Here is a 47406-nt window from a genome sequence, read left to right on the forward strand (position 1 = left end):
GTGTTTTGGCGAATACAAAACTAACCACTTTTACCGCCGTTTTCTATTAATTCACGCTAAGGTGCGATGAACCAAAAAAAAGGCCCCGACCTGTGGTCAGAGCCTTTTCCGGTGCCTGACACCGCTTACGGATTACCCTTAATGCTGGTGCGAACAGAAATCAATCACCATCCGGCCTTTGATTTTCCCGTTCTCCATTTCGTGGAAAATAGTATTTATATCTTCAACCTGACGCTTTTCGACTTTCGGTACTACTTTCCCCTCAGCGGCAAACTGGAAGGCTTCCGCCAGATCACCACGGGTACCGACCAGTGACCCGACAACTTCGATACCGTCCAGAACCAGACGGGGAATATCCAGACTCATAGCTTCCGGCGGCAGACCGACAGCAACCACACGGCCACCGGCGCGGACGCAGTATACTGCTGAGTTAAACGCCGATTTTGCTACCGCAGTGACTACCGCCGCATGAGCGCCGCCGAACTTTTCCTGCATCACTTTGGCAGCATCATCTTTCAGAGGGTTGATGGTCAGGTCTGCCCCCATTTCACGGGCAAACTCCAGTTGTGCTTCATTGACATCAATCGCCACGACTTTGGCATTGAATACATTTTTTGCATACTGTAATGCCAGATTACCCAGCCCGCCCAGGCCATAAATCGCAATCCACTGTCCGGGACGAATTTTAGATACTTTCACTGCTTTATAAGTCGTAACCCCGGCACAGGTAATACTGCTGGCGGCCGCCGGGTCAAGGCCTTCCGGTACTTTCACCGCATAATCTGCCACCACAATGCACTCTTCGGCCATACCGCCATCCACGCTGTAACCGGCATTTTTTACGCTGCGACACAGAGTCTCATTACCACTGTCACAGTATTCACAGTGGCCGCAGCCCTGGAAAAACCAGGCGACGCTGGCCCGGTCACCGGGTTTAAGCGAGGTTACACCCGGACCAATCTGTTTAACAATCCCGATACCTTCATGACCGAGGATAACCCCGGTTTTATCGCCAAAATCACCATTTTTAACGTGGAGGTCCGTATGACACACACCGCAATACTCCATCTGCAGCAGCGCTTCACCATGCTCCAGGGGACGTAACTTTTTATCAACAATTTCAACACTATGATCTTTAGTAACGACTGCTGCTTTCATAATGGAACTCCTGTTAAAAGGGTAAAAAGACCACGTAATATCTGCTGGCCACAAGGTTAACTGACCTGCTGCAGATAAGCCTTGATTCGCATCACGTAAAGGTTAATTAAATTGATCCTTTGAACGGAATCTGCGCTAACAGTATAGCTAAACTAATGGCTCCCCTGACATTTAATGCTATTCGCCGGGTTTATTACTTAAGATAAACAGGTAGAGCTACCGGCAATGAGCTATCCTGTGTTCCGACAGCTTATATCCTCACCACTCCCGGAACTGATACCGGAATGGTTATCCCAAGAGTAAGGAGATCATATGTCACAAGGTTTCAATGCACTGGCTGAAAAACGCAGAACTATTTATGCACTGGGTCCGGCACTGCCACTGGCAGAAGATGATGTTATTGCCCTGATTCAGACAGCAATCAGAAATTCACCGTCTGCGTTTAATTCCCAGAGTTCGCGGGCCCTGATTCTGCTCGGTGAACAACACAAACATTTCTGGTCCCTGACCAAAGAACAGCTGAGAAAACGTGTTCCTGCGGATGCATTTGCAGCGACCGATAAAAAAATTGATAGTTTTGCCGCTGCGGCAGGCTCAGTACTGTTTTTTGAAGACCAGCAGGTGGTTAGCGAATTACAACAGCAGTTTGCGGCATATGCGGATAACTTCCCAGTCTGGTCAGAACAGAGCAGTGGTATTGCCCAGTATGCCGTCTGGCTGGCTCTGGCCGAAAAAGGTATCGGGGCAAATCTACAGCACTACAATCCGCTGGTAGATGACGATGTCCGGCAGACCTGGAATATACCGGTATCCTGGACATTGCGCGCTCAGATGAACTTCGGCTCGGTGGAAGCGCCTGCGGGTGAAAAAGGCTATATTGACGATAAGCAGCGTTTTATTGTTGCCCGTTAATACACTCTGATCTCAGGGCCGGTCACAATAACCGGCCCTGATTTTTTCGACTCAGTCAGACGTCAGAGCATCCAGCGCCTGCTGCAAATCGGCGATTAAATCCGCCGGATGCTCAATACCAATCGACACCCGTACAGTGGTATCGTAAATAGCAAAAGCTTCACGGGTTTCCCGGGCAACACCTGAGTGGGTAGTAGTGGCCGGATGACTGGCCAGAGACTCGGTCCCTCCCAGACTGACCGCCAGACGGAAAATCTGCAGGTGATTCAGAAAACGGAATGCCTCTTCCCGGCCATGACCGACATCAAACGAGAAGGTTGAGCCCGCCCCCTGACATTGCTCAGCAAACAGTTTACCTTCAGCGGTGGTGGCGTCTTTAAAGGGCAAATAATTCACTGCGGTAATTTTCGGGTGCTGTTGCAGGAATTCAGCTACCTGTTGCGCATTATTATTGGCTTTTTCCATGCGTAACTGCAGTGTTTCCAGTGAGCGGCCCAGCATCCAGCAGGAGTGCGGATCCAGCTGAGTACCAATCGCGCTGCGCATCTGGCGGATGGGTGCCATCAGTGCCCGGCTGCCCATCGCGGCACCGGCCACCAGATCCGAATGACCTCCGACATATTTCGTCAGGGAATAAACGCTGATATCTGCACCCAGCGCCAGAGGGCGCTGGAAGACCGGGCCCAGTAGCGTATTGTCACACACCACCACTGGCCGGAAACCCTGTAATGTTTCCAGCTCATCCGCCAGTTTCGCCAGTAAGCGAACATCCGCCAGTGAATTGGTCGGATTAGCCGGTGTTTCGGCAAAAATCACGCTGATACGGCCACCGGTCGCCGCCTGCCTGGCAGATAACAGCATCTGCGGATAATCCAGCGAGTTGCTCAGCGGACTGCTGCTGATCCCCAGACCAGCCAGTGTTTTATTAAACAGAGTTTCAGTACCACCGTATAACGGCTGAGTTTTTAAGACCACATCCCCCGGCTGACACAGAGTCAGCAGTACCGAGCTTATTGCCGACATCCCCGACGAAAAAAGAGCACAGCGCTCCGCGCCTTCATACAGGGCCAGCCGGTCTTCTGCGATTTCACTGTTCGGGTGATTAAACCTGGAATAGACCAGCCCTTCTCTGCTGCCTTCAGGCGCGGGCTTACGACCACTGGCGACATCAAAGAATGCCTGCCCTTCTTCTGCTGTACGGAAAATAAATGTGGACGTCAGAAACACCGGGGGTTTCACCGCCCCCTCGGATAACATCGGATCATAGCCGTAGCTGGTCATTAATGTTTCCGGGTGGAGCTGATGTTCACCCTGGCGGGTTTTTAATGTTTTATCGTCACTCATAGACCGTTCCTGTAATCGTTGTCCCCATCACCTGCGGTGGCGGGTGACGGGCCGTGCAGGTGAGTTACCTGATTTCACGGCAGTTATTGCTATATTATAACACTCTGTCATGGCACCTGGCCTGATTGATAGCAAAAATTGAACGATTAAATAACACTGAACAGTTGTGATTGCTGGTCACAGAATAATGAATAAAAAAAAGGGGCTGACCATTGGTCAACCCCTTGTTCTCTATTAACTTTCAGATGTCGCGTTAGCGATACCTTAGTTAAGACGCTCTTTGATACGAGCAGCCTTACCAGTACGCTCACGCAGGTAGTACAGTTTGGCCTGACGTACAGCACCACGACGTTTGACAGTAATGCTGTCAATTACCGGTGAGTGAGTCTGGAATACACGCTCAACACCTTCGCCGTTAGACATTTTGCGAACAGTGAATGCAGAGTGCAGACCGCGGTTACGGATTGCGATAACCACGCCCTCAAATGCCTGCAGACGTTTTTTAGAACCTTCAACGACCCATACTTTCACTTCCACGGAATCACCCGGACGGAATGAAGGTACATCCTGTTTCATCTGTTCTTGTTCAATTTGCTTAATAATGTTGCTCATAATTAAATCTCTTATCCTGGGTAAACTGATATTCAGGGAAGACTATTCTTCCGTATCATCATGTTGCTGCTGCTGATTTTCATGACGAAATTCACGCAGCAATTTAGCTTGCTCTTCAGTCAGAGCCAGGTTTTCCAGAAGTTCAGGTCTTCTCAGCCAGGTGCGACCCAGCGACTGTTTCATGCGCCAGCGGCGAATTTCAGCATGGTTGCCCGACAGTAAAACCGGCGGAACCTCCACACCCTCTAACACTTCAGGCCGGGTATAATGCGGACAATCCAGCAATCCTTCAGAAAACGAATCTTCGTCAGCCGATGCCTGTTTTCCCAGTACTCCCGGAATAAACCGGGCCACCGAGTCAATCATCGTCATTGCCGGCAGTTCCCCGCCACTGAGCACATAATCACCGATTGACCATTCTTCATCAATTTCGGCGTCTATTACCCGCTCATCAATACCTTCGTAACGACCACAGACCAGAATTAATTTCTGATCCGTCGCTAGTTCGCAAACCCCCTGTTGGTCAAGTTTGCGCCCCTGAGGTGACAGGTAAATTACCTTAGCGCCCTCACCTGCCGCTGCTTTGGCTGCATGGATAGCATCCCGTAAGGGTTGTACCATCATCAGCATTCCCGGCCCGCCACCGTAGGGGCGGTCGTCGACAGTACGATGCCTGTCATGTGTGAAGTCTCTGGGACTCCAGCACTGAATACTGAGCAGACCATTTTTGACAGCCCGGCCAGTTACCCCGTAATCGGTAATCGCACGAAACATCTCTGGAAACAGGCTAATCACACCAATCCACATAGCGTTCGCCGTTGGGTTACCGTTATCTCCGGAGATCAAAAACCAGGATCCCAGTCTACTTCAATTGTGCCAGTAGTGAGATCGACTTTCCTGATAACCTGTTCATAAAGAAACGGAATTAACCGCTCTTTCGCGCCAAAAGCATCTTTCAGATTTGCCTTTACGACTAACACGTCGTTCGATCCGGTTTCCATCATATCAATGACTTTTCCCATTTCGTAACCGTCAACGGTCATTACCTGGCAACCAATAAGGTCTTTCCAGTAATAATCACCGTCTTCCAGCGCGGGCAACTGCGTGGCATCAACCAGTATTTCACAATTGGTTAATTGCGCCGCCGCATCACGATCATCAATGCCTTTGACTTTGATAATCATGTCCTGATTATGATTTTTCCAGCCTTCCAGCTCAATCTGCTGCCATTTACCGGCACGCTGAATAAACCATGGCTGGTAATCAAAAATGCGATCAGCATCTTCGGTGGAAGAAAACACCTTGAGCCAACCACGAATACCGTAGGCCGCTCCCATTTTTCCTAAAATAAGGGAATTAATCGGAGGTTGCGCGGTAGATTTTCCGGTCATGCTCATGTTCGCCACCGTGACAGATTAAGCTGCTTTTTTTGCTTCTTTAACCAGCGCGTTAACGCGGTCAGAAACTGTGGCACCTAAGCCAACCCAATGTTCGATGCGGTCCAAATCCAGACGCACTGCTTCGGCCTGACCAGAAGCAACCGGGTTGAAGAAGCCAACACGCTCAATGAAACGACCATTACGCGCATTACGGCTGTCAGTAACGACAACCTGATAGAACGGACGCTTTTTAGCGCCGTGACGAGCCAAACGAATTGTTACCATAACATCCTCTTTAGTTAATAAAACACCCGGACCCCAGCGAGGGGCGGGGCCCGGGTGCAATATAAAAAGCCCGAAAATTTTACTCGTTTTGGAGTAAAAAGCAACCTGTAAGTCAATTACAGTTCGGACTTTTACTTTTCCGGCTTAACGGCCGGGAAATCCTGGCGGCATCATACCTTTCATGCCACGCATCATTTTGGCCATGCCGCCTTTCTTCATTTTCTTCATCATTCGCTGCATATCATCAAACTGTTTCAGCAAACGGTTAACATCCTGTACCTGCAGACCACACCCCGTGGCAATACGACGTTTACGTGATCCTTTAATAATTTCCGGCTTTTCGCGCTCTTTTCGCGTCATGGAATTGATAATGGCTTCCATACGTACCAGCACTTTATCGTCCATCTGCGATTTCACATTATCCGGCAACTGGCCCATACCCGGCAGTTTCCCCATCAGGCTGGCCATGCCGCCCATATTGCGCATTTGCTTTAACTGCTGCAGGAAGTCATTCAGATCAAAGCCATCGCCGGTCTTCAGTTTTTTGGCCAGTTTTTCGGCCTGATCGCGGTCAACCTTACTTTCGATATCCTCAATCAGCGACAGCATATCGCCCATACCGAGGATCCGCGAAGCAATACGGTCCGGGTAAAATGCTTCCAGTGCCTCGGTTTTTTCGCCCATCCCCATAAACTTAATCGGCTTACCGGTAATGTGACGAATGGACAAGGCAGCACCGCCACGCGCATCACCATCCACCTTGGTCAGAATGACCCCGGTCAACGGCAGGGCTTCATTAAAGGCTTTGGCGGTATTGGCCGCATCCTGCCCCGTCATTGCATCCACAACAAACAGGGTTTCTACCGGGTTAATCGCGGCATGTACCTGCTTAATCTCGTCCATCATCGCTTCGTCGACATGCAGACGACCGGCGGTATCTACCAGCAGCACATCATAAAACTTCAGACGGGCCTCATTTAATGCATGAGTGACGATATCGACAGGTTGCTGTGTGACATCTGAAGGACAGAAATCAACACCTACCTGTTCAGCCAGGGTTTCCAGCTGTTTAATTGCCGCCGGACGATAGACGTCGGCAGAAACCACTAATACTTTTTTCTTGTGCTTTTCTTTGAGAAATTTGCCTAACTTCCCGACACTGGTCGTTTTACCGGCACCCTGCAGACCCGCCATTAACACCACGGCCGGAGGCTGAGCTGCCAGGTTAAGGGTGTTATTTTCAGCACCCATTGCCGCGATCAGTTCATCACGGACAATTTTGATAAATTCCTGGCCCGGGGTCAGGCTTTTATTAACATCATGCCCGACTGCGCTTTCTTTCACCCGCGCGATAAATTCACGGACGACGGGTAAAGCAACGTCAGCTTCCAGTAACGCCATACGTACTTCACGCAGAGTGTCTTTAATATTGTCTTCTGTCAGCCTTCCGCGGCCGCTGATATTGCGCAGTGTTTGCGACAAACGATCGGTTAAATTATCAAACATTACCTTTCACTCAGAAAATATTGCGAAGCCGCCTCGGCGACATTTTCCTCGCAGTATAACATGAAGCGTTGCCGATCTCTGCAATTGACCTTCAGATCGTTTGGCGCAAGTCGCGGCTAACGCTATACTGCCTGTCTGAACCCTATATGATGACGAATACGATACCCTATATATGTCAGTTTTTGCGATTGTGGCACTCCTTGCCTATTCACTGAGTCTTGCTTTGATCATCCCGAGCCTGCTGACACGCAGCAGCGGCTGGCGGCGGCTGGCGATGCTATCGGCGGTTGTGGCACTGATTTGCCATGGTGTCGCGGTTGAGCAACGAATTTTTATTCTGAATGCAGAACAAAACTTTAGTTTGCTGAATATCGGTTCACTGGTCAGCCTGATGATCTGTGCGGTGATGACCATCGTTGCCTCACGGAATCGCGGCTGGCTGCTGCTGCCTTTTGTGTACAGTTTCGCCCTGATTAATCTGGCATTTGCCACCTTTGTCCCCAATGCCTTTCTTACCCACCTTGAAACCACCCCGGGCATTATGCTGCATATCGGGCTGGCATTATTTGCTTATGCCACGCTAATCATCGCGGCGTTATATGCATTACAGTTGGCGTGGATCGACTACCAGCTGAAAAATAAAAAGCTGGCATTCAGCCATGATATGCCGCCGCTGATGTTGATAGAGCGTAAGATGTTCCATATTACCCAGGTGGGGGTGGTGCTGCTGACGCTGGTCCTGTGCAGTGGCCTATTTTATATGCGTGACCTGTTCTCTGCGGAAAACATCGATAAAGCGGTGCTTTCTCTGCTCGCGTGGTTTGTCTATATCGTCCTGTTATGGGGCCATTATCATGAAGGCTGGCGCGGTCGCCGCGTGGTATGGTTTAACTGCAGCGGCGCTGTGCTGCTGACCATGGCCTATTTTGGCAGCCGGATCCTTCAGCACCTGCTAACCCGTTAATTTATTAAAATAAAGGAAATATCGCGTTGGAACATGTTTCAACCACCACGCTAATTATTACGCTGGTCATTATGGTGTTGGTGTCTGCCTGGTTTGCGGGCTCAGAAACCGGCATGATGACACTTAACCGCTATAAATTGCGACATAATGCCAAAAACGGTAACCGGGCGGCCAGAAGGGTTGAGAAGTTGCTCGCCAAGCCGGACCGGCTGATAAGCCTGGTGCTGATCGGTAACAACCTGGTCAATATTCTTGCTTCAGCACTTGCGACTATTGTCGGTATACGTTTATACGGCAATGCCGGTGTGGCGATTGCCACCGGGGTACTGACCTTTATTGTGCTGGTCTTTGCCGAGGTCTTACCGAAGACCATTGCCGCACTTTATCCGGAGAAAGTCGCCTACCCCAGCAGCTTTTTACTGGCTCCGTTACAGATTATTATGATGCCTGTCGTCTGGCTGCTGAATTCAATCACCCGTGCCCTGATGCGGATGGTCGGGATTAAAACCAGCGGCTCCGCCAGTTCAGCGCTCAGTAAAGAAGAACTGCGTACCATTGTCTATGAATCACGCACCCTGATGTCGCGGCGTAACCAGGACATGCTGTTATCCGTACTGGACCTGGAAAAAGTCACCGTGGATGACATTATGGTGCCGCGCAATGAGATTGTCGGCATTAACGTCAATGATGACTGGAAATCAGTTATTCGCCAGCTGACACATTCACCCCATGGCAGAATTGTCCTGTTCCGCGATACCCTCGATGATGCCGTCGGCATGCTGAGGGTCCGCGAGGCCTGGCGGATGATGACAGAGAAAAAAGAGTTCACCAAAGAAAACCTGCTGCGGGCTGCCGATGAAATCTATTTTATCCCGCAGGGAACCCCGTTAAATATGCAGCTGGTTAAATTTCAGCGCAATAAGAAAAAAGCCGGCCTGGTGATCGATGAATATGGTGATATCAAAGGTCTGGTCACCATAGAAGATATTCTGGAAGAGATTGTCGGTGATTTTACGACCTCCATGTCTCCTACCCTCGCCGAAGAAGTGTTACCACAGAATGATGGTTCGGTGCTGGTCGATGGCAGTGCCAACGTCAGGGAAATCAATAAGGTCTTTAACTGGAACCTGCCGGAAGATGGCGGCCGCACCATTAATGGCATGCTGCTGGAAGTGCTGGAAGAGATTCCGGAAGTCAATACCCGGGTACAGATTGGACATTACGCCATCGAAATCCTCGATGTGCAGGACAATATGGTCCGGCAGACGCGAATTACCCCGCATACCTCATTACAGGCATCTCTGGGCTGATACAGGACCCGGTAAAAAAGGCGGCACGCTGTTACGCATGCCGCCTTTTTTTCTGTCAGACCGGCTGACAGACCGTCATAACAAACAGAGACTAGATATGTAACTCTTTCAGGGTCTCTGCTGGCAAAGCCAGCTCTTCATTATGGTTCACACGCACGTCATTTTGGAGAATATGACGTGCGATATCCTGAGCTTCTTCCAGAGAGTGCATCTGATAAGTACCGCACTGGAACTCGTTCAGTTCAGGAATTTTACGCTGCTCGGTAACTTTCAGCACATCTTCCATCGCTGCTTTCCAGGCATCAGCGACTTTCTGCTCCGCAGGTGTACCGATCAGGCTCATATAGAAGCCGGTACGGCAACCCATCGGCGAAATATCTATAATTTCCACGCCCTGGCCATTCAGATGGTTACGCATAAACCCGGCGAACAGGTGTTCAAGGGTATGAATACCACGTTCGGGCATCACTTCTTTATTCGGAATGCAGAAACGTAAATCGAACACCGTGATAGTATCGCCATGTGGCGTCTTCATGGTCTTGGCAACACGTACAGCCGGAGCTGCCATGCGTGTATGATCAACGGTAAAACTATCCAACAATGGCATATGGTCACCTCTTTTTAAAAAAATTTTCCAATCAATGAAACTTTTTCTTCTGGCCCGCGTCTGAGTATATGAAAGACGCGCATTTGTTATCATCATCCCTGACAACAGAGATGTTACTTTGGCCACAGTGATGTGGCCTTTTCTTTTTTCAGCCTTCCCTGCCCGCCAGATACTCTTCAAAACTCTGTGTATCACTGGCTTCTGTTTCAGCCTGTGCAATGACTGACGCCCGCGCCTGCTGGCTAAATTGTTCTTCGGTTAACACTTCCAGTGGTTCAGCGAGCAGCATCTGACGGTATTTTTCTGCAAGTTCGGTTCCGGCTGCGGCCAGACCTTTCTGCTGCATATCACGCAGAATTTTCGCCGAATAGGTTAACTCCGGATCGTCAATCGACGCCAGCAACTGACTGCATACCTGCTGATATTCTGTACTTCCGTCTGGCGCATCCAGTACTTTTGCAATCCGCTGTAAACCGGCAAACATACTGTGACCGGCCTCGTTCAATGAATAGATCTGTTCACCACAGCCGGCACTCAGCATCAGGCCGGGCTTACGCCCTTCCATCACCACCCGGTTCCAGTTGCCACGGGTACATTTCAGTTCTTCGGCACTCATTTCCGGTGCATCGGCCAGTGCACACCAAATCAGGAACATATCCAGGAAACGTACCTGTTGTTCATTAATTCCAGTCGGGGTAAACGGGTTAACGTCCAGTGACCGGACTTCAATATATTCGATACCGCCGCGGCTCAGGGCCGCAGAAGGTGCTTCACCGGCGCGGATAACCCGTTTAGGCCGGACAGGCGCATACAGCTCGTTTTCAATCTGCAACACATTGGTATTTAACTGAATACGTTTTCCGTCACTGTCCCGGATACCGATCTTAGCATACTCCTCAGACGGTGTTTTAATCGCTTTCTTCAGGGCGCTGACATAGCCTTCCAGCGAGTTAAAGGTAATACCCAGTGCACTCTGTGACTTGTTGGTATACCCCAGATCACTTAAACGCAGAGAAGTCGCATAAGGCAGCCAGTAAGTGCCTTTATCATTGCTTTGCAAAGGCAAATCACCTTTCCCCTGCGGCAGGAAACTTTCACAAATTGCCGGTGATGCCCCGAACAGATAAGGAATAATCCAGCCAAAACGATAATAATTGCGGATCAGTTGCAGGTAACCGGCAGAGACCGCATCTTTACCCTGTGCAAGATTGTCGATACCCAGCCGCGCCTGCCAGAATGCTTCCGGCAGGGAAAAGTTGTAGTGCAGTCCTGAAATCACCTGCATCAGTGAACCGTAACGGTGTTTTAGCCCCTCACGGTACACGGTTTTCATCTGACCAATATTGGAACTGCCATACTGTGCCAGGGTGATATCGTCCGGATGCTTAATGATACAGGGCATGCTGAATGGCCACAGACGCTCATCACCCAGCGAACGGGTAACATAGCGGTGAATATCGCGCAGAAATGCCAGCAGATGTTTAATATCCCGATCAACCGGGGTCACAAACTCCAGTAATGATTCGGCAAAATCAGTAATAATCCAGTCATGGGTCAGTGAGGAGCCCAACGCTTTCGGATGTCCCTGCTGTGATACATGCCCGTCGGGCTGAACACGTAACGTTTCACGTTCAATTCCACGGCCGATGCCTTGCAGTGCTTCAGGGTGCTTTTCCAGCCAGCTTAATGCGTCAGATACGTCAGGTATCACTGTCACCTCCCACGGTGATAATTATGTCTTATAGTTCTGTACGGTTGCAGTGTAGCAATGAACCAAAAGATACGGTAAACCAAATTAGTTGCCATGACGCCGGACTGCCAGCACAAGGCCACAGGCAGGCTAAATGCTGAATAGTATTAACCTGTGATACTAAGGCTGCAGCGGCGTCCGGTTATCTGCCTGTCTGCCGGAGACCGCGGTCAGTTACAACAGGCGTACATCAACAAAATCCATTCCTGCAGCTTTAGCTGCCTGAATACCAAAATCGGCATCTTCGAACACCACACACTGTGCCGCCTCAACCCCCATCTGCCGGGCACATTCCAGAAAAGTCTGCGGGTCAGGTTTGTGGTGTTCCACATCATCGGCAGCAATCAGGACATTAAATAAATGACGCACCCCGAGATGGGTCAGCAGGCGATCAGCCATTTGATGGTTACTTCCGGTGCCTACCGCCATGGGCAAGCGGCCATAATAATGTCTGGCGACCCCGATTAACGGCAACAGTGCAGAGGTAGTCAGTAAGATTTTATCCAGTTGCTGATCTTTTTCTGCCGCCAGCTGCCGGGGATCCAAAGTCGCGTTATTCGCTATCAATATCTGTTCAGCTATTTTCCAGCCCGGAGAGCCGTTAAGTGCAATCATCTGCTCGAAAGAGAACGCCAGGCAGTGCTGTGCTAATACCTGTTTCCAGGCCTGACGGTGTGCCGGCTCGCTGTTGACCAGGGTGCCATCCATATCAAAAATAAGTCCGTGATAATGATCGTACATACTCACTCCAGACTGAACCGATAAGTCGTTACTTTATATTAATGCAGATGAATTGTCGCCGTCAGCAGTAAACCGTAAATGCTAACGACAAAAAATAGCTAACAGGCTGATGTCTAATATAAATCGGGGTATATCTTTCAGGGCAGTGATTATCCGGTCCCTGAGGAAATGATAAAAACAGAACCGATAAATCAGGGGGGATTAACCGTAAACCGGTCAAAAGCACTGTCAGAACAGGTCAGAAAAATGCCAAAGAAAATGATAACAAGGGAGGATAAACGCAGAATATCACAAAGATGGTGCATCCGGGAGGATTCGAACCTCCGACCGCCCGGTTCGTAGCCGGGTACTCTATCCAGCTGAGCTACGGATGCAGTATAAATGGCGGTGAGGGAGGGATTCGAACCCTCGATGCAGCTTTTGACCGCATACTCCCTTAGCAGGGGAGCGCCTTCAGCCTCTCGGCCACCTCACCACAGGTTACTTCGCTGACAGCTATTACCGGCATGCTGTTTGGTAACAGCCTTGCTACAGCAGAGAAACAAAAAATGGTGCATCCGGGAGGATTCGAACCTCCGACCGCCCGGTTCGTAGCCGGGTACTCTATCCAGCTGAGCTACGGATGCATCGCAAATGGCGGTGAGGGAGGGATTCGAACCCTCGATGCAGCTTTTGACCGCATACTCCCTTAGCAGGGGAGCGCCTTCAGCCTCTCGGCCACCTCACCACTTGTTACTTCGCTACCCGCACCGACGCTGTGCCTGTTACTGCGCTTCGTCGCTGCGTTGGCGCACATATTACTTTCCCCGCCTTATAAGTCAAACAATTTTTAGCGCTGAAAGCCTGATTGCACGTTTAGTCGTCAATCAGGGCATTTAAAAGCCAAAAGGAGTGAGAATTCAACGGCACAGCATCAGGAAGATGCATCGCTGTAGTATAGGGACCGGGGATTGAATAAAGGCGCGCCTCGTTAAAAACGAGGCGCTGAATATGTTAGTAGTCTGGCTGCTGGGTCTTTTCGGCCTGAATGCGCTGATAGATTTCCTCACGATGCACAGACACCTCTTTAGGAGCATTCACGCCTATACGTACCTGGTTCCCTTTAACACCCAATACTGTGACCGTCACCTCATCGCCAATCATGAGAGTTTCACCAACTCGACGAGTTAGAATAAGCATTCTTTGCTCCTTGAAAGATTAAAAGAGTCGGGCCAGTTCTGGGTCCCGGCAAATCCATCGTATAACGCATTACTACCTATTGACTACGACTGATACAGAAAATTCAATCAGTATGCCAATACATTTCGCTAATAGTTAGTTTAGCCGAAATACACCATTACTACCTGACTTTATCATTTTAGGTTGCTTATCGTGTAAAAAACGCCCGGAGAACGGTCCGGGCGATTTCTACCGGCAGCTTGTTTATCTCTTTTACAATTTCCCGCTGACCAGGGCCTCAACCCCTGCCAGAGCGGCTGGTAATGCTGCAGGTTCCGTTCCGCCGGCCTGAGCCATATCCGGACGACCACCGCCTTTACCACCGACCTGACTGGCGATAATGCCGATCAGTTCCCCTGCTTTAACTCTGTCAGTTAAATCTTTCGTGACTCCCGCAATAAGCGATACTTTACCGTCATTAACGGTTCCCAGCACAATAATCGCCGATCCAAGCTGATTTTTTAAATCATCGACCATGGTTCGCAACAGTTTTGGTTCAGTATTGCTGAGCTCACTGACCAGCAGTTTAACGCCGTTGATATTAATCGCTTTGGCTGACAGTGAACTGCTTTCCTGTGCTGCCTGCTGGTCCTGCAACTGCTGCAGTTCTTTTTCCAGAGAACGCACCTGCTCTACCAGAGACCGGACTTTCTCATTCAGATTACTGCTGTTTGCTTTCACCTGCTGCGCTATTTCATGTAACTGAGCATCCTGCGCAAATACCGTTTGCAGGGCATGTTCACCGGTAACCGCTTCAATACGGCGTACACCCGCCGCAGTACCGGACTCGGAAGTAATACGGAATAAGCCGATATCTCCGGTACGGCTGGTATGAGTACCACCACAGAGTTCAACCGAGAAGTCACCCATGGTGAGTACGCGCACCTTCTGGTCATATTTCTCACCAAACAGAGCCATTGCACCATTCGCCCTGGCCGACTCAAGGTCCATAATGTCGGTTTCTACCGCCAGGTTGCGGCGGATTTGGGCGTTAACAATTTCATTAACCCTGCGTAACTGCCCGGGTTTGACGGCCTCCGGATGGGAGAAGTCAAAACGCAGGTAATTATCATTAACCAGTGAACCTTTCTGTGACACATGGTCACCTAAAACTTCACGCAATGCAGCATGTAACAGGTGAGTGGCTGAGTGATTCAGACGTATCCGGGCACGGCGTTGTTCATCAACATGTGCTGATACTTTATCACCTGTCCGCAGGATACCGCTGGTCAGGCTACCGATATGACCGTTAGCCTTGCCGTATTTCTGGGTATCTGTCACTGTAAAGCTGACACCATTGGCCGTTAATATCCCGGTATCACCGACCTGACCACCTGATTCACCGTAGAACGGTGTTTGATCCAATATAATAACTGCCTGCTCTGACCCTGTCAGTGCATCAACGGGCTGACCTTCGACAAAGATAGCCGTGACAGTGGACTGCTCCTGCAAATGGTCATAACCGGTAAAGGCTGACTCACTGTCCACACGGATCATATTGTTATAATCAGCACTGAAACCACTGGCCTGACGGGCACGCTGACGCTGTGCTTCCATGGCTGCTTCGAATCCGGCTTCATCAATTGTGACATTACGTTCACGGCAGACATCCGCGGTTAAATCCGCAGGGAATCCGAAAGTGTCATACAGACGGAAAACGGTTTCACCATCCAGAACATCCCCTTTCAGGGCCGCCAGTTCCTCATCCAGTAACGTCAGACCACGTTCCAGTGTTTTAGCAAACTGTTCTTCTTCAGTTTTCAGGACCGATTCAACATGAGCCTGTTGTTTTTTCAGGTCATCACCGGCACTGCCCATCACATCAATCAGCGGGGCAACCAGTTTGTAGAAAAAGCTTCCGCTGGCACCGAGCATATTTCCGTGACGTACTGCACGGCGGATAATACGGCGTAATACATAACCACGGTTTTCATTCGATGGAAGTACATCATCAGCAATCAGGAAGGCACATGACCGGATATGGTCAGCAATAACCCGCAGTGATTTATTATCGAGGTCAGTGGTACCGGTCACTTTTGCCACCGCACTGATCAGCGTACGGAACAGGTCAATTTCGTAGTTAGAATTAACATGCTGCAGCACGGCAGTAATACGTTCCAGCCCCATGCCTGTATCCACTGAAGGCTTAGGCAATGGCAGCATAGTACCGTCCGGCTGACGGTTAAACTGCATAAATACGATGTTCCAGATCTCGATATAGCGATCGCCGTCTTCTTCCGGACTGCCCGGAGGGCCACCCCAGATATGGTCACCGTGGTCGTAAAAAATTTCGCTGCACGGGCCACAAGGTCCCGTATCACCCATCTGCCAGAAGTTATCTGACGCATAGGCACTGCCTTTATTATCACCGATGCGGATAATGCGCTCGGCCGGCACGCCAATATCGTTAGCCCAGAGATCATAGGCTTCATCATCAGTCTCATAGACTGTGACCCACAGACGCTCCTTCGGCAAATTAAACCATTCAGCACCGGTCAGAAGCTCCCAGGCAAATGCGATAGCTTCAGCCTTAAAATAGTCGCCGAAACTAAAGTTACCCAGCATTTCGAAGAACGTATGGTGACGGGCGGTATAACCGACATTTTCCAGATCGTTATGTTTACCGCCGGCACGTACACAGCGTTGTGATGTTGTTGCACGGGTATAGTCGCGTTGATCCTGACCGAGAAAAACGTCTTTAAACTGGTTCATTCCGGCGTTAGTAAACAGCAACGTCGGATCATTATTTGGTACGAGGGAGCTGCTGGCTACAACCTGGTGTCCCTTGCTCTTAAAGAAATCGAGAAACGCTTGACGGATCTCAGCAGTACTCTTGCTCATAAATATCCTGGTATCACTCTGACGGATGTTCCTTTCGTCCGGGCAGCCAGCACATTGCGGCCCGCCGGTGACAGTGGAACAAAAAAGTGGGAATAAGATAAGTTTTCTTCACAGGGAAGTAAAACCGGATTATGACTCAGCCGGAAAAATTTACCAAAACAGAGCGAATATCCTCCATCAGGAACCCTCTGGAGTGTAAAAATCGCTGTAATCTGGCTTTTTCCCGGGCATCGGAGGGCCATTTATGACCATACTTTTTCCCGGCAACCTCTGCCGCTTGCTGCTGCCAGTCTATCTCAGACTCTGCTAATGCCTGACTGATATCATCACGCCCTATCCCTTTCAGCTGCAGATCCTGACGAATACGCTGTGGTCCATAACCGTTGCGGCTACGGCTGATAATAAATTGCCGGGTAAAACGCTGGTCGTCGAGATAATTATTTTCCAGGCACCAGGCTATCACCTGTGTCAGGGCCGCTTCATCGGGAGGGGTATGCTCACTGCCCTCTCTCTGCTCGCTGCGCCACACCGAAAGACGGATTTTTTCTTTCAGCTCGTGTTCGGAATGATCACGCCGGGCCAGTAACCGTACCGCCCGTTCCAGTAAAGAAGCAAACATCGGATGACGTTCAGTTTCAGTAAAAAGCACCTGACTCTCCTGTGTGATAGGTTATTGACGCAAAGTGATACTCTGCCAGTACCGGACATAAAAAACAAAAAACGGGAGAGGCTTAAACAGCACTCTCCCGTTTCTGTGTAATGTATCAGCTTACCGGACTCAGAACTCCTGATGATCCTCACTCATTTCATCATGGCCGTTTGACTGTTTTTCGGCTGATTCCTGAGCAGGAGCATTCAGCAGCATATCACGCAGTTTTTGCTCAATTTCGCTGGCGGCCTGTGGGTTATCACGCAGGTAGTTGCCCGCATTCGCTTTACCCTGACCAATTTTATCGCCGTTATAGCTGTACCATGCACCGGCTTTCTCGATCAGTTTATGTTTAACCCCCAGGTCAACCAGTTCACCGAAGAAGTTAATGCCTTCGCCGTACATAATCTGGAATTCAGCCTGTTTAAACGGCGCTGCAATTTTATTTTTGACCACTTTGACACGGGTTTCACTGCCGACAACATTATCGCCGTCTTTGATGGCTCCGATACGACGGATATCCAGACGAACAGACGCATAAAATTTCAGCGCATTACCGCCGGTTGTCGTTTCCGGGTTACCAAACATCACACCAATCTTCATACGGATCTGGTTGATAAAAATCAGCAGTGTATTGGATTGTTTAAGGTTACCCGCCAGTTTACGCATTGCCTGGCTCATCATACGGGCAGCCAGTCCCATATGAGAATCACCGATTTCACCTTCAATTTCGGCTTTTGGTGTCAGAGCGGCGACGGAGTCAACAATAATGACATCCACTGCCCCGGAACGCGCCAGTGCATCACAAATCTCCAGCGCCTGCTCACCGGTATCCGGCTGAGAGCACAGCAGATTATCAATATCCACACCCAGCTTTTTGGCATAGACAGGGTCCAGAGCATGTTCAGCATCGATAAAGGCACAGGTTTTTCCTTTACGCTGCGCGGCGGCAATAACCTGCAAGGTCAGTGTGGTTTTACCGGAAGATTCTGGCCCGTAGATTTCCACGATACGGCCCATCGGTAACCCGCCGGCACCTAAAGCAATATCCAGCGACAGTGAACCGGTTGAAATGGTCTCAACATCCATAGTGCGGTCTTCACCCAGACGCATGATGGAGCCTTTACCGAATTGTTTTTCAATCTGCCCCAGCGCTGCGGCTAAAGCCTTCTGTTTGTTTTCGTCGATCGCCATTTCAACTCCTGATTATGCCGGATTAGCCAGGCAAATGTGTGGGTATGCTCTGTCTCTGATGAGGGATAATTATACTGTATAGTCATACAGTATCAAGTTTATTTTTCCAGAAACTCCCGGTTCAGGGTACGCAGGGCAAATGCGACTGCCTGAGCCCGTATTGCGTCCCTGTCACCGGTAAATTGCTGACCTGATACCAGTACTTTACCGTCTGCGGCCGCAAAACCAAACCAGACGGTACCGACCGGTTTCTCTGCACTGCCGCCATCCGGACCGGCAATACCGCTGACTGAAATCGCATAGTCAGCCTCCGCAGCCTGTAGTGCCCCGCTCGCCATTTCACGGACTGTCGCTTCACTTACCGCACCATGGGCCTCAAGAGTTGCCGGGTCAACCCCCAGCATAGTGATTTTGGCCTGATTACTGTATGTCACAAATCCCTGTTCAAACCATGCAGAGCTGCCACTGATGTCAGTAATCACTTTTGCAATCCAGCCGCCGGTACAGGACTCAGCGGTAGTGAGTGTTGCGCCGCGGGACAGCAGAGACTGTCCGGTCTGAATACTTAACTGCCGTAAATCCTTATCCATCAACTTCCCTCCGTGTAGCACGAGTATATTTATCAACACCAGAGAAGATACTATGGATTAATGACAGCTTTTCAAGTCATGGCCGGCAGCAACCGCCGGAAAACGGAACTGCGCAGCAAGAGTTTGCTGCATTGCGGGGCATAAAGGTTTTTTTTGCGTGAAAGGACAGAGAATGGCACAACAAAAGGGATCTCGGCGGCCGGTCATGCCGCCGGAGAACAGAGTGCGAAGATTAACTTTTTTTCACAAACTCTGATTTCAGCTTCATCGGGCCAAAACCATCAATCCGGCAATCAATATTATGATCACCTTCTGTCAGACGAATCTCTTTAACCCGGGTACCAATCTTCAGTACCGAAGAACTGCCTTTTACTTTCAAGTCTTTGGCAATAGTAACGCTGTCACCGTCCGCCAGCAGATTACCGTTGGCATCGCGCACCAGTAAGGTCTCTTCTGAGGTTTCAGCTGACACTACCGGCCAGATATGACCACATTCAGGACAGTTATAATTTTCAGTATCCTGCCAGCTGTATTCAGAATGGCATTCAGGACAAGGAGGGAGTGTTTGCATCAGGGTTCCTTACTCTCACCGCAGGCAGAAGACGCCCGCAAAGGGCGTCATCCTATATCCATACAAACAATAAGGAAAGTCGTGAATTAAAAAACCGTGTTATTGCGGGCATTACGTACTGCTTCACCCAGCTGCCAGACCGCCATTGCGTATTGGGTACTGTGGTTATAACGGGTAATCACATAAAAATTAGGCAACCCGAACCAGTACTGATAACTCTGCCCCATATCAAGTTTCAGCAGGCTTACCTGTTGATCTCCGGGCAATGCAGCCTGTGGCCGTAATCCGGCCTTTATCAGCTGACTGACGCTGTAACGGGTATTATAGCCGTCATCCAGAGAAGGTGCGGTGCCACTGGCGGGCACTGCAATTGGCTGCCCGGCCTGCCAGCCATGCTGCTGGAAATAATGGGCCACACTACCAATGGCATCTACCGGGTCCCAGAGATTAATCGTGCCGTTACCATCAAAATCAACGGCATATTGTTTATAGGCCGAAGGCATAAACTGGCCGTAACCCATTGCTCCGGCAAACGATCCTCTCAGCTCCAGCGGATTATCCCGTTCGCTGCGGGCCATCAGTAAAAATGTCTCCAGTTCACTGCTGAAATAGGCCGAACGCCGCGGATAATCAAACGACAGGGTTGCCAGCGCATCAAGAATACGGGTTTTACCCATCACTCTTCCCCAGCGGGTTTCCACCCCGATAATACCGACAATAATTTCTGCAGGAACTCCGTACTGTTGCCGGGCCCGCTGCAGTTCTGTCTGATACTGGTTCCAGAATGCCACACCGTTTTGTATATTCGACGGGGTAATAAATTTACTCCGGTAACGCAGCCACGCCCCGTTTGGCCCCGGAGGTGCCGGAGTATTAGGTGCCTGCCTGTCCATCAGCCTGAGCACGTAATCTAAACGCCGCGCCTGTCCCAGCCAGGATTCAAGCTGCTGACGGTCAAAATTATGCTTTTTCACCATCATATTAATAAATTCTTCGGTCTGCGGACGCCCGGCAAAATCCCCGGATAACATTCCCTGTCCGCCAGCCGGAGCCAGTAAAAAACCGCCTTGTGGCCCCTGCCGGACACTTTCTGTTTTACTACTGCAGGCAACCAGCAACGCAAATAACGGTAATAACGCAATTTTGTAACGCATCAGAAACCCATTAACCAGAAGCAGACGTTGGCCCATGGTAATGCTTTGCCAGCCAGACAAACAGTGGAGTAATACAAAAAAAAACGAAAAAAAAGACAGATAACACAACCAGGCAGTGAAAACCGCTGTTTGCCCCTCTTTCCCCGGTGGCAGGAAAATGCCGGTATAGAACTTCTGACCGTTACCAGTTATTTATGCTTCTATCAGTCACAACCCGCTCAGCCAGTCCCGGTGCCTGAACAACACGCTCAGGCTGTGAAAAATAAAACGTCACCGCCACCAGAACCGCCAAAGAAAAAATCCCTATTTGATAAAGTGTCTGGCTTGTTCTTTGCTGAAGCGAAAGCTATGCCACCTCCCCCGTTTCCGATTGTTATGGACAGTACGGCGAAGGCCGGAATGGCAGCAGCAACGGGAGGTGCAACGACTAAACCGAATCAGGATGCAGCAAGAGCCCTTACTCATACGATGAAACGCCTTTCTGGCCCTGAAGTCCGGAACGGGCGGCTGGCGATCGAGGTCGGCCAGGGGTTTCGGAGGGATTACCGGATGATGTGGTTGCTGTGATGGAGCGTCTGAGGCCGTCCTCAGGGCGTATATCGCAAAAGCTGCAGGTGGACTGATGGGCCTGTGAAAACGGGGTCACCATGGACTTCTCCCGGCCGGGAAAACCCACGGATAATGCCCTTATCGAATCGTTTAATGGCAGTCTGAGGGATGAATGCCTGAACATCTACTGGTTCCTGTCACTTAAGTTAGGGTGCTTTTTAGTCAACTTCATAGTTTAAACTAAAGTACGATCACCCTCGCGGGCTTGATCGATATTAGCGAAATCAGAGACATTGCCAATGGTAGGTCTGATAACCTCAGACCGGGATTTTCCCCCTGTCTCAGGACGGTTGCCAGGAGAAGATACGCTCTGTTGAACAATATATGTCTTTTTTTTTGCACTGATTTTGACACCAAAACCAACGGGTGAATCCCGGTGATTATCAGTGATAAGATACGGCTTTCGTCCAGGATTCGGTAAGTAGATAACACGCCCTTGCTGGTCGAGTTCTGGTTTAACATCGATAGATAACTTATTGATTATAGTCGACTGGTTGAGTGTCAATTTCATCAATCTATACCCGCTATTCAGAGTGTCTACCCGATACTAACCGGTATACTACTGGTATACAAATTTAGCGATTCTCATGGGTTTTTAAGGGTTTCACATGGGGCCACTTGGGTACCCAACAGACTTAAAAAATGAGTAAAATCAATATGAATGAGTCTATTGACAAGGATTTATCAGATCACACCCCAATGATACATTGGTGTGTTAATGCTGATTATTAATGATTATTTTCCACCAGCGAATAAAAACTACATTGTAACCTACACTTTTGTAACTATCTGATTTTACGAATATTATTTACTGTACTCATCCAGCGTTATACTCCCTCTGCTCTCCCATCCTTCTAATAACACAGGGCATCTCAATGAGCCGATACCATGTATCCAGCAGTGAAGGTCAGTATGAGAAAGACTCTGGCGAGCAAGTTTTGGCTAACAAGCTGGGGATCGCAACTTCTGATGAGATGGATGAGGCTGAACTTGTCCTGTTAGAACAACTCTACCAGTCTGTTTTTGAAGAACAGTTCCCGGAAGGACAGTTCAGCGTAGCCATGCTAAAAAGCTGGCATCGCCGCTGGTTAGGCAACATCTACCAGTGGGCTGGACAAGAAAGAGCGGTTAATATCAGCAAGGGCGGCTTTATGTTTGCACCTTCAGCACAATTGCCAAAACTGCTGAGCGAATTCGACACCAGGTATCTGGCTCAATACACGCCATGTAGCGGCATGGACGAAGAACAACTCATCACTGCTATCGCCATAACCCATGTAGAGCTAATACTTATCCATCCATTCAGAGAGGGAAACGGACGCCTGTCGCGACTGCTAGCCGACGTAATGGCCGTTCAGGGAGGATACAAACCGCTGGATTATCAAAGCCGGGAGCAAAACAAAACCCAGTATATCTCGGCTATCCATGCAGGTGTATCAATGGACTACGAGCCGATGAAACACTGGGTGAGAGAAGCATTAAGAAGGGATTAAACCGCAAGACGCAAATGAGCAAATTTTTTGCGCGTGGCTTCAAGTGAAGCTTCGATCTTCGCGGAGGACTGCCCTGTTTCAACAGCCGTAGATGTTGCTACTGAGCGAACAATGTCAGCACGTGATGGCTTAGCGTAGCTTGCCTGAGTTTTTTTGTGGGTGCTCATAATCACTCCTAAAAAGCAGAATCTGGGCTGAAAAACATCGTTCAAACAGTATACCAAAACTTCTACGCAAATTCATATCAAGCCCGTCAAAGACTCACTCATCGGGCAAGCCCTTTAAGCAATACATTAAGTACGGTAACAGTTTTGCCAGTGTTGCAGCCTTACGCTCCGGTGAAGTACGTTTCATGTGTCACTCCATGCCCTCAGATTGATTTTTCAGAGGGGGTGACAACTATGCTGACACTGAGGGAGGCTGCCAGTTTCTCGTTTTACCTGACCACCGTTCAGGATGTATTTTCTGTGCCTGACGGTACAGTTCATCCCGTTGTTTCAGGAGCCTGTGGTCTTCTCCGCGATGTCGTTCTGCCGGCGTCACATAGCGTATTCCGCTGTGACGGTGTGTTTCGTTATACCACCGGGTAAATTTTTCCACCCACTGACGGGCATCCGACAGTGTTCTGAACCCTGATGACGGCCACTGCGGCACATACTTCAGCGTCCGGAACAGTGATTCTGCATACGCATTATCGTTACTGACCCGCGGACGGCTGTGAGACGGCGTGATATTCAGTTCGTGCAGTTTCATCTGCAGCGTCTGTGATTTCATCGCTGCGCCGTTATCTGCATGCAGTACCAGCGGATGCCGCCAGCAGCCTTCACGCATGACACTGCGCTGCATTAAAGCGGCAGCCTGTTCACCGCTTTCTGTTTCATGCACTTCATAACCCGTGATTTTCCGGCTGTACAGGTCGGTTATCATATACAGATAGTACTGTAAGTATCCCTGCAAAAAGAACCATTCACTTTTAGAGATCTTCCGACATACTCAATAGGTTCCCTGAAGGAGATCGCTATGCGTAAAGCCCGATTTACTGAATACCAGATTATCGCCGTTCTGAAATCTGTTGAAGCCGGTCGAACGGTGAAGGATGTCTGCCGCGAGGCCGCAATTTCAGAAGCCAGCTATTACAACTGGAAAGCGAAATATGGCGGAATGGAAGCTTCTGATATCCGAAAAATCAAGGATCTGGAAGATGAAAACCGGTGTCTCAAACAGATGTTCGCGGACCTGAGTCTGGAATGCCGTGCCCTGAAGGACGTTATCGAAAAAAAGCTTTAAAACCAGTGATAAAGCGTGAGCTCGCCCATTACCTGATATCGCGCTTTACAATGAGCACGCGTCAGGCATGCAGGACATTATCACTGAGCAGGACGGTATTTTTCTACAAACCGGATACACTGCGTAATGACGCTGTCATAACAGCCCTCACAGAACTCGCTGAGCGCTATCCGCGATACGGTTTTAAGAAGCTTTTTCAGGTCATTCGCCGGCAGGGTCATGTATGGAATCATAAGCGGGTTCACCGGATTTACTGCCTGCTGAAACTGAATTTCAGACGTAAAGGAAAACAGCGTTTGCCGGTACGTAATCCGGCACGGCTGGCGATACCAGAGGCAATAAACCAGAGCTGGTCGGTTGATTTTCTCCACTTGTGACAGACTCGGACATTACAAGTTGTAGAAAATAGCTGACTTAAACGCTAGCTGGATGCACTCAATAGGTATCACGGACCGGAATTTATCTCACTGACACTGGCCCAATGGGCTGAAGATCATGATGTACAGCTGGAGTTCATTCAGCCGGGAAAACCCACTCAGAATGCTTTTATTGAACGATTTAACCGGACATACCGAACTGAAATACTGGATTTTTATCTGTTCAGAACACTGAATGAAGTACGGGAGATCACAGAACGGTGGCTGGAGGAATACAACAGCGAGCGGCCTCATGAATCCCTCAATAACCTGACTCCGGAAGAATACCGGTTGGTGGCTGAACAACCGGAAACCTCAAAAAGTGTCTGGAACTAAAACAGGTCTACTTACACGACCACTTTTTATTTGTGGCATGCCACTCAATTGCTAGCTCCTCAAAAGTACGCGCTTCTTCCTGTTCAACCTTATCATTTTTCTTTTTGTCTCCCGGATCGACGCCATTCGCTAGCAGCTTGCGAGCTTCATCGCGACGAGCTCTGGCATCCGCCAGCGTGATTTCAGGGTAAACCCCAAGTGCCAACATCTTTTGCTTGCCGTCATAACGGTACTGCAAGCGCCAGTACTTAGAACCATTTGGATGGACGAGAAGATGCATACCGCTGCCATCGGTCAGCTTATATTGCTTATCCGTTGGCTTGGCTGTTCTGACTTTGATATCTGTTAACGCCATGCTTATGCCCTCCCTGTTGGTATAAGCATTATTGTAGTGGTCAACAAAAACTGGCCACGGCTTTAGAGTTTTCCCAAAACAATCTTTCTGATTCATTCGGCGTCAGACCACCATTATATTGATGAGGTCTGAGCTGGCTGTAATATCCTGTGATGTAATTCGTTATTGCCGTGCTGGCTTGGCTAAAATTAGCGTAGCCATTATCCGGTACCCACTCTATTTTCAGACTTCTGAAGAACCGTTCCATTGGGCTGTTATCCCAGCAATTTCCCCGGCGACTCAGACTTTGCTTTATCTGATATCTCCACAGTAACTGCCTGAAATTCCTGCTGGTATAGTGACTGCCTTGATCCGGGTGATACAGTAAATTAGCCGGTTTTCCCCGTGCTTCCCAGGCCATCGACAGGGCTTTACCTGTCAGTGCTGAATCAGGGAAAAATGACATCGCCCAGCCAACCGGTTTACGGGAAAACAAATCGAGTACTACAGCCAGATAAGCCCAGCGTTTTCCCGTCCAGATATAAGTCACATCACCGCACCAGGCCTGATTAGGCTCGGTAACAGCAAACTGGCGATCCAGATAATTAGGGATCTCAATGTGTTCCTTAGGCGCCTTCTTATAACGATGTCCAGGTTGCTGACAGCTGATAATATTGAGCGCTTTCATTAGCTTTGTTGCCCGCCAGCTGCTCAGTTTTATACCTTTGGTGGTGACCATCGCGGCAATGCTTCGCGCTCCTGCTGAGCCGTTACTTTCGCGATAAACTTCACGCACAAGGCTCAGTAATGCCACTCTCGTGGCGTCAGGCTTCCTGGGCTGCCGCCAGTATTTATAACTGCAGCGATGAACCCCAAACACGTTGCACACAATGGCAACAGGAAACCGCGCCCTGAGTTTCTCGACTAATGAGAATTGTTCAGGGAGTCTGACATCAAGAGCGCGGTAGCCTTTTTTAATATATCCCTTTCCATTTCAACACGTTGAAGTCTTTTCTTTAGCTCGCGTATTTCAATCTGCTCAGGTGTCATGGGTGAAGCAGTGGGTGATTTTCCCGCTCGCTCTTCTTTCAGTTGTCGAACCCATTTGTCCATTGTGGATTTGCCGACGTTCATTGCCGTAGCAGCGGCGGCAACGGTGTAATGCTGATCGAGTACAAGCTGGGCAGCCTCGAGGCGAAACTCGGGGCTAAAATTGCGTCTGTTACGTCCGGTCATAATGTCACCTGTTTTTACTGTGAGGTGATGATATCACCTCTATTCAGGTGGCCAAATTCACTATGCCACTACATATCGAACCGGAAATACCATCATTTGTACAAACATGTGTTGGTAGATGTACGTTGATATCGGTTGACCTTGAGAGAGTTAATATGGCGGAAAAGACAGGTAACTTCTGGATTTCAGGCATAAAAAAAGACCTCAGTTGAGGTCCATTTACATACTTATGGTGCCGAAGGCCGGACTCAAACCGGCACTATAACTTCACCCCATTTCACGTAGCTTCACAATCTCACCATCCCCCTGCTTCTCCAGCCTGTTCACATAATCCCCATACCACTGCAACATTTCTCTACGCTGTTCAAGATACTGCGCATGGTTGTACGTGCCACGAATAGTGTTCTTATCCACATGCGCCAACTGTAATTCGATCCACTCTGTGTTATAGCCTTGTTCATGCAGGATAGTACTCATAGTGTGTCTGAAGCCGTGCCCTGTAGCCTTCCCATGATATCCAATCCGTTTCAGTACCTGATTGATACTCGCTTCACTCATTGGCTTCGTAATGTCGTTGCGTCCAGGAAATACCAGGTTATAGCGCCCTGTCACGGCCTGAATCTCCCGCAGTGCCCCCACAACTTGATCTGATAACGGCACAAGGTGAGGTCGCCGCATCTTCATCCTTTGTACCGGCACTTCCCAAACCAGCTTATCGAAATCGAATTCTTTCCATTCAGCCATGCGGAGCTCAATGGTGCGAACGCCAGTTAGCATCAGAATCTTTGTTGCAAGCCGGGTAATTGGGCTACCAGAATAAGCGGCAAGTGCCTCTAAAAAAGCAGGAAGTTCATCCGCTAACAGGTGAGGATAGTGCACAGATTTTGGCGGAGTTAGTGCGCTTGCTAGTTCTGAGGCTGGATTAGATTCAGCACGCCCTGTGACAATGGCGTAACGAAACACCTGGTTACAGGCCTGACGGATTTTACGCAGCTTATCGAGGACGCCACGTTTTTCGAGTTTACGCAGTGAACTGAGGATCTCCAGAGGCTTGAGCTCTGCAATCGGGCGCTTACCGATATCCGGGAAGATATCGTTTTCAAACGCTTCCATAATGTCTTCAGCATAACCTTTTGACCAATTAGGGCGTTTGTACTCATGCCATTCCAGAGCAATTGCTTTAAAGGTATTTTCTACTGTCGCTTTGCGTGCTTGTTTCTCAACCTTTTTCTGTTCGCTGGGATCAATAGCGTTAGCGACTTGCCGTTTAGCTTCGTCTCTTCGCTGTCTTGCTTCAGATAAGGAAATTTCCGGATAGATACCCAACGCCAGCATCTTTTGTTTGCCGTCAAAGCGGTACTGTAAGCGCCAGTATTTAGATCCATTAGGATGAACCATTAAATGCATGCCTTCTCCATCAGTAAGCTTATAGGGCTTGTCGGTAGGCTTTGCACTTCTTACCTTCACATCGGTTAATGCCATTTGAGGCTCTCCGTTGCTGGTTGTTGGTACAAGATTCCATTGAACAGGGATGTACCATCACATATACCAACAGATATTACTTGATGTTGATAGATGCAGGTAGATATTGAGAGAGTTTCGACGCGCTAAAATCAGTCAAACCACTGAATTTCAGGCATAAAAAAAGACGCCAGTTGACGTCTATTTTCTTCGAAATGGTGCGCCCTATAGGATTCGAACCTATGACCTACGGCTTAGAAGGCCGGTGCTCTATCCAACTGAGCTAAGGGCGCCCTGATTTCCGACGAATTATACGGTCACCGGCAGATGAGTCAATGTTTTTACGCGACTTTCTGTTTTACTGCTGAAGCTTTAAACAACAATCAGCGATTCTTTGCCTGACAGCACGCGTTGCTTCTGACAGAATAGATACCTCACCCTATGACTCTAACTCCGTGGATTTTTTCTCTGATGTCAGCACAGATTATTGATGGTAAAACGATTGCGCAGCAGGTCCGGCTTGAAGTTGCAGAAAAAGTGAAACAGCGCCTGGCGGCGGGTAAACGTGCCCCCGGCCTGGCCGTAATTCTGGTCGGCGACAACCCGGCGTCACAAATATATGTTGGCAGTAAACGTAAAGCCTGTGAGGAAGTCGGTTTTGTCTCCCGTTCTTATGACCTTCCGGCCACCACGACTGAACAGGAAGTGCTGACATTAATCGATCAGCTGAATAACGATCATCAAATCGACGGCATACTGGTGCAGTTGCCGCTGCCGGAAGGTATCGATAATATTAAAGTGCTGGAGCGGATTGCTGCCGATAAAGACGTCGATGGCTTTCATCCTTATAACGTAGGACGTTTATGTCAGCGGGCGCCGCTGCTGCGTCCCTGCACCCCGCGCGGAATTATCACCCTGCTGGAACGGTATTCCATTGACACTTTCGGTTTAAACGCCGTGGTCATCGGGGCCTCGAATATTGTTGGCCGTCCGATGAGTCTCGAATTGTTACTGGCCGGATGTACCACCACTGTCACTCACCGGTTTACCCGTAATCTCCGCCAGCATGTTGAAAATGCTGATCTGCTGGTGGTCGCCGTAGGTAAACCCGGGTTTATTCCCGGCGACTGGATTAAGCCAGGTGCGATTGTGATTGATGTCGGTATTAATCGTCTGGAAGATGGTCGTGTGGTGGGTGATGTCGAGTTTGAAACCGCTGCCGGACGTGCCTCATGGATCACCCCGGTACCGGGCGGGGTTGGCCCGATGACAGTAGCAACCTTAATACAGAATACTTTGCAGGCTTGCGAAGAATATCACGACGGAGAAACAGAATAATGGCAACCTTCTCACTGGGTAAATTTCCCCATGTTGAACTTTGCGACTTACTGAAACTGGAAGGCTGGGCCGAAAGCGGTGCCCAGGCAAAAGCATGTATTGCGGATGGTCTGGTAGCCGTGGATGGTCAGACCGAAACCCGTAAACGCTGTAAAATTGTCAGCGGACAGACCGTCGTTTTTGCCGGTCAGTCGATCAGCGTTATCCCGTAATTATACCACCCAAAAAAACGGGCGACCGGTTACCCCTGTCGCCCGTTTTTTGCTGATTAGGCCTGCAGATTATTTACGGCGCCAGCTGGTTCCCTGCGGGCCGTCTTCCAGAATAATCCCCAGCGCATTCAGCTTGTCACGGGCAACGTCTGCCTGCGCCCAGTTTTTGCTTTCGCGGGCATCTTTGCGCATTTTGATCAGGGCTTCAATTTCAGCAACCTCATTATCGCTGCTGCCGGCAGCACTTTGCAGAAAGGTTTCCGGATCCTGCTGCAGAATACCTAATACGCTGGCCAGCTGGCGTAATTTTGCTGCCAGAGCATCCGCAACCGCGCTGTCCTCAGCTTTGAGGCGATTAACCTCACGTCCCATATCAAACAGCACCGAATAAGCTTCCGGTGTATTAAAGTCATCATCCATCGCATCACGGAAACGCTGTTCAAACTCTGCACCGTCGGCAGCCACGGCCTGAGGATCTGTATTGCGCAGTGCGGTATACAAACGTTCCAGGGCAGCACGGGCTTGTTTCAGGTTATCTTCGCTGTAATTCAGCTGACTGCGGTAATGTCCGGACATCAGGAAGTAACGTACAGTTTCTGCATCGTAATGCTTCAGTACATCACGGACCGTGAAGAAGTTACCCAGTGATTTTGACATTTTCTCACGGTCAATCATCACCATCCCTGAGTGCATCCAGTAATTCACATACTCACCGCCGTGGGCACAGGTTGACTGGGCAATTTCGTTTTCATGGTGCGGGAACATTAAATCCGAACCGCCACCGTGAATATCAAAGTGTTCACCCAGCTGTTTGCAGTTCATGGCTGAACATTCAATATGCCAGCCGGGACGTCCGTTGCCCCACGGCGACGGCCAGCCCGGTTCGTCAGCTTTCGACATTTTCCACAGCACAAAGTCCATCGGATTTTTCTTTACATCGGTAACTTCCACCCGCGCACCGGCCTGCAGTTGCTCCAGGTCCTGTCGCGAAAGCTCACCATAATGGCGGTCACTTTGTACATCGAACATCACATCCCCGTTGCTGGCCACATAGGCATGGCCACGCTGCAACAGTTTTTCCACCAGTGTAATGATTTCGCCGATATGCTGAGTTGCCCGCGGTTCAGCGTCCGGCGGTAAAATGCCCAGCGCGGCAAAATCAGCATGCATTTCCGCAATCATCCGCTGAGTCAGCGCGCCAATGGTTTCACCGTTTTCATTGGCCCGCTTAATGATTTTGTCATCGATATCGGTAATGTTTCTTACATATTTCAGCTGATAGCCCAGGTAGCGTAAATAACGGGAAACGACATCAAAAGCGACAAACGTCCGGCCATGTCCGATATGGCACAGGTCATAAACGGTAATACCGCACACGTACATGCCTGCTTTACCTGCATGTATAGGTTTGAATTCCTCTTTTTGTCTGCTCTGCGTGTTATAAATTTTTAGCATTTAACTGTATCCGTTTAAACGTGTGCGATAACTGTGGTTATTGTGCCGTATTTTTCACGTGACTGCGACGTAAAGCAAGTCATCAGCCGTGATCAACCTCCGCCATACTGCCGTAAGCCTGAAATTTATGATATAAGGAGCCTCTGCGATTACCCTTCCCCGTTAGGCAGGAAGAGTTAAAATACTGACAATAACCATGACAGGATGAAATTATGGTCACTTTCCAGACGAATTTTGGTGATATCGTTATTAAAACTTTTGACGATAAAGCACCGGCTACCGTGAAAAACTTCCTGGAGTACTGCCGTGAAGGTTTCTACGATAATACTATTTTCCATCGCGTGATTAACGGCTTTATGGTTCAGGGCGGCGGTTTTGAACCGGGAATGAAACAGAAATCCACGAAAGAAGAAATCCGTAACGAAGCAAACAACGGCCTGAAAAACACCCGTGGTACGCTGGCAATGGCCCGTACCTCTGCGCCGCACTCTGCTACTGCACAGTTCTTTATTAACGTTGCTGATAACGATTTTCTGAACTTCCGTGACGAAAGCCTGCAAGGCTGGGGCTACTGTGTGTTCGCAGAAGTCGTTGAAGGGATGGATGTGGTTGAAAAGATTAAAGCCGTTTCCACCGGACGCAGTGGTATGCACCAGGACGTACCAAAAGATGACGTCGTCATTAATAAAGTGATCGTCAGCGAGTAATGCCGCGAACGCTTTTTATTGCAGATTTGCATCTGTGTCAGGAAGAACCGGCAATCACTGCCGGTTTTATGCGTTTTTTACAACGCGAAGCGACAGACTGCGACGCTCTGTATATTCTCGGTGACCTGTTTGAAAGCTGGATCGGTGATGATGACCCGGCCCCGTTACACCGGCAGGTTGCTGAGGCGCTGTCTGCCCTGCCGGTTCCGGTCTTCTTTATTCACGGTAACCGTGACTTTCTTCTGGGTAAGGCATACGCCAGCCGCAGTGGCATGACGTTGCTTGCGGAAGAAACACTGCTGGAATGCTACGGCCAGCGGGTATTGATTATGCACGGCGATACACTCTGTACTGATGATCAGGGGTATCAGCGTTTTCGCCAAAAAGTGCATCAACCCTGGCTGCAACGGGTTTTCCTGATGCTGCCGTTATTCCTGAGGCAGAAAATTGCGGCGCGGTTACGCAATGACAGCCAGCAGGCCAACCAGTCAAAAAGTCTGCAAATTATGGATGTTAATCAGCAGGCGGTTGAACAGGTGATGGAACGTTACCGGGCCTCTGTGTTGATCCACGGCCATACCCATCGTCCGGAAATACACTTTCTGCAGATAAACCACCAGCCCGCCGAACGCGCCGTACTGGGTGCCTGGCACCATCAGGGGTCAATGATCCAGCTGGATGCCAGCGGTGTGAGTTTAATTGCCTTCCGCTGGTAAATTTCGCGCTGATTGTCCGGTTGTGTCGTGACGCAACCGTTTTCCTTCCGGCCGTCTCATGCTATTCTCACGCCCTTCTCAATGTGTATAGCCTGTACCTCTGTCCAGGTTTTCTATCTGCTCACAGGAGTTGACCGCATGTCGTCGAATACTGCCCCGGCCCGTATCGCTATTATTATGGGTTCTAAAAGTGACTGGGCTACGATGCAGTATGCTGCAGAAATCCTTAATGAACTGAATGTTGATCACCACGTGGAAGTGGTTTCCGCGCACCGTACGCCGGACAAATTATTCAGTTTTGCTGAGAATGCCCGTCAACAGGGTTTTCATGTGATCATCGCCGGAGCCGGTGGCGCGGCCCATTTACCGGGCATGCTGGCGGCAAAAACCCTGCTGCCGGTGCTGGGTGTCCCTGTTCAGAGTGCCGCTCTGAGCGGTGTTGACAGCCTGTACTCTATTGTCCAGATGCCACGCGGTATTCCGGTCGGCACCCTGGCGATTGGTAAAGCCGGTGCAGCAAACGCCGCCCTGCTGGCCGCCCAGATTCTGGCGGTTAACGATCCATCGCTGGCACAACGTCTGTCAGACTGGCGCACGGCACAAAGTGAAGCTGTACTGAACAATCCGGACCCGCGGGAGGATGCATGAAGTCAGTTTGCGTACTGGGTAACGGTCAACTGGGACGCATGCTGCGTCAGGCCGGCGAACCGCTGGGGATCGCGGTTTATCCGGTCGGCACCGATGCCGAGCCGGAAGCACTGCCCATCCGTCAGAGTGTGATCACCGCAGAGATAGAACGCTGGCCGGAAACGGCCCTGACCCGTGAACTGGCGAACCACCCGGCCTTTGTTAACCGGGATATTTTTCCGCGCCTTGCTGATCGCCTGACCCAGAAGCAATTACTCGACCAGTTGGGACTGGCAACCGCTCCCTGGCAGTTACTGAGCAATGCGCAACAGTGGCCGGAAATTTATAACCGGGTGGGTGAGCTGGCTATCGTTAAACGCCGTACCGGCGGTTATGATGGCCGCGGGCAATGGCGTTTGCGTCAGCCCGAATGCCTGAGCTTACCCGCAGACTGCTATGGCGAATGTATCGTTGAGCAGGGCATTAATTTTTCCGGCGAAGTCTCACTGGTCGGAGCCCGTGGCCGCGATGGCAGTACCGTATTTTATCCCCTGACGCACAACCTGCACCACAACGGTATTCTCCTGACCAGCGTCGCTTTACCAGTACCGGACGCCGCACAGCAGCGTCAGGCAGAAGCTATGCTTACGGCGATTATGCAGGAACTGGAGTATGTCGGTGTTATCACGATGGAGTGTTTCGTGACGCCGGAAGGCTTGCTGATCAATGAACTGGCACCTCGCGTACACAACAGTGGTCACTGGACACAAAACGGAGCATCGGTCAGCCAGTTTGAGCTGCATCTGCGAGCCATCCTCGGATTACCTCTGCCTTCACCGGTGGTCTTTGCCCCTTCAGTGATGGTGAATATCATCGGTTGTGCACTGAATCAGCAATGGCTGGAGCATGCGCTGGTACATCTGCACTGGTACGAAAAAGAGGTGCGTCCGGGACGGAAACTGGGCCACCTGAATCTTACGGACAGTGGCCGGACGCGCCTTATATCAGCGCTGCGGGCTCTGGTTCCTCAGTTACCCGATGAATATGCGGCCGCCATCGACTGGGCGACCGAAAAATTGTAACTGCCTGCCGGTACGGGAAATTCATGTTTCCCGTATCTCCTGCCGGACACGCGTTTTCCCGCCCGTGATTGGTGCCGTAGCCACCTTATATGCAATACTGCAGCTATTCCGGCTGGTATCTGATACCAGCTATCTGCCATTAACGTGTGAGCCTATGCAAAAAAATATCTTAATTACCGGCTGTTCAAGCGGCATCGGGGCTGTGGCTGCCGGGGATTTGCTGAGTCGTGGTTATCGGGTGCTTGCTGCCTGCCGTAAACCGGAAGATGTCAGCCGTATGAACCAGCTGGGATACACCGGGATACTGCTTGATCTCGATGATCCGCAAAGTGTCGGGGCCGCGGCCAGTGAGATCACGGAACTGTGCAACGGAACATTACACGGACTGTTCAATAATGCCGGGTTCGGGGTCTATGGCCCGCTGAGCACCCTCTCCCGCCGCCAGCTGGAACAACAGTTCGCGACCAATTTCTTTGGCGTCCATCAGCTGACCATGCTACTGCTGCCCGCCTTACAGGCCAGCGGCCAGGGACGGATCATTAATACCAGTTCCGTGATGGGGCTGATTTCCACCCCGGGCCGTGGTGCATATGCCGCCAGCAAATATGCGCTGGAAGCCTGGTCTGATGCCCTGCGAATGGAAATGAAGCACAGCGGTATCCGTGTCAGTCTGATCGAGCCGGGCCCGATCTCCACCCGCTTTACCGGCAATGTATTGCAGGGAGAAGCAGACCGTCCGGTAACAAATCCCGGTATTGCCGCCCGTTTTACCCTCCCGCCCCGGGCGATACTGCCTAAATTACGTCATGCGCTGGAGAGCCGTTATCCGCGCCAGCGTTATCCGGTCACCGTAGTAACCCATGTAATGTCACTGGCACGGCGTTTATTACCGGGGGTTATCCTGGACCGAATTTTAAGCACTCATTCAGCACCGGACAAATAGCCGCTTGAACCCGCGCCGTCTGTCCCCATATCTGACGGATAACGGTTATACTTTTTCAGACGAAGGAACATAGCTTATGTCACCCCAGCCCCCGATTATTGATGTTAATGAATCCAATCTGCAGCAGGTACTTGAGCAGTCAATGCAGGTACCGGTACTGTTTTATTTCTGGTCACCCCGCAGCCAGCAGTGTCAGGAGCTGACACCGGTACTGGAGAAACTGGCTGCTGAGCACCATGGGCAATTTCTGCTGGCGAAACTGGATTGTGATGAACAGCAAATGGTCGCCTCACAGTTCGGATTACGGGCCATTCCGACCGTCTATCTGTTTAAAGATGGTCAGCCGCTGGATGGTTTCCAGGGGCCGCAGTCGGAAGACGCGGTACGGGCGTTGCTGGAAAAAGTGCTGCCACGGGAAGACGAAATAAAAGTACAGCAGGCGCAGGCATTACTGGAAGAAGATAAACCACTGGACGCACTACCGCTGTTAAAAGATGCCTGGCAACTCAGCCAGTACGCCAGTGAAACCGGCTTTTTACTGGCCGAAACGCTGATCCGTCTCAACCGGGGTGATGAAGCTGAAGAAGTTTTAAAACACGTCCCACTGCAGGATCAGGACACCCGTTATCAGGGACTGATGGCACAGATCGATCTGCTGCGTCAGGCCGCTGATACCCCGGAAATTCAGCAACTGCAGACAGATCTTGAGGCTGACCGGACCAATACCGCTATTGCCGCTAAACTGGCAATCCAGTTTCATCAGGTCGGACGTAATGAAGAAGCACTGGAATTATTGTTTGGTTTTCTGAAAACCGACCTCGCTGCCGGACAAGGCGAGTTGCGTAAAACGTTCCAGGAGATTCTTGCAGCGCTGGGAACCGGTGATGCGCTGGCCGGTAAATACCGCCGTCAGTTATATTCCCTGCTGTACTAACCGCCTCAGGGCGCGGAGTGACCTCTGCCGGTACAGCCGGACAGGCTGTCGATAATCGGGCACTCCGCGCCATCATCTCCCGGACAGCGTTCTGCCAGTGCGAGTAACCGCTGGCGCATTCCCTCAAGCTCCGCCATTTGCCGGTCAATATCACTGACTTTACGTAACGTCCTGGCTTTAATATCTGCACTGTGCCGGTGCGGATCGTTAAACAACCCCACCAGCTCACGACACTCCTGCAGGCTGAATCCGACCAGACGAGCCTGGCGCAATAATGTCAGTTCTTCAACATGGTGATCCGTATAGCTGCGGTAACCGTTCGCGCTGCGCCGGGGCGGCGTCATAATCCCCTTTTCCTCATAGAACCGAATCGCCTTACTGGATAAGCCGGTTTTTCTGGCGACATCACTGATGTTCATATTATTTCTCCGTTGCTTTACAGGCTCGGCTGCGACAGGTTCTGACAGAGATCCGGTTAAACATATCGTTTTTATTGACCTTTACCTTACAGGAAGGTTTACACTTTTAGCACTGAGACTGACTTATGATGACCTGATAAAGGAGATTTACTTATGTCTGAGACTCTGACTTTTCAGCTGGATGGCCTGTCCTGTGGCCACTGTGTTAAACGTGTCAAAGAAGTACTGGAACAGCGCAGTGATGTTACCACTGCCGAGGTGACCCTGGAACAGGTGGTCGTCACAGGAACAGCCTCTGCCAGCGAGTTAATCCGCGACATTGAACAGGCCGGTTACCATGCCAGTCAGCAACCGGGTAACCGCGACCCAAAGCCTGAACCGCTGACAGCAACTGACCCCGTGCCGGACGGGCTGGCAGCGGAAAAAAAACGTCCGGCCTCCCCGGATGAAGATAACCCACAGACGGTTCAGCTACTGATTGACGGAATGAGTTGTGCCAGCTGTGTCAGCCGGGTGGAGAAAGCACTGAACCAGGTCGCTCATGTCCGTCAGGCACGGGTTAATCTGGCCGACCGCAGTGCGCTGGTCAGCGGGCCTGCCGATCCGCAGGCACTGCTGAAGGCAGTGAGTGACGCCGGTTACCAGGGGATAGTGATCAGCGATGACAACCAGCGTCGCGAACAACAACAACAAACTTCACGTCAGCATTTTATTCGCTATAGCTGGCAGTCTGCTGTTGCGCTACTGACGGGGATCCCGGTGATGATTTGGGGCATGAGCAGCGGAAATATGATGCTCACCGCAGATAACCGGCTGACATGGCAGCTTATCGGTCTGCTGACCCTGCTGGTAATGATTATCGCCGGCGGCCATTTTTATCGCAGTGCATGGAAAAGCCTGAGTAACCGCAGCGCCACTATGGATACTCTGGTAGCCCTGGGAACGGCTGTGGCATGGGCCTATTCAGCCACAGTCGTACTGTTCCCTGATAGTTTCCCGGAACCTGCCCGTCATCTTTATTTTGAAGCCAGCACCATGATTATTGGCCTGATTAACCTCGGTCATGCCCTGGAACAACGCGCCAGACAGCACTCTTCACAGGCGCTGGAGAAACTGCTTGACCTGACCCCGCCGCAAGCCACGGTCCTGAAAGATGACGGGGATGTGTCGTTGCCGGTCAGCCAGATTCAGCCGGGTATGCGACTGCGGTTACGGGCCGGGGATCGTGTTCCGGTGGATGGAATTATTGATGCCGGTCAGGGACTGATTGATGAATCGATGCTGACGGGTGAAGCCTGGCCACAGCAAAAAACCACCGATGATAAGGTCAGTGCCGGAACCCTGGTCTGCGATGGCACCCTGAGTTTTCGGGCTACTGCCACCGGACAAAATACCGCCCTGGCGCGGATTATCTCGCTGGTCAGAAATGCCCAAAGCAGTAAACCGAAGATCGGTCAGCTGGCCGACAGAATTTCATCCGTCTTTGTACCTGTAGTGATCCTTATCGCCCTGTTTAGCGGACTGGTATGGTATCTGGCCGGCCCGGCACCACAATTTGCCTACAGTATGGTGGTCATCACCACGGTGCTGATTATCGCCTGTCCCTGTGCTCTGGGGCTGGCCACCCCGATGTCGATCATTGCCGGAGTCGGCCGGGCCGCAGAGGCCGGGATCCTGGTCAAAGATGCCGATGCCCTGCAACAAGCCAGCAGTGCAGATACGGTGGTATTTGATAAAACAGGTACACTGACCACCGGTCAGCCTGCAGTGACTTTGATCACCACATTTAACGGGTTTTCTGAACAACAGATCCTCGGTTATGCCGCAGGTCTGGAAGAACACTCAGCACATCCGCTGGCGACAGCCATAAAAAACCGGGCAGCCGGCACTGAATTTCAGCCAGTCAGCCAGTTAACCACCCTTGCCGGGAAAGGACTGTCAGCAGCCAGTGGCAGCCACCCGTTGTTGCTGGGTAATCAGCGTCTGCTGACCGAAGCAGCCGTGGATATTACTGCGGCCGAAAACAGCCTGAAGAACGCCGGACAGCAGGGAGAAACGCCGGTATTACTGGCTATAGACGGACAACTGGCGGCGGTGATCGCGGTAAGTGATCCGCTGCGCCCGGAAGCAGCTGGCGTGATCAGTCTGCTGAAAAAACGTGGCTATAAGGTTGTGATGCTGACCGGTGACCGGCAAAAAACCGCACAGGTGATTGCCGATCGGGCGGGCATCAGCGAGGTGATTGCCGAGGTACTGCCGGAAGAAAAAGCATTAGCTATAAAAACCTTACAGCAGGCTGGCCACCGTGTTGCCATGGTCGGTGACGGGATTAATGATGCCCCGGCCCTGGCCTGTGCCGATACCAGTATTGCTATCGGAGGCGGCAGCGACATTGCCATCGAAACAGCGAGCATGGCACTGATGCGTAAGGATTTACAGGCGGTGGCTGACGGGCTGATGATTTCTGTCGCCACCCTGAGAAATATGAAACAGAACCTGGCTGGTGCTTTCGTCTACAACTGCCTGGGGATCCCTGTCGCCGCCGGAGTGCTCTACCCACTGACCGGTACCTTACTGAACCCGGTAATCGCCGGGGCCGCGATGGCATTATCCTCTGTCACTGTGGTGACAAATGCTAACCGCTTGTTACGTTACCGTTTACCTCAGCAGAATAAGCTGTCCCTGAACGGAGGAAATGACTAGCATAGTATTATCGAATGTAATTACAGGATCTCCGGTCATGGTGACACTGTGGAAAGCGCTGCAAAAACTACGGCAGATACTTATGCCGGTCAGTTACTCCTGGCCGGCCACAGATCTGCAGGTCAATCACTGCCGGATCCATCTGGTGGGCAGCATTCATATGGGAACCCGTAATATGTCCCCGCTACCCGCGCCACTGCTAAACCAGTTGCGTACCGCTGATGCGCTGATCGTTGAAGCGGATATACTGTCCGCGCCTTCTCCCCTGAATACCCCCGGAGAGCGGGCGGGACTCACTGAACGCTTTACTGCTGCACTGACCGCTGAACTGGAGAAACGCTGTGCAGAATATAATATTCCGCGAGCGACTATCGAACATTTACCGGCCTGGCAGATTGCCCTGATCCTGCAAAGTCGTCAGGCTGAACGGCTGGGATTGCGACCAGAATACGGTATTGATTACCAGCTGCTACAGGCGGCTAAGACCATAAATAAACCGGTGATCGAGCTGGAAGGGGCTGAAACCCAGTTAGCCCTGCTGACCCGTTTACCCGATGATGGCCTTGCCTTACTCAGTGATTCATTACAACACTGGCATACCAATGCCCGGCTGTTACAGACCATGATCAGCTGGTGGGTCGAAGGGCCGCCCCGCAAAAAAACCGCAGCCACACTGCTGCCTTCCACCTTCAGTAATCCGTTAAATGACACGCTGATCAGGCAACGTAATCTGGCATGGAAACAGCAGCTCAGTCAGCTGGATGCCGGTCGCTATCTGGTGGCGGTAGGTGCTCTGCATCTTTATGGTGATGATAACCTCCCCGCCATGTTGGTACAGTAAGCTCCGCCGGCCCCTGTTTTAGGCTTTACCTGGTAAAAAAGGACTCGTTATGACCCCCGCTATCAATCTGCTGGAAAAGCAGAAGATTAAATTTCTTATCCACCACTATGACCATGACAGTAATGAAACCAGTTTTGGGGATGAAGTGGTGCGTAAACTGCAACTCAATCCTTCGCAGGTCTATAAAACACTGCTGGTGAGCCTGAACGGTGAGAGTAAAAATCTCGCGGTAGCGGTTACTCCGGTGTCGGGACAACTGGATTTGAAAAAAGTCGCCAAAGCCCTGTCAGCAAAAAAAGCGGATATGGCCGATCCACAACTCGCACAGCGGGTAACCGGTTATCTGGTCGGGGGGATCAGCCCGCTGGGTCAGAAAAAACGGCTGCCGACCGTGATTGATCAGAGTGCTTCACAACAGGCGGAAATATATATTTCCGGCGGTAAGCGCGGTCTGGACATTTCACTGGCACCGGCGGATCTGGCCGCGTTACTGACCGCATCCTTTGCAGATATTGCCCGTCACGATTAATCTTTCTGTTGACATAACTGGTCAATCATCCAGTAGCCGGCAGGTCCCGGCGGATGGCGGGTTGACCAGATCACATCCATACGGCTTTCCTGCTGCCAGCCTGCCAGGTGCAGCTCCTGCAATACACCACGTCCGAACTGCCGAACCATCCAGCAGGGCAAAGTACTCCAGCCAAAGCCCTGTTCTGCCATATCCAGTAGTAACAGATAAGAAGATGCAGACCATGACTGCCCCTCCGCTTTATTTTCCGCAGGGCGGATCCAGGTATTCAGCCGTAACTGGCGTACCTGTTTCAGCCTCGGGCCGGTTAATGACGTCTCCGCCGCGAGCGGGTGCTGATGGTGTATATAAATGCCCATTTTTACCAGTACCTGCAAGCGTCGTGCCTCCAGTTCCGGGGACAGCGCAGGTTGCTCACGGACAACACCAAGATGCGCACGACCGGTCTGTAATAAATCCAGCACATCGTCGTCTTCCGCGACCATACATTCGAACTCAATATCCTGAAAACGGTCCGCAAAACGGTGCAGTAATACCTCATGGTGATCTGCCGGCCAGACATCTGAAATAGCCAGGGTCAGCCGCGGTTCTATACCCCGTGACAGCCGGATAGCCAGGTCATCCAGTCTGCGGCTGGCAGCCAGAATATCTTTTACCCGGGCAAGGGCCCGTAAGCCTTCTTCCGTCAGTACCGGTTGCCGCCCGCTACGCTCGAATAATAAGAACCCCATATCATCTTCCAGCCGGGCCACTGCTGCGCTGATGGTTGACTGGCTTTTTCCTAAGTAGCGGGCCGCCGCAGAGAACGACCCGCTGGATACCGTCTGGACAAAGGCTTCGAGTGACTCCGGTGAATAACGCATATTCTGACCTATCGGTTTTTACGATACTTAGTCATTTTACCCTTTTTGTACATCCTGTGAAAATATGCGTTACATCTTTGCGGAGTGAATAAAAATGCGTACCCGTTCAGCGACTGAGCGTTTATTACATACCATTAATTATGAATTTTTTGCCTTACTGATTACCATCCCCGGCGCAGCATGGATTATGAATAAACCTGTTACCGGGATCGGCATGACGGCTATCGTTTTGTCCCTGTCAGCGATGGTCTGGAACCTGATTTTTAATATCTTTTTTGACCGGTTTTATCCGCCACAGAATCCGCGCAGCCCCGCGGTACGTATAGTACAGGCGGTCGGTTTTGAAGGCGGTTTTGTGGTATTTGCGGTTCCGGTCACCGCAATGATGCTGAGTCTGGACCTGCTGTCTGCGCTGATGCTGGATATTGGCTTTCTGTTGTTCTATCTGCCTTATACTTATCTGTTTAACTGGTGCTGGGATAAACTGATAAACGCAATTCTGGTGCGTCGCAGTAACCGCTGATGCAGAACGGGCCAGCAATGCCTGCAGCAAAAGCTGATATCAGCTTTCCCCGGAGCAGGAAAAACGGGTAACTTTGCTGCGGGCAACACAGAAAATAGTTTTATGGCCGCCGGTTTTCTGTTTATCAGCTGAATTAATGATTGTATAAATCTGCCGCTTTGTTCATAAATCAAAAAAAATATCATCAATCTCTCATCTTTCGCAGGCGCTGTTTGTCCTTACGCCTGATTTTCGTTAGTCTGCTTTCCGCCACGCTATTTGTTATTCATTGTTAATGCTGAAAAATTAACTATTTTGTATAAAGAAGCGTAATTTTCCACCTGATTATGGTTTTTTTTGCTATTTTTGATAAATAACCCTTTTTTATTTTATCGATTGATTTGCCCCATCGTCCGCGGCCGGAGCAGGGATTGCCAGGCCATTAAGGAGAGACAATGCACCATTCCACCCCTTTGATCACCACTATTGTTGGCGCACTGGTGCTGGCTTTTTTGCTCGGCATGCTGGCTAATAAGCTCCGTTTTTCTCCGCTGGTCGGTTATTTACTGGCAGGCGTGCTGGCGGGTCCCTTTACCCCCGGGTTTGTTGCCGACACAAACCTGGCCCCGGAGCTGGCAGAACTGGGCGTCATTTTGCTGATGTTCGGCGTCGGGTTACATTTCTCTCTTAAAGACCTGATGTCGGTAAAGGGTATCGCCATCCCCGGAGCTATTGCGCAGATTATTGTCGCTACTTTACTGGGGATGGGACTATCTTACGCCCTCGGCTGGAGCCTGATGACCGGGCTGGTCTTCGGGCTTTGCTTATCTACGGCCAGTACCGTTGTACTGTTGCGGGCGCTGGAAGAACGTCAGCTGGTTGACAGCCAGCGCGGACGTATTGCCATCGGCTGGCTGATAGTCGAAGACCTGGTGATGGTGTTAACTCTGGTGCTGTTACCGGCTATCGCAGGCATGATGGAACAGGGGAATGCCAGCGTCAGCCTGCTGTTATGGGATCTGATGATCACCATCGGCAAAGTCGTGGCCTTTATGGTGATTATGATCGTCTTTGGCCGCCGCGCCGTCCCGTGGATTCTGGCAAAAAGTGCCGCGACCGGGTCACGGGAACTGTTTACCCTCGCAGTACTGGCTCTGGCCCTGGGCATCGCTTTCGGTGCCGTCGAATTTTTTGATGTCTCCTTTGCGCTGGGTGCATTCTTTGCCGGAATGGTCCTTAATGAGTCTGAACTCAGCCACCGGGCGGCCCATGATACGTTGCCGCTGCGGGATGCCTTCGCGGTGCTGTTCTTTGTCTCGGTCGGCATGTTGTTTGACCCGCATATCCTGATAGAAAGGCCGTTGGCGGTACTGGGTGCCCTGGCAATTATTCTGTTCGGGAAATCCGTGGCTGCCTGGCTGCTGGTCACCTGGCTCGGCCATACCCGGCGTACCGCGATGACAATCTCTGTCAGCCTGGCGCAGATTGGTGAGTTTGCATTTATCCTCGCCGGACTGGGGGTATCACTCGGACTACTGAACGACGATGGGCGTAACCTGGTACTGGCAGCAGCCATCATGTCGATTATGATCAACCCGGTGATGTTCTCGCTGGCCGAACGCTATCTGATGAAAACAGAACAGCAGGTCGATCCGGCCCAGCCGGTCTCTGAAGAAGAAGAGCCTATGGTGCCGCTGGAAATCTGCGACCATGCGGTTATCGTAGGGTACGGACGTGTCGGCAGCCTTCTGTGCCAGAAATTACAGAATCTGCGCATTCCGGTGGTGGTCATAGAAACAACCAGGGCTCGCGTCGAGGTAGTTCGTGAACAGGGAGTTCCCGCAGTCTCGGGGAATGCGGCCCGCAGTGAAATTATGGATGTGGCCCGCCTTGACTGTGCCCGCTGGCTATTGCTGACCATTCCGAATGGTTACGAGTCCGGAGAGATTATTGCGGCAGCACGGGAAAAACGGCCGGATATTGCCATTATTGCCCGTGCCCATTATGACGATGAGGTGACCTACATTCTGGAACACGGCGCAAACCGCGTGATTATGGGCGAGCGGGAAATTGCCAATAGCATGCTGGATATTCTGGAAACGGATATCGAACAGCAACCGTTAAGAGAATGTGCTATCTGATACCCTGCCCGTCAGCCCGCGGTATGGGCTGACGGACAGATACTGATCAGCGGTCCCAGTAAGCTTCTTCCAGGCTGTCTTCACGTTCCGGTAAACCACGGCTCAGGCGTGGTGAGTGTTGGTTAAGTACCTGATAGCTGACCCGGTTTGCATATTTGCAGACCTGAGCCAGAGAAGAATAGGTCAGATACTGCTGCACATGTTTACTTGAGTTCGGGACTTTCTGACGGTGATAGTTATTTGCCGAAATATCATGTAATACCGCCGCCAGAGCACCATCCCCTGCTCCGTTAGTATTCATTATTTTTTCAGGACCGCCCATATAAGGCGCAATATGTGAATATATCTTTGCCGGCTGCCGGCAGTCCTGACGACGCATCCCACGGCTGAATTCGTACTGGTTAAACTCCGGAATTGCTCCCGGAAGTAATGGCAGATTAGTTTTTCGCCGGGTTTCCTGTTCGGTAAAGCCGGCCATATACAGCCCCGCGGGGCCGGCGGTACAGAGTACCAAATCAACCCATTCCAGTGCTTTATCCGCCGCCAGCAAAGGATCTGATTCTCCGGTCAGTTCACAGGCTTCATCTTCATTCATTGCCACAATCGAAATATGATCACGCAGAAAATCACGCCAGAATTGCGGGTTATCGGCAATCACGTGGCGTGTCCCCAGGGTCAGAACCACCGGCACCTGATGCTTTTTCGCATATTCAATCGCTTTCATGGTGGCCTGAGGCATAGGTTCACCCTCTTTTGCCCGTACCAGGTAGGATGTCAGCACCAGTACTGAGGCATCTGCAATCACCTGTTCAGTGATGCTTTTCGGTTGCAGCTGATTCATATCCCCCGGGCTGATGGCAAAGGTACGCTCGCCATGTTCACCAATCAGGGTGTAGCACCGGCCGATAGAGCCACAGACACCCTGCAGATAGTTTAAATCGACTTTGCTGGAGGTATTACACAGATAACGGTAAGCGTAATCACCGATCCTGATATTGTTACACATCACCCCCAGCAGTACTGAACGATCATCAGACAACACCGAGTAGTTATGCAGTGTATTACCGATAGTACCACCGGCAAACTGATGACTGATCAGCTGTCCGTTAAACAGTTCCTGATAAAGCGCTTCAGCCACATCATTTTCGATCACCAGCGAGTGTCCGCGGCTTAGCCCGTACCGTTCGATAAAGCTGTCATCAACCTTAGCCTCGATATCCACCATAATCTGGTCAATACCTACCACCGGGGATGTGGTTTCTGAATCGGCCGGTGCGGCCTGTAATAACGGGTCTCTGGCACTGACCGGGAAATAATGTTTAGACTTACGCTGACCGGGAAATTTCATGTTTTTCTGTTAATCGCAGGAATAAAGCGCGAATACTAGCATAATCCCGGCGATTAACGGATATTTCATCGGTACTGGCTGACCAGTTGCAACATCATGTCGATATGCAAATCATCATCATTCAGTGCCGGAATATATTCAAATTTCTCGCCGCCGGCATGCAGAAAGAATTCACGGTTCTGTTCATTAATTTCCTCCAGCGTTTCCAGGCAGTCGGCTGAAAATCCGGGGCTCATCACCTGAATATGACGGATCCCTTTACCGGGTAAAGACTTCACCGTTTCATCCGTATAAGGCATCAGCCATGGCTCGCGACCAAAACGCGACTGGTAAGTCATCATCAGTTGCTGTTCTGATAACCCCAGAGCGTCACGCAGCTGACGGGCCGTATCCTCACAGCGTTGCGGATAATCATCGCCCTGGTCCGCAAAGCGCTGCGGTATACCATGGAAGGAAAGCAGCAGTACATCCGGCTGACCGTGCAGAGCAAATGACCGCTCCACCGAGGCTTTCAGGGCCGCGATATAACCGGGGTGGGTCGCATAATCACGGATAAACTGAATATCCGGCATGCTGCGGCGCGGCAGGAAAATCCGGTACAGGGCATCCCAGACCGCTGAAACCGTTGAGGAAGAAAATTGCGGATAGAGCGGCAATACAATCAGCCGTGTCACACCCTGCTCCAGCAACTGTTCTACAGCACTGGTCAGCGAGGGATTACCGTAACTCATGCCGAGGGCAACCGGCATATCGGTTTTTGCTGCCAGAGCATCGCGCTGACGTTTGCTGTATACCATCAGCGGTGAACCTTCCTCCATCCAGACAGAGGCATACAGTTTTGCCACCCTCGGTGAACGTAACGGCAGAATGGCACCATTTAATACAGGCCACCAGATGAGCCGCGGTACATCAACTACCCGCTTATCACTGAGAAATTGCTTCAGGTAACGTTTTACTGCAGATGGCGTTGGTGCATCAGGCGTGCCTAAATTAACCAGCAGTACGCCCGGCTTATCTTGCCTCATAGTAATTCCTTGATAATAGGCTGATACAGTGAAGGGGATATTGTAGCGGATCCTGGCGAAGGGAAAAGCAATTGCTGCTATCGTTAAGATTGCGAACCGGCAGATCCGGCCCGCACAGGGATTACCCGAGGATAGTTGCCAGCTGGTTACTGACTTCAGATACCGGACGGGTACCGTCAATTTTCTGGTAGCGGGTACGACCTTCTGCTGCTTCTTTGCTATAATAAGCAATCAGCGGCGCGGTCATCTGATGGTATTCCACCAGCCGTTGACGGACAGTTTCTTCCTGATCGTCTTTCCGGGTTGTCAGTGCTTCACCGGTCACGTCATCTATCCCTTCCTGTTTCGGCGGATTGTAGCTGACATGATAAACGCGTCCGGAAGGGGCATGTACACGGCGACCGATAATACGGTCAACGATGATATCGTCAGGTACCGCAAATTCCAGCACCACATCGACAGCAATACCGGCCTCTTTCATCGCATCTGCCTGCGGGATAGTACGGGGAAAGCCATCCAGCAGAAAACCTGCTTTGCAATCGTCCTGCGCAATACGCTGTTTAACCAGTGCAATCACCAGTTCATCTGTTACCAGCTTGCCAGCATCCATAATGGCTTTGGCCTGTAGCCCCAGCTCCGTGCCCGCTTTGACTGCCGCACGTAACATATCACCGGTAGAAATCTGCGGAATAGCGTATTTCTCCATAATGAACTGAGCCTGAGTTCCTTTACCTGCACCCGGAGCACCGAGCAAAATAATACGCATTGCGTAATACCTCTTGCGAATCGCGTTTAATAAACTTTCAGAAGGGCAAAAACATACCATTATGTCCGGTTCTCCACAAGGACAGGAGCGGCTGTCAGCCTGCTAAACAAGGGGAACTGTACAGAAAGACGGCTTGTTATGCGTAACATCCGACGGGATACAGATCTCCCTCCATCTCTGCGGCTTTATACCTGCTCACCACGAACACAGAAAGACGTCAAAAAAAAAGGTTCATCGCACCTTAGCGTGAATTAATAGAAAACGGCGGTAAAAGTGGTTAGTTTTGTATTCGCCAAAA

The 47406-nt window shown here is 50.7% G+C and carries 44 protein-coding genes, 5 tRNA genes and 5 pseudogenes; 20 read left to right on the plus strand and 34 right to left on the minus strand.

Going from position 1 to position 47406, the window contains the following annotated elements; genetic code table 11:
* Nucleotides 1-138 precede the first annotated feature (138 nt).
* Complete coding sequence (adhP, locus tag JK211_RS12465; RefSeq protein WP_212709006.1) at nt 139-1158, minus strand: alcohol dehydrogenase AdhP; 1020 nt, start codon at nt 1156-1158, stop codon at nt 139-141.
* Nucleotides 1159-1470: 312 nt separating this feature from the next.
* On the opposite strand from adhP, the gene JK211_RS12470 reads away from it, so the two are divergent.
* The gene (locus JK211_RS12470; protein WP_212709007.1) at nt 1471-2070 is read left to right on the plus strand and encodes a nitroreductase family protein; all 600 of its coding nucleotides are present in this window, start codon (nt 1471-1473) and stop codon (nt 2068-2070) included.
* A gap of 51 nt (nt 2071-2121) precedes the next feature.
* Here the strand turns inward: JK211_RS12470 and JK211_RS12475 are convergent, their stop codons facing one another.
* The 6 genes from JK211_RS12475 to ffh form a co-directional block, all read right to left on the minus strand.
* Complete coding sequence (locus tag JK211_RS12475; protein ID WP_212709008.1) at nt 2122-3414, minus strand: cystathionine gamma-synthase family protein; 1293 nt, start codon at nt 3412-3414, stop codon at nt 2122-2124.
* Nucleotides 3415-3678: 264 nt separating this feature from the next.
* Nucleotides 3679-4026: a 50S ribosomal protein L19 gene (gene rplS / locus JK211_RS12480; protein ID WP_212709009.1), complete on the minus strand. Its 348-nt coding sequence runs from the start codon at nt 4024-4026 to the stop codon at nt 3679-3681.
* A 42-nt stretch (nt 4027-4068) separates the two neighbouring features.
* Complete coding sequence (gene trmD, locus JK211_RS12485; RefSeq protein WP_212709046.1) at nt 4069-4833, minus strand: tRNA (guanosine(37)-N1)-methyltransferase TrmD; 765 nt, start codon at nt 4831-4833, stop codon at nt 4069-4071.
* Between the two features lie 35 nt (nt 4834-4868).
* A complete protein-coding gene (gene rimM, locus JK211_RS12490) occupies nt 4869-5417 on the minus strand; it encodes a ribosome maturation factor RimM (RefSeq protein ID WP_212709045.1) in 549 nt (182 codons plus the stop codon).
* A gap of 24 nt (nt 5418-5441) precedes the next feature.
* Nucleotides 5442-5690, minus strand: a complete 249-nt coding sequence (gene rpsP, locus JK211_RS12495; RefSeq protein WP_212709010.1) for a 30S ribosomal protein S16 — start codon at nt 5688-5690, stop codon at nt 5442-5444.
* 144 nt (nt 5691-5834) lie between these two features.
* Nucleotides 5835-7196 carry a signal recognition particle protein gene (gene ffh / locus JK211_RS12500; RefSeq protein WP_212709011.1) on the minus strand — a complete coding sequence of 454 codons (1362 nt, stop codon included), beginning with the start codon at nt 7194-7196 and terminating at the stop codon, nt 5835-5837.
* Between the two features lie 172 nt (nt 7197-7368).
* On the opposite strand from ffh, the gene JK211_RS12505 reads away from it, so the two are divergent.
* Nucleotides 7369-8160 carry an inner membrane protein YpjD gene (locus tag JK211_RS12505; protein WP_212709012.1) on the plus strand — a complete coding sequence of 264 codons (792 nt, stop codon included), beginning with the start codon at nt 7369-7371 and terminating at the stop codon, nt 8158-8160.
* Between the two features lie 26 nt (nt 8161-8186).
* A complete protein-coding gene (locus tag JK211_RS12510) occupies nt 8187-9470 on the plus strand; it encodes an HlyC/CorC family transporter (protein WP_212709013.1) in 1284 nt (427 codons plus the stop codon).
* A gap of 91 nt (nt 9471-9561) precedes the next feature.
* Here JK211_RS12510 and luxS read toward each other — a convergent pair whose 3' ends face one another.
* The 14 genes from luxS to mltB form a co-directional block, all read right to left on the minus strand.
* A complete protein-coding gene (gene luxS / locus JK211_RS12515) occupies nt 9562-10077 on the minus strand; it encodes an S-ribosylhomocysteine lyase (RefSeq protein WP_212709014.1) in 516 nt (171 codons plus the stop codon).
* A 148-nt stretch (nt 10078-10225) separates the two neighbouring features.
* Nucleotides 10226-11788, minus strand: a complete 1563-nt coding sequence (gshA, locus tag JK211_RS12520) for a glutamate--cysteine ligase (protein ID WP_212709015.1) — start codon at nt 11786-11788, stop codon at nt 10226-10228.
* A 213-nt stretch (nt 11789-12001) separates the two neighbouring features.
* The gene (gene yqaB / locus JK211_RS12525) at nt 12002-12568 is read right to left on the minus strand and encodes a fructose-1-phosphate/6-phosphogluconate phosphatase (RefSeq protein WP_212709016.1); all 567 of its coding nucleotides are present in this window, start codon (nt 12566-12568) and stop codon (nt 12002-12004) included.
* A 297-nt stretch (nt 12569-12865) separates the two neighbouring features.
* Nucleotides 12866-12942 (minus strand) — tRNA-Arg (locus JK211_RS12530).
* Nucleotides 12943-12950: 8 nt separating this feature from the next.
* Nucleotides 12951-13043 (minus strand) — tRNA-Ser (locus JK211_RS12535).
* 74 nt (nt 13044-13117) lie between these two features.
* Nucleotides 13118-13194 (minus strand) — tRNA-Arg (locus JK211_RS12540).
* A gap of 8 nt (nt 13195-13202) precedes the next feature.
* Nucleotides 13203-13295, minus strand: a tRNA-Ser gene (locus JK211_RS12545).
* Between the two features lie 266 nt (nt 13296-13561).
* Nucleotides 13562-13747 (minus strand): carbon storage regulator CsrA, encoded by a 186-nt coding sequence (gene csrA, locus JK211_RS12550; RefSeq protein ID WP_025902553.1) that lies wholly within the window; start codon nt 13745-13747, stop codon nt 13562-13564.
* A gap of 252 nt (nt 13748-13999) precedes the next feature.
* Nucleotides 14000-16627 (minus strand): alanine--tRNA ligase, encoded by a 2628-nt coding sequence (alaS, locus tag JK211_RS12555; protein WP_212709017.1) that lies wholly within the window; start codon nt 16625-16627, stop codon nt 14000-14002.
* A 136-nt stretch (nt 16628-16763) separates the two neighbouring features.
* Entirely contained in the window at nt 16764-17246 is a 483-nt protein-coding gene (locus JK211_RS12560) for a regulatory protein RecX (protein ID WP_212709047.1), read from the minus strand.
* A 159-nt stretch (nt 17247-17405) separates the two neighbouring features.
* Nucleotides 17406-18470: a recombinase RecA gene (gene recA / locus JK211_RS12565; RefSeq protein WP_212709018.1), complete on the minus strand. Its 1065-nt coding sequence runs from the start codon at nt 18468-18470 to the stop codon at nt 17406-17408.
* 98 nt (nt 18471-18568) lie between these two features.
* Nucleotides 18569-19060: a nicotinamide-nucleotide amidase gene (pncC, locus tag JK211_RS12570; protein ID WP_371734637.1), complete on the minus strand. Its 492-nt coding sequence runs from the start codon at nt 19058-19060 to the stop codon at nt 18569-18571.
* Nucleotides 19061-19292: 232 nt separating this feature from the next.
* A complete protein-coding gene (locus JK211_RS12575) occupies nt 19293-19631 on the minus strand; it encodes a zinc ribbon domain-containing protein YjdM (RefSeq protein ID WP_212709020.1) in 339 nt (112 codons plus the stop codon).
* Between the two features lie 86 nt (nt 19632-19717).
* Nucleotides 19718-20785, minus strand: coding sequence for a lytic murein transglycosylase B (gene mltB, locus JK211_RS12580; protein ID WP_212709021.1), 1068 nt, complete (start codon nt 20783-20785; stop codon nt 19718-19720).
* A 348-nt stretch (nt 20786-21133) separates the two neighbouring features.
* Between mltB and JK211_RS12585 the strand changes: the two genes are divergently transcribed.
* Complete coding sequence (locus JK211_RS12585; RefSeq protein WP_212709022.1) at nt 21134-21352, plus strand: hypothetical protein; 219 nt, start codon at nt 21134-21136, stop codon at nt 21350-21352.
* Nucleotides 21353-21408: 56 nt separating this feature from the next.
* Nucleotides 21409-21537: pseudogene (locus tag JK211_RS12590) on the plus strand (transposase); the annotation flags it as partial.
* A gap of 35 nt (nt 21538-21572) precedes the next feature.
* Here JK211_RS12590 and JK211_RS12595 read toward each other — a convergent pair.
* Nucleotides 21573-21905: pseudogene (locus tag JK211_RS12595) on the minus strand (integrase); the annotation flags it as partial.
* 364 nt (nt 21906-22269) lie between these two features.
* Between JK211_RS12595 and JK211_RS12600 the strand changes: the two are divergent.
* Complete coding sequence (locus JK211_RS12600; protein WP_212709023.1) at nt 22270-22887, plus strand: Fic family protein; 618 nt, start codon at nt 22270-22272, stop codon at nt 22885-22887.
* On the opposite strand, the gene JK211_RS12605 is transcribed toward JK211_RS12600, so the two are convergent.
* Together JK211_RS12605 and JK211_RS12610 are read right to left on the minus strand one after the other, a co-directional pair.
* Nucleotides 22884-23054, minus strand: coding sequence for a hypothetical protein (locus JK211_RS12605; protein ID WP_164881279.1), 171 nt, complete (start codon nt 23052-23054; stop codon nt 22884-22886). The genes JK211_RS12600 and JK211_RS12605 overlap by 4 nt on opposite strands.
* Nucleotides 23055-23286: 232 nt before the next feature.
* Nucleotides 23287-23826 (minus strand): annotated as a pseudogene (locus tag JK211_RS12610) (transposase); the annotation flags it as partial.
* 81 nt (nt 23827-23907) lie between these two features.
* On the opposite strand from JK211_RS12610, the pseudogene JK211_RS12615 reads away from it, so the two are divergent.
* A pseudogene (locus JK211_RS12615) lies at nt 23908-24926 on the plus strand (integrase core domain-containing protein).
* 16 nt (nt 24927-24942) lie between these two features.
* Here the strand turns inward: JK211_RS12615 and JK211_RS12620 are convergent.
* The 4 genes and pseudogenes from JK211_RS12620 to JK211_RS12635 form a co-directional block, all read right to left on the minus strand.
* A pseudogene (locus JK211_RS12620) lies at nt 24943-25281 on the minus strand (Arm DNA-binding domain-containing protein); the annotation flags it as partial.
* Nucleotides 25282-25321: 40 nt separating this feature from the next.
* A protein-coding gene (locus tag JK211_RS12625) for an IS3 family transposase (RefSeq protein WP_212709025.1) occupies nt 25322-26496 on the minus strand; the annotation gives its coding sequence in 2 pieces (ribosomal slippage) (nt 25322-26238 and nt 26238-26496; 1176 coding nt in all).
* A 267-nt stretch (nt 26497-26763) separates the two neighbouring features.
* Complete coding sequence (locus tag JK211_RS12630; protein ID WP_212709026.1) at nt 26764-27978, minus strand: integrase arm-type DNA-binding domain-containing protein; 1215 nt, start codon at nt 27976-27978, stop codon at nt 26764-26766.
* 195 nt (nt 27979-28173) lie between these two features.
* Nucleotides 28174-28250, minus strand: a tRNA-Arg gene (locus tag JK211_RS12635).
* 178 nt (nt 28251-28428) lie between these two features.
* Between JK211_RS12635 and folD the strand changes: the two genes are divergently transcribed.
* Nucleotides 28429-29295, plus strand: a complete 867-nt coding sequence (folD, locus tag JK211_RS12640; RefSeq protein WP_212709027.1) for a bifunctional methylenetetrahydrofolate dehydrogenase/methenyltetrahydrofolate cyclohydrolase FolD — start codon at nt 28429-28431, stop codon at nt 29293-29295.
* The gene (gene ybcJ / locus JK211_RS12645; RefSeq protein ID WP_212709028.1) at nt 29295-29507 is read left to right on the plus strand and encodes a ribosome-associated protein YbcJ; all 213 of its coding nucleotides are present in this window, start codon (nt 29295-29297) and stop codon (nt 29505-29507) included. Before folD ends, ybcJ begins: the two co-directional genes overlap by 1 nt.
* Nucleotides 29508-29576: 69 nt before the next feature.
* Here the strand turns inward: ybcJ and cysS are convergent, their stop codons facing one another.
* Entirely contained in the window at nt 29577-30962 is a 1386-nt protein-coding gene (gene cysS, locus JK211_RS12650; RefSeq protein ID WP_212709029.1) for a cysteine--tRNA ligase, read from the minus strand.
* A gap of 212 nt (nt 30963-31174) precedes the next feature.
* Between cysS and ppiB the strand changes: the two genes are divergently transcribed.
* From ppiB to JK211_RS12680, 6 genes are all read left to right on the plus strand, one after another.
* Entirely contained in the window at nt 31175-31669 is a 495-nt protein-coding gene (gene ppiB / locus JK211_RS12655) for a peptidylprolyl isomerase B (RefSeq protein WP_212709030.1), read from the plus strand.
* Nucleotides 31669-32385, plus strand: coding sequence for a UDP-2,3-diacylglucosamine diphosphatase (gene lpxH / locus JK211_RS12660; protein ID WP_212709031.1), 717 nt, complete (start codon nt 31669-31671; stop codon nt 32383-32385). The genes ppiB and lpxH overlap by 1 nt, the downstream gene beginning before the upstream one ends.
* 138 nt (nt 32386-32523) lie before the next feature.
* Nucleotides 32524-33033: a 5-(carboxyamino)imidazole ribonucleotide mutase gene (gene purE, locus JK211_RS12665; protein WP_212709032.1), complete on the plus strand. Its 510-nt coding sequence runs from the start codon at nt 32524-32526 to the stop codon at nt 33031-33033.
* On the plus strand, nt 33030-34094 hold the full coding sequence (purK, locus tag JK211_RS12670; protein ID WP_212709033.1) for a 5-(carboxyamino)imidazole ribonucleotide synthase: 1065 nt from the start codon (nt 33030-33032) through the stop codon (nt 34092-34094). Before purE ends, purK begins: the two co-directional genes overlap by 4 nt.
* Nucleotides 34095-34248: 154 nt before the next feature.
* Nucleotides 34249-35037: an SDR family oxidoreductase gene (locus JK211_RS12675; RefSeq protein WP_212709034.1), complete on the plus strand. Its 789-nt coding sequence runs from the start codon at nt 34249-34251 to the stop codon at nt 35035-35037.
* Between the two features lie 76 nt (nt 35038-35113).
* Nucleotides 35114-35971 (plus strand): co-chaperone YbbN, encoded by an 858-nt coding sequence (locus JK211_RS12680; RefSeq protein WP_212709035.1) that lies wholly within the window; start codon nt 35114-35116, stop codon nt 35969-35971.
* 5 nt (nt 35972-35976) lie between these two features.
* Here JK211_RS12680 and cueR read toward each other — a convergent pair whose 3' ends face one another.
* Nucleotides 35977-36390 (minus strand): Cu(I)-responsive transcriptional regulator, encoded by a 414-nt coding sequence (gene cueR, locus JK211_RS12685; RefSeq protein WP_212709036.1) that lies wholly within the window; start codon nt 36388-36390, stop codon nt 35977-35979.
* Between the two features lie 153 nt (nt 36391-36543).
* Between cueR and JK211_RS12690 the strand changes: the two genes are divergently transcribed.
* The 3 genes from JK211_RS12690 to ybaK are packed head-to-tail and all read left to right on the plus strand — an operon-like array spanning nt 36544 to nt 40463.
* Nucleotides 36544-39093 (plus strand): copper-translocating P-type ATPase, encoded by a 2550-nt coding sequence (locus tag JK211_RS12690; protein ID WP_212709037.1) that lies wholly within the window; start codon nt 36544-36546, stop codon nt 39091-39093.
* On the plus strand, nt 39086-39934 hold the full coding sequence (locus tag JK211_RS12695) for a TraB/GumN family protein (RefSeq protein ID WP_371734638.1): 849 nt from the start codon (nt 39086-39088) through the stop codon (nt 39932-39934). The genes JK211_RS12690 and JK211_RS12695 overlap by 8 nt, the downstream gene beginning before the upstream one ends.
* Nucleotides 39935-39983: 49 nt before the next feature.
* Nucleotides 39984-40463, plus strand: coding sequence for a Cys-tRNA(Pro)/Cys-tRNA(Cys) deacylase YbaK (ybaK, locus tag JK211_RS12700; protein ID WP_212709038.1), 480 nt, complete (start codon nt 39984-39986; stop codon nt 40461-40463).
* Here ybaK and JK211_RS12705 read toward each other — a convergent pair.
* Nucleotides 40460-41326, minus strand: coding sequence for a LysR family transcriptional regulator (locus JK211_RS12705; protein ID WP_212709039.1), 867 nt, complete (start codon nt 41324-41326; stop codon nt 40460-40462). The genes ybaK and JK211_RS12705 overlap by 4 nt on opposite strands.
* Before the next feature lie 94 nt (nt 41327-41420).
* Here JK211_RS12705 and JK211_RS12710 point away from each other — a divergent pair, with 94 nt between their 5' ends.
* Entirely contained in the window at nt 41421-41849 is a 429-nt protein-coding gene (locus tag JK211_RS12710) for a PACE efflux transporter (protein WP_212709040.1), read from the plus strand.
* Nucleotides 41850-42283: 434 nt separating this feature from the next.
* Nucleotides 42284-43969: a YbaL family putative K(+) efflux transporter gene (gene ybaL, locus JK211_RS12715; protein ID WP_212709041.1), complete on the plus strand. Its 1686-nt coding sequence runs from the start codon at nt 42284-42286 to the stop codon at nt 43967-43969.
* A 46-nt stretch (nt 43970-44015) separates the two neighbouring features.
* On the opposite strand, the gene JK211_RS12720 is transcribed toward ybaL, so the two are convergent.
* The 3 genes from JK211_RS12720 to adk all read right to left on the minus strand — a co-directional run bounded on the left by JK211_RS12720 (nt 44016) and on the right by adk (nt 47108).
* Entirely contained in the window at nt 44016-45317 is a 1302-nt protein-coding gene (locus JK211_RS12720) for an inosine/guanosine kinase (protein ID WP_212709042.1), read from the minus strand.
* Nucleotides 45318-45382: 65 nt separating this feature from the next.
* Nucleotides 45383-46342, minus strand: a complete 960-nt coding sequence (gene hemH, locus JK211_RS12725; RefSeq protein ID WP_212709043.1) for a ferrochelatase — start codon at nt 46340-46342, stop codon at nt 45383-45385.
* Between the two features lie 121 nt (nt 46343-46463).
* Entirely contained in the window at nt 46464-47108 is a 645-nt protein-coding gene (gene adk, locus JK211_RS12730) for an adenylate kinase (protein WP_212709044.1), read from the minus strand.
* Nucleotides 47109-47406: the final 298 nt, after the last annotated feature.

Source organism: Tatumella sp. JGM130 (assembly GCF_018257525.1).
In the GTDB taxonomy this organism is placed as follows: domain Bacteria; phylum Pseudomonadota; class Gammaproteobacteria; order Enterobacterales; family Enterobacteriaceae; genus Tatumella; species Tatumella punctata.

What these genes read in the sequence shown, in the direction of transcription:
- adhP (WP_212709006.1), bottom strand. Translation starts at nt 1,158, where the DNA reads ATGAAAGCAGCAGTCGTTACTAAAGATCATAGTGTTGAAATTGTTGAT.
- JK211_RS12470 (WP_212709007.1), top strand. Translation starts at nt 1,471, where the DNA reads ATGTCACAAGGTTTCAATGCACTGGCTGAAAAACGCAGAACTATTTAT.
- JK211_RS12475 (WP_212709008.1), bottom strand. Translation starts at nt 3,414, where the DNA reads ATGAGTGACGATAAAACATTAAAAACCCGCCAGGGTGAACATCAGCTC.
- rplS (WP_212709009.1), bottom strand. Translation starts at nt 4,026, where the DNA reads ATGAGCAACATTATTAAGCAAATTGAACAAGAACAGATGAAACAGGAT.
- trmD (WP_212709046.1), bottom strand. Translation starts at nt 4,833, where the DNA reads ATGTGGATTGGTGTGATTAGCCTGTTTCCAGAGATGTTTCGTGCGATT.
- rimM (WP_212709045.1), bottom strand. Translation starts at nt 5,417, where the DNA reads ATGACCGGAAAATCTACCGCGCAACCTCCGATTAATTCCCTTATTTTA.
- rpsP (WP_212709010.1), bottom strand. Translation starts at nt 5,690, where the DNA reads ATGGTAACAATTCGTTTGGCTCGTCACGGCGCTAAAAAGCGTCCGTTC.
- ffh (WP_212709011.1), bottom strand. Translation starts at nt 7,196, where the DNA reads ATGTTTGATAATTTAACCGATCGTTTGTCGCAAACACTGCGCAATATC.
- JK211_RS12505 (WP_212709012.1), top strand. Translation starts at nt 7,369, where the DNA reads ATGTCAGTTTTTGCGATTGTGGCACTCCTTGCCTATTCACTGAGTCTT.
- luxS (WP_212709014.1), bottom strand. Translation starts at nt 10,077, where the DNA reads ATGCCATTGTTGGATAGTTTTACCGTTGATCATACACGCATGGCAGCT.
- yqaB (WP_212709016.1), bottom strand. Translation starts at nt 12,568, where the DNA reads ATGTACGATCATTATCACGGACTTATTTTTGATATGGATGGCACCCTG.
- csrA (WP_025902553.1), bottom strand. Translation starts at nt 13,747, where the DNA reads ATGCTTATTCTAACTCGTCGAGTTGGTGAAACTCTCATGATTGGCGAT.
- alaS (WP_212709017.1), bottom strand. Translation starts at nt 16,627, where the DNA reads ATGAGCAAGAGTACTGCTGAGATCCGTCAAGCGTTTCTCGATTTCTTT.
- JK211_RS12560 (WP_212709047.1), bottom strand. Translation starts at nt 17,246, where the DNA reads ATGTTTGCTTCTTTACTGGAACGGGCGGTACGGTTACTGGCCCGGCGT.
- recA (WP_212709018.1), bottom strand. Translation starts at nt 18,470, where the DNA reads ATGGCGATCGACGAAAACAAACAGAAGGCTTTAGCCGCAGCGCTGGGG.
- pncC (WP_371734637.1), bottom strand. Translation starts at nt 19,060, where the DNA reads ATGGATAAGGATTTACGGCAGTTAAGTATTCAGACCGGACAGTCTCTG.
- JK211_RS12575 (WP_212709020.1), bottom strand. Translation starts at nt 19,631, where the DNA reads ATGCAAACACTCCCTCCTTGTCCTGAATGCCATTCTGAATACAGCTGG.
- mltB (WP_212709021.1), bottom strand. Translation starts at nt 20,785, where the DNA reads ATGCGTTACAAAATTGCGTTATTACCGTTATTTGCGTTGCTGGTTGCC.
- JK211_RS12585 (WP_212709022.1), top strand. Translation starts at nt 21,134, where the DNA reads ATGCCACCTCCCCCGTTTCCGATTGTTATGGACAGTACGGCGAAGGCC.
- JK211_RS12600 (WP_212709023.1), top strand. Translation starts at nt 22,270, where the DNA reads ATGAGCCGATACCATGTATCCAGCAGTGAAGGTCAGTATGAGAAAGAC.
- JK211_RS12605 (WP_164881279.1), bottom strand. Translation starts at nt 23,054, where the DNA reads ATGAGCACCCACAAAAAAACTCAGGCAAGCTACGCTAAGCCATCACGT.
- JK211_RS12630 (WP_212709026.1), bottom strand. Translation starts at nt 27,978, where the DNA reads ATGGCATTAACCGATGTGAAGGTAAGAAGTGCAAAGCCTACCGACAAG.
- folD (WP_212709027.1), top strand. Translation starts at nt 28,429, where the DNA reads ATGTCAGCACAGATTATTGATGGTAAAACGATTGCGCAGCAGGTCCGG.
- ybcJ (WP_212709028.1), top strand. Translation starts at nt 29,295, where the DNA reads ATGGCAACCTTCTCACTGGGTAAATTTCCCCATGTTGAACTTTGCGAC.
- cysS (WP_212709029.1), bottom strand. Translation starts at nt 30,962, where the DNA reads ATGCTAAAAATTTATAACACGCAGAGCAGACAAAAAGAGGAATTCAAA.
- ppiB (WP_212709030.1), top strand. Translation starts at nt 31,175, where the DNA reads ATGGTCACTTTCCAGACGAATTTTGGTGATATCGTTATTAAAACTTTT.
- lpxH (WP_212709031.1), top strand. Translation starts at nt 31,669, where the DNA reads ATGCCGCGAACGCTTTTTATTGCAGATTTGCATCTGTGTCAGGAAGAA.
- purE (WP_212709032.1), top strand. Translation starts at nt 32,524, where the DNA reads ATGTCGTCGAATACTGCCCCGGCCCGTATCGCTATTATTATGGGTTCT.
- purK (WP_212709033.1), top strand. Translation starts at nt 33,030, where the DNA reads ATGAAGTCAGTTTGCGTACTGGGTAACGGTCAACTGGGACGCATGCTG.
- JK211_RS12675 (WP_212709034.1), top strand. Translation starts at nt 34,249, where the DNA reads ATGCAAAAAAATATCTTAATTACCGGCTGTTCAAGCGGCATCGGGGCT.
- JK211_RS12680 (WP_212709035.1), top strand. Translation starts at nt 35,114, where the DNA reads ATGTCACCCCAGCCCCCGATTATTGATGTTAATGAATCCAATCTGCAG.
- cueR (WP_212709036.1), bottom strand. Translation starts at nt 36,390, where the DNA reads ATGAACATCAGTGATGTCGCCAGAAAAACCGGCTTATCCAGTAAGGCG.
- JK211_RS12690 (WP_212709037.1), top strand. Translation starts at nt 36,544, where the DNA reads ATGTCTGAGACTCTGACTTTTCAGCTGGATGGCCTGTCCTGTGGCCAC.
- JK211_RS12695 (WP_371734638.1), top strand. Translation starts at nt 39,086, where the DNA reads ATGACTAGCATAGTATTATCGAATGTAATTACAGGATCTCCGGTCATG.
- ybaK (WP_212709038.1), top strand. Translation starts at nt 39,984, where the DNA reads ATGACCCCCGCTATCAATCTGCTGGAAAAGCAGAAGATTAAATTTCTT.
- JK211_RS12705 (WP_212709039.1), bottom strand. Translation starts at nt 41,326, where the DNA reads ATGCGTTATTCACCGGAGTCACTCGAAGCCTTTGTCCAGACGGTATCC.
- JK211_RS12710 (WP_212709040.1), top strand. Translation starts at nt 41,421, where the DNA reads ATGCGTACCCGTTCAGCGACTGAGCGTTTATTACATACCATTAATTAT.
- ybaL (WP_212709041.1), top strand. Translation starts at nt 42,284, where the DNA reads ATGCACCATTCCACCCCTTTGATCACCACTATTGTTGGCGCACTGGTG.
- JK211_RS12720 (WP_212709042.1), bottom strand. Translation starts at nt 45,317, where the DNA reads ATGAAATTTCCCGGTCAGCGTAAGTCTAAACATTATTTCCCGGTCAGT.
- hemH (WP_212709043.1), bottom strand. Translation starts at nt 46,342, where the DNA reads ATGAGGCAAGATAAGCCGGGCGTACTGCTGGTTAATTTAGGCACGCCT.
- adk (WP_212709044.1), bottom strand. Translation starts at nt 47,108, where the DNA reads ATGCGTATTATTTTGCTCGGTGCTCCGGGTGCAGGTAAAGGAACTCAG.